The 55,438-nt window shown below is 65.6% G+C and carries 57 protein-coding genes and 1 pseudogene (1 of these 58 cut by a window edge); 26 read left to right on the forward strand and 32 right to left on the reverse strand.

Translation table 11 applies throughout. The annotated features are described in order from the left end of the window. From CV102_RS26130 to CV102_RS18450, 4 genes and pseudogenes are all read left to right on the forward strand, one after another. Positions 1-690: pseudogene (locus tag CV102_RS26130) on the forward strand (hypothetical protein); the annotation flags it as partial. 245 nt (positions 691-935) lie between these two features. Further along, positions 936-1,133 carry an HEWD family protein gene (locus tag CV102_RS18440; protein WP_148859457.1) on the forward strand — a complete coding sequence of 66 codons (198 nt, stop codon included), beginning with the start codon at positions 936-938 and terminating at the stop codon, positions 1,131-1,133. Between the two features lie 90 nt (positions 1,134-1,223). Then, on the forward strand, positions 1,224-1,526 hold the full coding sequence (gene cutA, locus CV102_RS18445) for a divalent-cation tolerance protein CutA (RefSeq protein WP_148859458.1): 303 nt from the start codon (positions 1,224-1,226) through the stop codon (positions 1,524-1,526). Between the two features lie 118 nt (positions 1,527-1,644). Beyond that, positions 1,645-2,121 carry a 50S ribosomal protein L11 gene (locus tag CV102_RS18450; RefSeq protein WP_148859460.1) on the forward strand — a complete coding sequence of 159 codons (477 nt, stop codon included), beginning with the start codon at positions 1,645-1,647 and terminating at the stop codon, positions 2,119-2,121. A gap of 107 nt (positions 2,122-2,228) precedes the next feature. Here CV102_RS18450 and CV102_RS18455 read toward each other — a convergent pair whose 3' ends face one another. The 9 genes from CV102_RS18455 to CV102_RS18495 form a co-directional block, all read right to left on the reverse strand. Beyond that, positions 2,229-3,143, reverse strand: a complete 915-nt coding sequence (locus tag CV102_RS18455) for a class I SAM-dependent methyltransferase (protein ID WP_148859462.1) — start codon at positions 3,141-3,143, stop codon at positions 2,229-2,231. Continuing rightward, positions 3,140-4,219 carry a glycosyltransferase family 4 protein gene (locus CV102_RS18460; protein ID WP_148859463.1) on the reverse strand — a complete coding sequence of 360 codons (1,080 nt, stop codon included), beginning with the start codon at positions 4,217-4,219 and terminating at the stop codon, positions 3,140-3,142. Before CV102_RS18460 ends, CV102_RS18455 begins: the two co-directional genes overlap by 4 nt. 1 nt (position 4,220) lies before the next feature. Next, entirely contained in the window at positions 4,221-4,598 is a 378-nt protein-coding gene (locus CV102_RS18465; RefSeq protein ID WP_148859464.1) for a 6-pyruvoyl trahydropterin synthase family protein, read from the reverse strand. Between the two features lie 80 nt (positions 4,599-4,678). Continuing rightward, positions 4,679-4,828, reverse strand: a complete 150-nt coding sequence (locus CV102_RS18470) for a hypothetical protein (protein ID WP_187433038.1) — start codon at positions 4,826-4,828, stop codon at positions 4,679-4,681. A 132-nt stretch (positions 4,829-4,960) separates the two neighbouring features. Continuing rightward, complete coding sequence (locus CV102_RS18475; RefSeq protein WP_148859466.1) at positions 4,961-5,311, reverse strand: hypothetical protein; 351 nt, start codon at positions 5,309-5,311, stop codon at positions 4,961-4,963. 214 nt (positions 5,312-5,525) lie between these two features. Next, positions 5,526-6,539 (reverse strand): zinc-dependent alcohol dehydrogenase, encoded by a 1,014-nt coding sequence (locus tag CV102_RS18480; protein WP_148859467.1) that lies wholly within the window; start codon positions 6,537-6,539, stop codon positions 5,526-5,528. A 176-nt stretch (positions 6,540-6,715) separates the two neighbouring features. Further along, entirely contained in the window at positions 6,716-7,477 is a 762-nt protein-coding gene (locus tag CV102_RS18485) for a CDP-alcohol phosphatidyltransferase family protein (protein ID WP_148859469.1), read from the reverse strand. Continuing rightward, the gene (locus tag CV102_RS18490) at positions 7,474-7,848 is read right to left on the reverse strand and encodes a DUF7475 family protein (protein ID WP_148859471.1); all 375 of its coding nucleotides are present in this window, start codon (positions 7,846-7,848) and stop codon (positions 7,474-7,476) included. Before CV102_RS18490 ends, CV102_RS18485 begins: the two co-directional genes overlap by 4 nt. A 55-nt stretch (positions 7,849-7,903) precedes the next feature. Beyond that, a complete protein-coding gene (locus tag CV102_RS18495; RefSeq protein WP_233710738.1) occupies positions 7,904-8,512 on the reverse strand; it encodes a hypothetical protein in 609 nt (202 codons plus the stop codon). A gap of 220 nt (positions 8,513-8,732) precedes the next feature. Here CV102_RS18495 and CV102_RS18500 point away from each other — a divergent pair, with 220 nt between their 5' ends. From CV102_RS18500 to CV102_RS18530, 7 genes are all read left to right on the forward strand, one after another. Beyond that, positions 8,733-9,365 (forward strand): 50S ribosomal protein L1, encoded by a 633-nt coding sequence (locus CV102_RS18500; protein WP_148859473.1) that lies wholly within the window; start codon positions 8,733-8,735, stop codon positions 9,363-9,365. Between the two features lies 1 nt (position 9,366). Beyond that, positions 9,367-10,407, forward strand: a complete 1,041-nt coding sequence (locus CV102_RS18505) for a 50S ribosomal protein L10 (protein ID WP_148859475.1) — start codon at positions 9,367-9,369, stop codon at positions 10,405-10,407. A 21-nt stretch (positions 10,408-10,428) separates the two neighbouring features. Continuing rightward, positions 10,429-10,773, forward strand: coding sequence for a 50S ribosomal protein P1 (gene rpl12p, locus CV102_RS18510; RefSeq protein WP_148859477.1), 345 nt, complete (start codon positions 10,429-10,431; stop codon positions 10,771-10,773). Between the two features lie 87 nt (positions 10,774-10,860). Further along, complete coding sequence (locus CV102_RS18515; protein WP_233710739.1) at positions 10,861-11,553, forward strand: HAD family hydrolase; 693 nt, start codon at positions 10,861-10,863, stop codon at positions 11,551-11,553. A 54-nt stretch (positions 11,554-11,607) separates the two neighbouring features. Then, entirely contained in the window at positions 11,608-12,849 is a 1,242-nt protein-coding gene (locus tag CV102_RS18520) for a tripartite tricarboxylate transporter permease (protein ID WP_148859479.1), read from the forward strand. A 96-nt stretch (positions 12,850-12,945) separates the two neighbouring features. After that, the gene (locus CV102_RS18525; protein WP_148859481.1) at positions 12,946-13,752 is read left to right on the forward strand and encodes an N-acyl homoserine lactonase family protein; all 807 of its coding nucleotides are present in this window, start codon (positions 12,946-12,948) and stop codon (positions 13,750-13,752) included. Next, positions 13,749-15,074 carry a hydroxyacid-oxoacid transhydrogenase gene (locus tag CV102_RS18530; protein WP_148859483.1) on the forward strand — a complete coding sequence of 442 codons (1,326 nt, stop codon included), beginning with the start codon at positions 13,749-13,751 and terminating at the stop codon, positions 15,072-15,074. Before CV102_RS18525 ends, CV102_RS18530 begins: the two co-directional genes overlap by 4 nt. A gap of 18 nt (positions 15,075-15,092) precedes the next feature. Here CV102_RS18530 and CV102_RS18535 read toward each other — a convergent pair whose 3' ends face one another. After that, positions 15,093-15,929 carry a BtpA/SgcQ family protein gene (locus CV102_RS18535; protein ID WP_148859485.1) on the reverse strand — a complete coding sequence of 279 codons (837 nt, stop codon included), beginning with the start codon at positions 15,927-15,929 and terminating at the stop codon, positions 15,093-15,095. 106 nt (positions 15,930-16,035) lie between these two features. Between CV102_RS18535 and CV102_RS18540 the strand changes: the two genes are divergently transcribed. Further along, positions 16,036-17,121, forward strand: coding sequence for an NADH:flavin oxidoreductase/NADH oxidase (locus CV102_RS18540; RefSeq protein WP_148859486.1), 1,086 nt, complete (start codon positions 16,036-16,038; stop codon positions 17,119-17,121). A gap of 148 nt (positions 17,122-17,269) precedes the next feature. Beyond that, on the forward strand, positions 17,270-17,710 hold the full coding sequence (locus tag CV102_RS18545) for a cupredoxin domain-containing protein (protein ID WP_233710740.1): 441 nt from the start codon (positions 17,270-17,272) through the stop codon (positions 17,708-17,710). Between the two features lie 94 nt (positions 17,711-17,804). Here the strand turns inward: CV102_RS18545 and CV102_RS18550 are convergent, their stop codons facing one another. The 3 genes from CV102_RS18550 to CV102_RS18560 all read right to left on the reverse strand — a co-directional run bounded on the left by CV102_RS18550 (position 17,805) and on the right by CV102_RS18560 (position 19,879). Next, positions 17,805-18,974 carry a mechanosensitive ion channel family protein gene (locus CV102_RS18550; RefSeq protein WP_148859490.1) on the reverse strand — a complete coding sequence of 390 codons (1,170 nt, stop codon included), beginning with the start codon at positions 18,972-18,974 and terminating at the stop codon, positions 17,805-17,807. A gap of 95 nt (positions 18,975-19,069) precedes the next feature. Next, positions 19,070-19,633, reverse strand: coding sequence for a thioredoxin family protein (locus CV102_RS18555; protein ID WP_148859492.1), 564 nt, complete (start codon positions 19,631-19,633; stop codon positions 19,070-19,072). Between the two features lie 60 nt (positions 19,634-19,693). After that, the gene (locus CV102_RS18560; protein WP_148859494.1) at positions 19,694-19,879 is read right to left on the reverse strand and encodes a hypothetical protein; all 186 of its coding nucleotides are present in this window, start codon (positions 19,877-19,879) and stop codon (positions 19,694-19,696) included. 347 nt (positions 19,880-20,226) lie between these two features. On the opposite strand from CV102_RS18560, the gene CV102_RS18565 reads away from it, so the two are divergent. From CV102_RS18565 to CV102_RS18585, 5 genes are all read left to right on the forward strand, one after another. Beyond that, positions 20,227-20,826 carry a hypothetical protein gene (locus CV102_RS18565; protein ID WP_148859496.1) on the forward strand — a complete coding sequence of 200 codons (600 nt, stop codon included), beginning with the start codon at positions 20,227-20,229 and terminating at the stop codon, positions 20,824-20,826. Between the two features lie 111 nt (positions 20,827-20,937). After that, positions 20,938-21,423: an Lrp/AsnC family transcriptional regulator gene (locus tag CV102_RS18570; RefSeq protein ID WP_148859498.1), complete on the forward strand. Its 486-nt coding sequence runs from the start codon at positions 20,938-20,940 to the stop codon at positions 21,421-21,423. Beyond that, the gene (locus tag CV102_RS18575) at positions 21,420-22,577 is read left to right on the forward strand and encodes a pyridoxal phosphate-dependent aminotransferase (protein ID WP_148859500.1); all 1,158 of its coding nucleotides are present in this window, start codon (positions 21,420-21,422) and stop codon (positions 22,575-22,577) included. The genes CV102_RS18570 and CV102_RS18575 overlap by 4 nt, the downstream gene beginning before the upstream one ends. 83 nt (positions 22,578-22,660) lie before the next feature. Further along, the gene (locus tag CV102_RS18580; RefSeq protein WP_148859502.1) at positions 22,661-23,659 is read left to right on the forward strand and encodes an arsenic resistance protein; all 999 of its coding nucleotides are present in this window, start codon (positions 22,661-22,663) and stop codon (positions 23,657-23,659) included. A 75-nt stretch (positions 23,660-23,734) separates the two neighbouring features. After that, positions 23,735-24,955 (forward strand): GNAT family N-acetyltransferase, encoded by a 1,221-nt coding sequence (locus CV102_RS18585; protein WP_148859504.1) that lies wholly within the window; start codon positions 23,735-23,737, stop codon positions 24,953-24,955. A 4-nt stretch (positions 24,956-24,959) separates the two neighbouring features. On the opposite strand, the gene CV102_RS18590 is transcribed toward CV102_RS18585, so the two are convergent. Together CV102_RS18590 and CV102_RS18595 are read right to left on the reverse strand one after the other, a co-directional pair. Next, a complete protein-coding gene (locus tag CV102_RS18590) occupies positions 24,960-26,132 on the reverse strand; it encodes an NAD(P)/FAD-dependent oxidoreductase (protein WP_148859506.1) in 1,173 nt (390 codons plus the stop codon). A gap of 62 nt (positions 26,133-26,194) precedes the next feature. Then, a complete protein-coding gene (locus CV102_RS18595) occupies positions 26,195-27,304 on the reverse strand; it encodes an NAD(P)/FAD-dependent oxidoreductase (RefSeq protein WP_148859508.1) in 1,110 nt (369 codons plus the stop codon). Positions 27,305-27,412: 108 nt separating this feature from the next. Between CV102_RS18595 and CV102_RS18600 the strand changes: the two genes are divergently transcribed. Together CV102_RS18600 and CV102_RS18605 are read left to right on the forward strand one after the other, a co-directional pair. Continuing rightward, positions 27,413-28,399, forward strand: coding sequence for an ornithine cyclodeaminase family protein (locus CV102_RS18600; protein ID WP_148859510.1), 987 nt, complete (start codon positions 27,413-27,415; stop codon positions 28,397-28,399). 132 nt (positions 28,400-28,531) lie between these two features. After that, positions 28,532-30,400 carry a PAS domain-containing sensor histidine kinase gene (locus tag CV102_RS18605; protein WP_148859512.1) on the forward strand — a complete coding sequence of 623 codons (1,869 nt, stop codon included), beginning with the start codon at positions 28,532-28,534 and terminating at the stop codon, positions 30,398-30,400. 268 nt (positions 30,401-30,668) lie between these two features. Here CV102_RS18605 and CV102_RS18610 read toward each other — a convergent pair whose 3' ends face one another. Both CV102_RS18610 and purL read right to left on the reverse strand, forming a co-directional pair. After that, complete coding sequence (locus tag CV102_RS18610; RefSeq protein WP_148859514.1) at positions 30,669-31,268, reverse strand: response regulator transcription factor; 600 nt, start codon at positions 31,266-31,268, stop codon at positions 30,669-30,671. Positions 31,269-31,407: 139 nt separating this feature from the next. After that, positions 31,408-33,609, reverse strand: a complete 2,202-nt coding sequence (purL, locus tag CV102_RS18615) for a phosphoribosylformylglycinamidine synthase subunit PurL (RefSeq protein ID WP_148859516.1) — start codon at positions 33,607-33,609, stop codon at positions 31,408-31,410. Positions 33,610-34,046: 437 nt separating this feature from the next. Here purL and CV102_RS18620 point away from each other — a divergent pair, with 437 nt between their 5' ends. Together CV102_RS18620 and CV102_RS18625 are read left to right on the forward strand one after the other, a co-directional pair. Beyond that, positions 34,047-34,733, forward strand: coding sequence for a PHP domain-containing protein (locus CV102_RS18620; RefSeq protein WP_148859518.1), 687 nt, complete (start codon positions 34,047-34,049; stop codon positions 34,731-34,733). Next, positions 34,730-35,863 (forward strand): asparagine synthase C-terminal domain-containing protein, encoded by a 1,134-nt coding sequence (locus CV102_RS18625; protein WP_148859520.1) that lies wholly within the window; start codon positions 34,730-34,732, stop codon positions 35,861-35,863. Before CV102_RS18620 ends, CV102_RS18625 begins: the two co-directional genes overlap by 4 nt. On the opposite strand, the gene CV102_RS18630 is transcribed toward CV102_RS18625, so the two are convergent. From CV102_RS18630 to CV102_RS18660, 7 genes are all read right to left on the reverse strand, one after another. Continuing rightward, a complete protein-coding gene (locus tag CV102_RS18630) occupies positions 35,832-36,161 on the reverse strand; it encodes a cupin domain-containing protein (protein WP_148859522.1) in 330 nt (109 codons plus the stop codon). The two genes, CV102_RS18625 and CV102_RS18630, sit on opposite strands and share 32 nt — an antisense overlap. Before the next feature lie 88 nt (positions 36,162-36,249). Further along, the gene (locus CV102_RS18635; protein WP_148859524.1) at positions 36,250-37,341 is read right to left on the reverse strand and encodes an Mrp/NBP35 family ATP-binding protein; all 1,092 of its coding nucleotides are present in this window, start codon (positions 37,339-37,341) and stop codon (positions 36,250-36,252) included. A gap of 168 nt (positions 37,342-37,509) precedes the next feature. Then, positions 37,510-37,818 (reverse strand): hypothetical protein, encoded by a 309-nt coding sequence (locus CV102_RS18640; RefSeq protein WP_148859526.1) that lies wholly within the window; start codon positions 37,816-37,818, stop codon positions 37,510-37,512. Continuing rightward, positions 37,815-39,188 carry an NrfD/PsrC family molybdoenzyme membrane anchor subunit gene (gene nrfD, locus CV102_RS18645; protein ID WP_148859528.1) on the reverse strand — a complete coding sequence of 458 codons (1,374 nt, stop codon included), beginning with the start codon at positions 39,186-39,188 and terminating at the stop codon, positions 37,815-37,817. The genes CV102_RS18640 and nrfD overlap by 4 nt, the downstream gene beginning before the upstream one ends. Further along, positions 39,185-41,020, reverse strand: coding sequence for a 4Fe-4S ferredoxin N-terminal domain-containing protein (locus tag CV102_RS18650; protein WP_148859530.1), 1,836 nt, complete (start codon positions 41,018-41,020; stop codon positions 39,185-39,187). The genes nrfD and CV102_RS18650 overlap by 4 nt, the downstream gene beginning before the upstream one ends. A gap of 283 nt (positions 41,021-41,303) precedes the next feature. Next, positions 41,304-41,975 (reverse strand): helix-turn-helix domain-containing protein, encoded by a 672-nt coding sequence (locus CV102_RS18655; RefSeq protein ID WP_148859532.1) that lies wholly within the window; start codon positions 41,973-41,975, stop codon positions 41,304-41,306. A 135-nt stretch (positions 41,976-42,110) separates the two neighbouring features. Continuing rightward, positions 42,111-43,013 (reverse strand): alpha/beta fold hydrolase, encoded by a 903-nt coding sequence (locus CV102_RS18660; RefSeq protein WP_148859533.1) that lies wholly within the window; start codon positions 43,011-43,013, stop codon positions 42,111-42,113. Positions 43,014-43,190: 177 nt separating this feature from the next. On the opposite strand from CV102_RS18660, the gene nirK reads away from it, so the two are divergent. Further along, positions 43,191-44,303, forward strand: a complete 1,113-nt coding sequence (gene nirK, locus CV102_RS18665; RefSeq protein WP_148859535.1) for a copper-containing nitrite reductase — start codon at positions 43,191-43,193, stop codon at positions 44,301-44,303. Positions 44,304-44,395: 92 nt separating this feature from the next. Here nirK and CV102_RS18670 read toward each other — a convergent pair whose 3' ends face one another. The 3 genes from CV102_RS18670 to CV102_RS18675 all read right to left on the reverse strand — a co-directional run bounded on the left by CV102_RS18670 (position 44,396) and on the right by CV102_RS18675 (position 48,605). After that, entirely contained in the window at positions 44,396-47,122 is a 2,727-nt protein-coding gene (locus CV102_RS18670) for a hypothetical protein (RefSeq protein ID WP_148859537.1), read from the reverse strand. 264 nt (positions 47,123-47,386) lie between these two features. After that, a complete protein-coding gene (locus tag CV102_RS27065; RefSeq protein WP_267903132.1) occupies positions 47,387-47,512 on the reverse strand; it encodes a hypothetical protein in 126 nt (41 codons plus the stop codon). 115 nt (positions 47,513-47,627) lie between these two features. Next, a complete protein-coding gene (locus CV102_RS18675) occupies positions 47,628-48,605 on the reverse strand; it encodes a transcription initiation factor IIB (RefSeq protein WP_148859539.1) in 978 nt (325 codons plus the stop codon). A gap of 191 nt (positions 48,606-48,796) precedes the next feature. Here CV102_RS18675 and gatC point away from each other — a divergent pair, with 191 nt between their 5' ends. The 3 genes from gatC (at position 48,797) to CV102_RS18690 (ending at position 50,875) form a co-directional block, all read left to right on the forward strand. Then, entirely contained in the window at positions 48,797-49,075 is a 279-nt protein-coding gene (gene gatC, locus CV102_RS18680) for an Asp-tRNA(Asn)/Glu-tRNA(Gln) amidotransferase subunit GatC (protein ID WP_148859541.1), read from the forward strand. A 2-nt stretch (positions 49,076-49,077) separates the two neighbouring features. Next, a complete protein-coding gene (gatA, locus tag CV102_RS18685; RefSeq protein ID WP_148859543.1) occupies positions 49,078-50,355 on the forward strand; it encodes an Asp-tRNA(Asn)/Glu-tRNA(Gln) amidotransferase subunit GatA in 1,278 nt (425 codons plus the stop codon). A 106-nt stretch (positions 50,356-50,461) separates the two neighbouring features. Then, on the forward strand, positions 50,462-50,875 hold the full coding sequence (locus tag CV102_RS18690; protein WP_449289635.1) for a hypothetical protein: 414 nt from the start codon (positions 50,462-50,464) through the stop codon (positions 50,873-50,875). 59 nt (positions 50,876-50,934) lie between these two features. Here CV102_RS18690 and CV102_RS18695 read toward each other — a convergent pair whose 3' ends face one another. From CV102_RS18695 to CV102_RS18715, 5 genes are all read right to left on the reverse strand, one after another. Next, positions 50,935-51,285, reverse strand: a complete 351-nt coding sequence (locus CV102_RS18695) for a helix-turn-helix transcriptional regulator (protein WP_148859545.1) — start codon at positions 51,283-51,285, stop codon at positions 50,935-50,937. Positions 51,286-51,357: 72 nt separating this feature from the next. Beyond that, the gene (locus CV102_RS18700; protein WP_148859547.1) at positions 51,358-52,125 is read right to left on the reverse strand and encodes an NRDE family protein; all 768 of its coding nucleotides are present in this window, start codon (positions 52,123-52,125) and stop codon (positions 51,358-51,360) included. Between the two features lie 69 nt (positions 52,126-52,194). Further along, positions 52,195-53,826: a class I adenylate-forming enzyme family protein gene (locus CV102_RS18705; RefSeq protein WP_233710741.1), complete on the reverse strand. Its 1,632-nt coding sequence runs from the start codon at positions 53,824-53,826 to the stop codon at positions 52,195-52,197. Continuing rightward, positions 53,814-54,875 carry a mandelate racemase/muconate lactonizing enzyme family protein gene (locus CV102_RS18710; RefSeq protein ID WP_148859549.1) on the reverse strand — a complete coding sequence of 354 codons (1,062 nt, stop codon included), beginning with the start codon at positions 54,873-54,875 and terminating at the stop codon, positions 53,814-53,816. Before CV102_RS18710 ends, CV102_RS18705 begins: the two co-directional genes overlap by 13 nt. After that, on the reverse strand, positions 54,872-55,438 hold the 3' portion of the coding sequence (locus CV102_RS18715) for a 1,4-dihydroxy-2-naphthoate polyprenyltransferase (protein ID WP_148859551.1). 378 nt of this gene lie beyond the right edge of the window; 567 of the gene's 945 nt are visible here — the last part of the coding sequence; the start codon falls outside the window, past its right edge; the stop codon is at positions 54,872-54,874. The genes CV102_RS18710 and CV102_RS18715 overlap by 4 nt, the downstream gene beginning before the upstream one ends.

Below are 55,438 nucleotides of genomic sequence, written 5' to 3' on the forward strand. Positions count from 1 at the left end.
GTCGATGAGAACGACGAAATCGACGAAGAACCCGTCGATGACAACGATGTCGACGAGGAGGAGCCGGTTGACGAAGAGGAACCGGTTGACGAAGAGGCCACCGTCCACGACGGACCGATCGACGTGACCATCGAGCAGGCAACCGTCGTAGACCTCACCGAGCACGTCGAGGAGGAACCGGTTGACGAGGAGCCTGTCGATGAGAACGACGAGATAGAGGAGGAACCAGTCGATGAGGAAGAACCGGTTGACGACGAGGAACCGGTCGATGAGGAGGAGCCGGTTGACGAAGAGGACCCCGTCGATGAGAACGACGAAATCGACGAAGAACCCGTCGATGACAACGATGTCGACGAGGAGGAGCCGGTTGACGAAGAGGGACTGCAGGTAACGATCGAACAGGCGACTGTCTTCGTCTTCGTCGAGGGCGTCGAAGAACCGGTTGACGAGGAACCGGTTGACGAGGAGCCGGTTGACGAGGAAGAGCCGGTCGACGAGGAGCCGGTCGATGAGGAAGAGCCGGTTGACGAGGAAGAGCCGGTTGACGAGGAAGAGCCGGTCGATGAAGAAGAACCAGAGGAACCCGAGGAACCTGAAGAACCTGAAGAGCCCGAGGAGCCGGTCGATGAGGAGGAACCGGCTGACGAAAACGACCAGGGAGCAGTGACCCAGACGTCGTGTAAGTGCTAACGCCCACACGTCGTCGTACCTCGCCCCTGATTCATTTTTCGTCGAATCGACCCGGTAACGACAGCCGTCGAGCCGTTTCGTGAAGTCAACGAGAGGAGTGACGAGCGCTCGAGCGCAAAGAACCTCATCACCGAATACTGCCGATCCCCCGGATGTCAACGAGATACTCTGTCGGTGAGAGAATTATGTGGCAGCAATTGCCGGGCACAGACACCGTTATGTGTGTCGAGTTCACACAGCCGACAATGAACGCACGGGTACGAAAACCGACGATGCGGGTATGCGAGGAGTGTGAACGAGCTGAACGGTGGGACGAGGACCTCGAGGCGTGGCAACTCGTCCGCGAAGACGGAGAGCGACTGACCGGAAATCCCCACTGCATTCACGAGTGGGATATCAACGGCGCCTTCAATCCGATGACGGGAACGATCAACGGCGCGTAGCCGCCGTTTGCTACTGCAGTTCTTTTCGCAATCTCGGAGAGGGACGACGATTCGACTAGCCTTTTGACGGCGTCCGCCGTACCAGCGAGTATGCCGACCGTCTACGTTACAGCACCGCCGGAGGAAGCGCAGACGATCGCCGAAACGCTGGTCGAGGAGCGACTGGCAGCCTGCGTCAACCGGTTGTCGACGACCTCTACGTACCGGTGGGACGGCGAGATCCACCACGACGACGAGGCGGTACTGCTCGCCAAGACGACCGACGACAGCTACGACGATCTCGTTTCCCGCGTTCGAGAGATTCATCCCTACGACGTGCCCTGCATCGAGCGGTTCGACGAAGCGCACGTCCTCGAGTCGTTCGCGGACTGGCGAGCTGAGAGCGTAGACTGACGTTCGAAACGGCCGGCTAGTCGGCGGCTGTCGCGTCCCGAGTCGCACGTGAGTCTGTGACAGGCGGTGACTGCCCGAAAAAGCAATCCTTAAAACTCGCGCACGGGTTGTGACGGGTATGGCTGGAACCATCGAAGTGCTCGTTCCGGGTGGGCAGGCCAACCCTGGCCCACCGCTCGGTCCCGAGCTCGGACCGACTCCCGTCGACGTACAGGCGGTCGTGCAGGAAATCAACGACCAGACCGAAGCGTTCGACGGCACTGAAGTCCCCGTCACCGTCGACTACGACGACGACGGCTCCTTCGAGATCGACGTCGGTGTCCCACCGACGGCGGCGCTCGTCAAGGACGAAGCCGGATTCGAAACCGGCAGCGGCGAACCCCAGAAGGATTTCGTCGCGGACCTCTCCGTCGAACAGGTCAAGAAGATCGCCGAGCAGAAACACCCGGACCTGCTCGCCTACGACACCAAAAACGCCGCGAAGGAAGTCGTCGGTACCTGCGCCTCGATGGGCGTCACCATCGAGGGCGACGACGCTCGCGAGTTCAAGGAGAAGGTCGACGACGGCGAGTACGACGACGCGCTGGCCGCATAAGACCTCAGATTTTCGTTTTCGAGACGACTAACGACCGACAGCGGCGAGCAACGAGCGCTGCGTGTCGCCGCGGGACACTGTTCTCACTCGAGGGAGCCGCCCCACCCTCAACAGCGTCGGGCTAACACGTCCAGATTGTGCGCGACGAAGACGAGTTCGCTACCCTCGAGCTCGCCGCGCCGCCGCTCGAGCCACCGCTGCCGGTCGGCGGAATCGAGGGCTGGTTCCGGAAGTGCCGCGAGCGCGTCGTCGATCGTCTCGAGCAGGTGCTCGAGAAACACCCGTTCCTCGGCGGGATAGCGCCCGTCCCGCGGACGGACGATCCAGTCCGAGCCGCCGGCCTCGAGGACGTCCCAGCCAGCCCCGGGCAGCTGCGTCAGGAGTCTGCGACCGACGCGACTGCCGCCCCCGGGCCGCACGTCGTCCATATGTCGATGATACTCCCGCTCGAGTCGGTCATCGATTGGATCTCGCGGGGCGAACGTCGTCCCGCCGTCGAACGTGATCGGGGCGTAGAGCACTCCGTCCGGTACGAGCAACTCTTCGAGATCCGGAATCGCCTCCTCGAGCGAGACGATGTCGAGAAACGCCGCTGCGATCACCGCGTCCGCCGTGTCTTCGATCGCGAACGCGTCGGCGACTTCGAGCGTGATCTCGAGGCGCCGCTCCCCGGAGTGGGCGACGAACGTCGTCCGCGCCGAGTGTTCTCCCTCGTCATCGGAACCAGTGCCGAGTCGGTCGACCTCGTACCCGTTCGCCCGCAGCCACTCGGGGACACGCTCGCGTGCGCGCTCGATACTGACCTGATCTCGGTCGACGGCGCGGTAGACGACGTCTGCGGGGAGCCGGTCCCACGCTGCGAGCCGAGCGATCATGGCACCGACGCCCGCCCCGAGTTCGACGATCCGGACCGGAGCCGAACGGGCCGCGAGGATCGCCTCGAACCGCTCGAGGACTCGCCGATTCAGCGCACGGTCGTCGACGGTCCGCTTGGCCTCGAGGTACGCTCGATGGTCGGTCACGTCTCCGCACCTCCGTCCTCGGCTCGCTGCGTCTCGAACCCTCGCTCGAGGCCGTCCCGGAGAAACGATCGAACCGTGGTCATCGTCTCGTCCCACGAGGGGTGCGCGGCTGCGGTCTCGAGCGCAGTGGCCCCCAGGGTAGCCAGTCGTTCGCGATCGTCGTCGACTTCGGCGACGAGGTCGGCGAGACGCGCCGGATCCTCCGGTTCGACGAGGAACCCGTTCTCGCCGTCCGCGACGAACTCGCTCGCGCCGCCGACGCGGCTGGCGATCGGGACGGTGCCGTACTCCATCCCCTCGAGGTAGACCATCCCGAACCCCTCCTGTCGGGAGGGGACGGCGAGCACGTGCGATCGCTCGTACACGGTCTCGAGGGCGTCGTCCGGGACGCGCCCGGTGAACTCGACCCGATCCGTGATCTCGAGCGCTTCCGCACGGTCCCGGGCCCGGATCGCGTACGCCGGGTCGACCTCGTGGCTCCCGACGACCGTCAGCTGCCACGCCCGGTCGAGCTGTGCGAGCCCCTCGAGCAGCGTGCAGACTCCCTTTCGGGGAACGAGGCTGCCGACGAACGCGATCCGGAGCGGATCGTCCAGCGCGCGTTCCTCGACGGTCGACGGCGCGACCGCAGGACCCTCGTGTCGGCCGGCGGGAGGCGCGACCGTCGTCGGGATCGTCGCGAGCGCTGTCGTCCGATCACGGGTGTCCTCGCTTGTACAGACGGCCGCGTCGACCGACTCGAGATACCGGCGTTCGGCCGTGCGAACCCGTGACCGATCGGGCACCGTCGGATCGTCAGAGCGCAAGTTGTGGACGATCGCGACGACGGTGGCCGGCTGTTCGAGCTGGCGGTTGTGTTCGACGAGCGTTGCGTGGCAGAGTTCGTCCTGCAGCAGAACGTCGAACGGGCGATCGAGCCGCGATCGGATGGATTCGTCGAACTGAGACGCCGCTGACAGCGAGATCACGTCGACGTCGTCGCCTCGCTCTTCGAACGCGCTCACGAGGTACCGATCGTATCGATAGCCGCCTGACGTCCGGTCGAGCGGGCCGTCGACGACGAGTCCGACGTGCATCTTAGAGTTCCCGCTGGTGGGCGACGCGGGCGACGTCGTCCTCCTCGATCTCGATTCGGAGTTCGGTCGCGGTGTCGGGCTCGAGACGCTCGAGCAGGCGATCACCGAAGACGCGGGCGAACCGTTCGGCGCTCGGGTTCGCCCCCTCGAACGCGGGCAGGTCGTTGAGCAACCGGTCGCGGTAGTGGTCGGCGAGGGCGTCCATCGCCGCGTTCAGCTCGTCGATGTCGACGAGATACTCGAACGCGTCCAGTTCCGGTCCCCGGAAGGTGGCCTCGACGGTGAAGTGATGAGAGTGTGGCGTCCCTTCGGGACCGGGATCGGGGACCGTCAGATAGTGCTGGGCGACGAGAGACCGGGCGACCGAGACGGCGTACATAATCCAGTCTACGACGGCATCCGTGTAAACTGCTCTGCCGGCTGGCACTCGATGTGAGTCGCGCGGAAAAACGAAGACCGCTACTCGAATCGGAGGACGCGCGTCCACTCGTGTCCGCACTCGTCACAGGTCAACGCCACCGTCACCTCGTCGTTCCGGCGCTGCTTTTCCATCTGGCCTGCCGTTCCGGTCTCACAGTTCGGACACTGAGTTTTTATTTCCTCTTCCATACCCTGCTCTGGACACTCATCGTTCATCAATGACTGGCTTGCACATTACTAAGTCGTGAGAAGCCAACTGTTGGGACTCGAGACGAGTTCGATCCGTAGAAGGTCAGCGACAGCGAGGATGTCGGCTTGTTATTACTCCTCGCCGATCGAGATGTCGGAGAGCGTGATTTCGACGTCCTCGACGGTAATATCGAGCTGACAGACGTAGTAGGTCGTGTCACCGTAGTCGACGGTCAGCCCGTCAGTCTGGATCGACAGCGAATCGACGGTGTGTGTTCGCTCTTCGATCGTTACCGAGGGGAGTCCGTCCCCCGTAATTTCAGCGCCGTCGATATGATACTCGTTGTCCTCGATTTCGATGTCGACGTCGCCGATCTTCTCGACGTCCGTTTCGCCGTCGTCGGCGACTGCTGTCGCCGATAGTCCGCCGAGACAGACGGCGATGACGAGTGCAACTGTGACGATTTGTGTACCTGATCGCATACAAGTATCAAATTGGCACAAACTCATTGACTGAATGGTTTGCACTATCAAGGGTATAACACCGATATCGAACGACCGTGCTCATACCGTCGGAGAGAACTATTCGAAGGTCGGTCGCTCAAACTCGGTCGTCACCACCAGTAACGACCGGAATTTCGTGACCAACCTCTCACTGACTTCTGTCCGACAGTACAGGCGCGCGGACGCCGACCGCTCACTCGTAGGTCAACAGTACCTGCACCGCCTCGCCGGGACTCGTCTCGAGCAGGTCGTACGCCTCGCCAGCGTCCTCGAGTGGAAATTCGTGCGTGTACAGGGATGAGAGATCGAGGCGCTGTAGCCGGTTCCAGACCGTCTCGTGGCGGCGCTCGCGGCTCCACCGACCGGAGAGGCGAGGGGCGATCGTACTCACCTGGCTGCTCCGGATGTCGATCCGGTCGCGGTGGAAGCGACCGCCGAGGTCGACCGTCGCCGACTTCGTCCCGTACCACGACCCGACGAGGACGCGTCCGTCGAAACCGGTCGTCGCGACGGCGTCGTCGAGCGCGTCCGGGTCACCGGAGAGTTCGTAGGTGAGATCCGCCCGCGACCCGGCGACGTCCTCGAACTTCGAGTCGACGTCGATCTCGTCCGGATCGAGCGACCGGTCGGCGCCGACCGTCTCGGAGAGTCGACGCCGCTGCTCGTACCGGTCGAACGTGACGAGCGTCTCGAGGGGTGCGTCGTCGAGCAGTGCGGTCGTCAGGAGACCGACGATCCCCTGGCCGAGGACGGCGACACGTTCACCGAGCAGCGGTTGTCCGTCCAGGAGGAACGTGACCGCCGTCTCGAGCGTGGCGAAGAGCGCGGCCTCCCGAAGCGAAACCGCGTCCGGAATCTCCAGCAGATCGGCGGGTTGGGCGAGAAAGTGGCTCTCGTGTGGGTGGTACGCGAAGACTCGTCGCCCGAGCCAGTCGTCTTCGACGTTCTCACCGACGGCGGTCACCTCGCCGACCGCGGCGTAGCCGTACGAGAGCGGATAGGAGAGGTCGCCCTCGAGCGCCTCGAGTTCGGCATCCGCGGTGAGGTCGCCGGGTGCCTCGCCCCGATAGAGGAGTCCCTCGGTGCCGGCGCTGATCGCGGAGACTGTCGTCCGAACCCGTACGTCGTCCGGGCCGGGTTCGGGGACGGGACGCGTCCGGACCGCAACCGTCCGCGGCGCGGTAAACGAGAGCGTACGCGCGTTCATCGTCGGTGTCCTCGTCGTCCGTCTCGGAGCGCCTGTGTGCGACCGGAATCGATCACGTTGAAGATACGTTCGATCGGAAAACACTTGACCGTTTGTACGAGGATCGAACGCGGCGTCGTCCAGCGGTGCGACCGCCGCGAGTACACGTCGTAATCGGCGCCGCAACTCACCGGGATTCACCTCGTTCCGGAGTCGCCGACGCGGCCGGTGACCGCCAGCCAGTCCCAGTAGAAGTTCACGAGAAACGGAGCCATCACGACCGTCGCGACGGTGTACGAGACGGTCGGACCGGGAATCGGAAGGAGTGCGATCCAGACGGCGACCATCGCCAGGGCGCCGAGCGGGCGTCGAAACCGGTTTGGCGGTAACTCGAGGACGGGGCGACCGCGTCGCTCGCGCCACCAGGTGCCGAGGACGAAGAGGTAGCGCGCCGCACCCACCGCGAGAAAGGCCAGCGGGGCCGCTCCGCCGGCGACGGCGACGAGACTGCCGACGAGAACGACCAGACCGTCCATCGCGACGTCGAGTCGCGCGCCCAGAGCCGTCGTCGAGTCGGTCGCCCGGGCGACGAACCCGTCGACCGCGTCGAGTCCAGCCGCGAGCGCGAAGAGGGCCGCCGGCGCCCACGCGGCGGCGGTCGGCGGCGAGGGAACGAGCACGAACCCGGCGAGTACTGCGACTGCCCCGCCCCGTGAGAGGGTCACCCACGTCGCGAGTGTAAGTGGCTGCGGGTTCGTCCGATCTGTCGTTCGGACGAACACCGCCGACTCGAGGGCAACGACGACCGTGACGACCGCGAGAAACGCGGTGGTCGGTCCGCCGGGCCAGGCGGCCTCGAGTGCGAGAAGCGCCGTGGCGGCCGCGATCACGCACGCAAACGTGGCGCGTCCCCACTGCAGCGTCGTGCGGCGAACTCGCCGGATAGAGCCGTCGATCACGGGACCTCCCGACGGTACAGGACGACGAGTGCGACGATCAACAGCCCCTGTGCGACCTTGTCGACGACTTCGGGAACGGAGAGATCGGCGACGGCGGTCGGTTCGTTGGCGAGATACCAGAAGACGATCTGGGCGCCGGTGAACGGAATCCCGGCGAGGTAGACGAGAGGACGACGATAGTCGACGAGAACGAGCGCGATTCCGAGGAGGAATCCGGCGGTCGCGAGCAGGAACGCCACGCCCATCCAGTGCGGGAGAAACCCGACGCCGAGTACCAGGTGGACGACTGCGGAGACGGTCGCTAGCGCGATCGCCGCCCAGTGAACGGGTGTGAGCGACTCGAGTGCGATGGGACCCTCAGCAGCGGCCATAGCGACAGACTACCAGAAGTACAGAAAAACGCTTTTCGGCATGGCGGTCGGCACCTCAAATCTTGTTCGCGGGCGGGACCGTCCGATCGTCGGGGCCGGTCGTTTCGCCGACACCGAACAGAATCCGTACCCCGGCACCGGTTCCCAGGATCGCAGCGATCCCGGTGACGGCGACGGCTACCGGTACCGACAGCGCGGAGGCTCCGCTCAGGAGCGAGCCGACAAGTACCCCGACCCAGAGCCGGTCCTGTCCGAGTCGTGTCGCGACCGAAACGCCCACGGCGACGAAACCGAGCGCCGTCAGAACCGGAAGAACGGTGAGACTCAGGACGATCATGATGACGCCGAAGAACATTCCGACGCTCGTCTCGAGCAGGAGCGTGCCGCCGATTGCGAGGCCACCGAGAACGAACGTGGTCGGGACGCCGATACAACTCGAGATGACGGGACTTCGCCGGGACTTCGTGACGATCCGTGTGCCGTACCCCTGGAGGAGTCCGAGAACGACCGTCGCGAGGAGCAGCGTCGCGGCGAACTGAACGCCGACTCGTTCGAACGGGCCGAGCGACTGGAGCAGTTCGAGTTCGGCCTGGATCGTCGCGAGGCTGGCGATCGTCTCTCTGGTCGAGGCGCCGGTGGAGTGTAATAAGCTTGGTGGCCACATACAGTGTTTCGTTACATTCTGTTTGGTTAATGTTTTCGGTTCGCACGACCAGGAGATCGGTCGGTAACGGGGCGTCGCCCTGTGGCGCGTTCGGTTCGGAGACACACGGGCGGTGGAGTTCGACGGGTTTAAGTTCCACATGGCACTTCGTTCAACAGAGACAGGCATTGCCTGTTTCACTGACCCGTAGGAGCACTCCTGCGTACTACGGAGGTGAACGATGGCAGATACGGATATTGAAAAAGCAGTCACTCGCGCACTCGACGAGGCACCCGATCGGAACTTCACCGAGACGGTCGACCTCGCGATCAATCTGCGCGACCTCGACCTAAACGAACCGTCGAATCGTGTTGACGAGTCTATCGTCCTGCCGTCCGGAACCGGCCAGGAAACCCGTATCGTCGTTATCGCCGAGGGGGAAACCGCCGTCCGCGCCGAAGAGGCAGCGGACGAGGTTCTCTCGGAGAGCGACGTGGCCGATCTGGACGACGACGAAGCCAAAGATATGGCGGACGAGACGGACTTCTTCATCGCCGAAGAGGCGATGATGCAAGATATCGCCCGGCACCTGGGGACCATCCTCGGTCCACGAGGGAAGATGCCGGACCCGCTCGGCCCCGACGACGACGTCGTCGAGACCGTCAACAGACTCAAAAATACCGTGCAGCTTCGCTCGCGCGACCGTCGAACGTTCCACACGCTCGTCGGCGCCGAAGACATGGATGCCGAAGATATCGCCGACAACATCGACGTCATCCTGCGTCGCCTGCACGCTGACCTCGAGAAAGGCCCACAGAACATCGACGGCGTCTACGTAAAGACGACGATGGGGCCGTCCGAGGAGGTCGTCTAACATGAGCGCACAGGCTGAACGCAAGACCGAGAACCTTCCCCAGTGGAAAAAAGAGGAAGTCGACGAGCTCGCACAGCTCATCGAGAGCTACGAGAGCGTCGGCGTCGTCGGTATCGCCGGTATTCCGAGCAAGCAGCTTCAGGATATGCGTCGTGACCTGCACGGCACCGCCGAGTTGCGCGTCAGCCGCAACACCCTGCAGGTTCGCGCGCTGGAAGCCGCCGGACTCGGCGACCTCGTCGAGCAGATCGAGGGACAGGTCGGTCTGGTCGGAACGAACGATAACCCGTTCGCACTCTACAAGGAGCTGGAGGCGTCGAAGACGCCCGCTCCGATCAACGAGGGCGAAGTCGCCCCGAACGACATCGTGATCCCCGAAGGGGACACCGGTGTCGACCCGGGCCCGTTCGTCGGCGAACTCCAGAGCATCGGTGCGAACGCCCGGATCGAAGACGGCTCGATCAAGGTCATGGAGGACTCGACGGTTCTCGAGGCCGGTGGGGAAGTCACCGCCGACCTCGCGAACGTCCTCAACGAACTGGGTATCGAGCCCAAGGAAGTCGGACTCGACCTTCGCGCCGTCGTGGCCGAAGGAACGCTCTTCGACCCCGAGGACCTCGACATCGACGTCGAGGCCTACGAGAGCGACATCCAGGCGGCCGCCGCCGGCGCCCGCAACCTCTCGATCAACGCGAGCTACCCGACCGAGGCAACGGCACCGACCCTCATCGCCAAGGCAACGGGCGAGGCCAAGAGCCTCGGCCTGCACGCCGCGATCGAGGACGAAGAGCTGATGCCCGACCTCGTCAGCAAGGCCGACGCGCAGCTTCGCGCGCTCGCTGCCCAGATCGACGACGAGGAAGCCCTGCCTGAGGAACTGCAGGGTGTCGAGGCGCCCGCCGCCGCCGAGCCGGCTGCAGACGAGGAAGACGAATCGGCAGACGACCAAGACGAGACCGAGGCCGACGAGGCCGACACCGACGACGATGACGACGAAGACGACGGTGACGGCGCAGAAGGACTCGGCGCGATGTTCGGATAACCACAACTGGAGGATTCAACAATGGAATACGTATACGCTGCACTCATCCTGAACGAGACGGACGAAGAGCTCAACGAAGACAACCTGACGAACGTGCTCGACGCCGCTGGCGTCGACGTCGAGGAGTCCCGAGTCAAGGCGCTCGTCGCCGCACTCGAGGACGTCGACATCGACGAAGCGGTCTCCGAGGCCGCCGCCGTTCCCGCCGCTGGTGGTGCCGCAGGCGGTGCCGCGGCCGGCGAGGCTGCAGGCGACGAGGAAGAAGTCGAAGAGACCGAGGACGTCCCGGACACGACGGACGAAGACGAGGACGACGACGAGGACGAGGAAGCCGGTGGCGAGGGCCTCGGCGAGCTCTTCGGCTAAGTCGCGACGCGACGATTTCGAACATCCTGATTTCTTTCGACGCAACGACCCAGTAGCTACTTCTCCGTGCCGCGTGAGCAGCCGATCGTGACAACCGCAGTGTACTTCGATCTCGACGGGACGCTCTGTACGTACGACCGCTCGTTCGAGGAGCAGTTCGCGACGACGGTGTCGCCGTACGGCGAGCCAACCGACGCGGCCTACGACGCCTACGTCGACCGGCTGTTCGGCGCTCTCGAGAGCTGCGAGTCCGAGCCGTATCGGCGCGCGTTCGAGGCCGTCGCGGAGACTGCGGAACTCGACGTCGCGCCCGTCACACTCGCAAGCGATCACTGCGAGACGGAACTCGAGGCGTTAGTCGTGTCCGCAAACGCGACGCGCGTCCTCGAGCGCGTCGCCGAGACGAATCCGATCGGTATCTTGACCAACGGCGACGGGAGTCAACAGCGAGCGAAACTCGAGCGCCACGGACTCGGCGAACTCGTCGAGGAGGTGCTCGTCTCGAACGACGTCGGCGCCGGGAAGCCCGACCCTGAAATCTTCGACCTCGCGAAGGAACGACTTCCTGCCGACGAGCACGTCTACGTCGGCGACAGCTACGACGAAGACATCGTCGGCGCCCGGTCGGCGGGGTTCCGGACGATCTACGTGGTCGAGAACGAGACGGGCGCGAACGATACCGACGCCGCCGATGCAGTCGTCTCGGCTGTCGGGGAACTGCTCGATCCGACCGGGCTTCCGTCCCAGATCGCGACGCCGTTCGAGCCGGCAGAACGATAACGCTCGAGCGGCCGTCCCGCGAGTTTAAATCGGAGGACGCGCCCAACCTGGGCGATGGTCGGTGCACCGGTCGAGTTCGTCGGGGATCCAGGGCTGGCGCTGCAGTTACTCGCCTGGATCCTGGCCGGCTCCGCGCTGGGCACCCTGAGCGGGCTCGTTCCGGGGCTCCACGCCAACAACTTCGCGCTGTTGCTCGCCGGCATCGCGCCGTCGGTCCCCGGCCCGCCGCTGTTCGTCGGCTGCGCGATGCTCGCGGCCGGCGTCGTCCACACCTTTCTGAACGCCGTTCCCGCGATGGCGCTGGGCGTCCCCGACGCCGAGATGGCCGTGACCGCGCTTCCTGGCCATCGGATGGTACTGGAGGGCCGCGGCTACGAGGCGATCCGTCTCTCCGCGCTCGGGAGCATCCTCGCCGTTCTCGCGGCGGTTCCGCTCGCCGTGCCGATAACGTGGGGCGTGACGGCCGCGTATCCGACCATCAGGGACAATCTGTCGCTCGTGCTGGCGGCCGTGGTGGTCGCACTGGTCGCTTCGGAGCGAACCTGGCGAGTCAGAGGCGGGGGCCTGCTCGCGTTCGCCCTCGCGGCGGCCCTGGGCGCGCTGACCCTCGACCTCTCGCCGGATTCGCCGCTCGAGGCCGGCGGCATGCTCGCGCCCCTGTTCGCGGGACTGTTCGGTGCACCGGTGTTGATCGACGCGATCCGTGGAAGCGGCATTCCGCCGCAGGACGAGGAGACGATCGCGCTCCCTCGCTGGCTGGTCGGAGTGACGGCGGTTGCCGGGGCGCTCGCAGGTGCCGTCGTCGGCTATATTCCGGGTATCTCGGCGGCGATCGCCGCCGTCGCAGTGCTCGTCTTCGTCCCCGGCCGCTCGGGCGACCGCGGCTACATCGTCGCCACGAGCGGGGTCGATACCGCAAATACGATCTTTGCGCTGTTCGCTCTGGTCGCCATCGGTCAGCCCAGAACGGGTGTGATGGTCGCCTTCGAGAGCGTGAACGCGCCGCTCGAGATCCCCGTCTTGCTGTCAGGGATCCTCGTCGCCGGCGCCGTCGGGTTCGTCCTCGTGATTACGGTCGGTGACGCGTACCTCGAGTTCGTCGGTCGGATGGAGTACTGGAAGATCTCGGCCGTCGTGCTCGGCGGCTTGCTCGTCCTCTCCTACCTCTTTACTGGATTTCTCGGGATCGTCGTCTTCGTCGTCGCGGCGGCGATCGGGATGGTCCCCGTTCGGCTGCGAGCCCGACGGGTCCACCTGATGGGCGTCCTCATCGGCCCGTTGATCGTCGGCGGCTAGTTCCTGGTGATAACACGCGACTGTCTGAAGGTCGTGTGTTAATGTCACGCAAACCTTTTTATCGAACCCGGTGTAGGGGCTCGAGGTGTATCTCCGATGGTAAACGCAACGATCGACGTCGTCTATCGGGGCGGACTCGAGTGCGACCAGAACTACATGATCGAGGGCCAGACGATGGCGACCCACGACGAGCCGAATCCGGACCTCGACTACGAGGAGATTCCCGTCTGGAGTCTCGTCATCGACCATCCCGAGGCGACGATCCTCTGGGACACCGGCTCCCACCACGACGCGCTGGACGGACACTGGCCGGAAGGGCTTGCCCAGGCGTTCTATCCTCACGACGCCCACGAGCATCGGCTCGACGACGATCTCGAGGAGGCAGGGTATAGCCTCGACGACATCGACGCCGTCTTCCAGACCCACCTGCACCTCGATCACGCGGGCGGGCTGGAGTTTTTCGACGGCACCGACGTTCCGATCTACGTGCACGAAAAAGAGATCAAGTTCGCCTACTATAGCGCCAAGACGGAGAAGGGAAGCACCGCGTACATCCTCGAGGATTTCGACCACGACCTGAACTGGGAAATCATCCACCGTGATCGCGAGGAACACTTCGAAGACCTCGAGTTCGTTCGCTTCCCCGGCCACACACCGGGTCTGACGGGAACGGTGGTTCATCTCGACGACGACGGTACGATCGTCTTCACCGGCGACCAGATCTACCAGGCGCCGAACTACGAGGCGGAGGCGCCCCTGGGTGCCGGTCTCCTCTGGGGGAAGACCGAGTGGTTCGACAGCCTCCAGCGGATCAAAGAGATCGAGCGTCGCCACGACGCCGAGGTCGTCTACGGCCACGATACGGAACAGTTCTCCGAGATCGAAGACGGGTGGGGACAATGACGACGGGGTACGAACGCTCGGTCTCGGCGCCCGAACACGAACTGCAGCCGGAGACGGTCTGGCACCTCCAGATGCCGGAGATCCGCTGTGGGCGTGACGCGGTCGAGGAGCTCGGATTCCAGATCGCCGATCTGGGCGTCAGCGCCGACGAAGACCCCCACGGGCTCGTCGTCACCGACGAGAATCTGGTCGACATCGGCCACGTCGACCGCGTCACCGATCACCTCGAGGACGCGGGCTACGACGTCACCGTCTGGGACGGCGTGGAACGCGAACCGTCGATCGAGAACGTCGACGGCTGTATCGAGTTCGTCCGCGAGAACGAGGGCGACGCGGGGTACGACTTCTACGTCGGCTTCGGCGGCGGCAGTTGCATCGACGTGGCCAAGACGACCCGCGCGGTGATCGCCAACGGCGGTCAGGTGCTCGACTACATCGCGGAGCCGACCGGTGAGGGAGCGGCCCTGACCGAGTCCGGACCGCCGCTCGTGCTCATGCCGACGACGGCGGGAACGGGCGCCGAGATCTCGCCGGTCGCCATCCTCTCGGTCGAGGAGAAAGACATCAAGGAGGGGATCTCTAGCAACCACATCCGGGCCGACGCCGCGATTCTCGACCCCGCGTTCACGACGACGTTACCCCCCGACACGACCGGCAAGACGGCCATGGACGCGCTGGGTCACGCCATCGAGGGCTACACGACCCACCCGTTCGACGGCCTCCTGCGGGCGTCCGATCCCGAGTCGCGACCCGTCTACGCCGGCCGGACGGAACTGACCGAGATGTTCTCCGAGAAGGCGATAGCGTTGCTATCGGGGAACGTTCGGACGGCGGTCCACAACGGCGACGACCTCGAGGCGCGGGCGGCGATGCTCAAGGGCGCGCTGTTCGGTGCGATCGCCGGACTGACCGCCGGAGCGAGCCTCTGTCACGCGATGGCCTACCCCGTCGGCAACCGGTACCACACCTATCACGGCGAGACGATCGCCGTGCTCACCCCCGCGAGCACGCTCGGCTACAACGCCGCCAGCGATCCCGAGCGATTCGTCGCGGTCGCCGAGATGCTCGGCGCGGATACCGACGGCATGGGGACCCGCGAGGCCGCCGACCAGGCCAGGCGGGAGTACGTTCGGCTCCAGCAGGACCTGAACGTCGTTCCGAGCGGTCTCAACGAACTCGCCGGCGTCACCGAGGACGACGTCGACTGGCTGGCGACCCAGACCGTCGAGACCCAGCAACGGCTGTTGCGCTGTAATCCGCGGCCGGTGACGAAAGCCGACGCCGAGGACATCTTCCGGGACGCGCTGCACAACTGGGAGTGACGCGAGCGACGGGACCGATCACTCCTCGCTCGCGTTCCGTGCGGCCACCAGGTCGTCGACTCGCTCGCTCGAGACGCGGTTCGTCGTCTCACCGCCCTCTTTGAGCGCCGTGCCGACGATGACGCCGTCGGCGCCGGCCTCGAGACAGTCACCGACCGTCTCGGTCGTGACGCCGCTGCCGACGAACACGGGCGCCCGCTCTACGTCGTGTTCCGCGAGCACGCCGGCGACGCGTTCGACATCCGCGAGTGCCGTCTTGGTCCCCGTTCCGGGACCCGAGACGATGAGGCCGTCGGCCTTCCCGCGTTCGGTCGTCTCGAGAGCAGCCTGTCGAACGTCCGTCTCGCCGACTGGCGTCGCGTGTTTCACGTGGACATCCGCGAGGATCGCTGTGTCGGCGTCGATTCGGTCCCGAAGGCGCAGCGTCTCGTGGGCCCGTCCCTCGAGGACCCCCTGGTCGGTCGCCGCCGTCCCGACGTGGACGTTCACCCGGACGAAGTCGGCGCCAGCGGCGGCAGCGATCGACAGCGCGGCCTCGGCGTCGTTGCGAAGCACGTTGATCCCGACCGGGACGTCGACGGCACTCGTCAGCGTCGTCGCAAGCGCTGCCATCTCCGCGACGGTGTGGGTCGGCGCTTCGTCGGGGTAGAACGGCGCGTCGCCGAAGTTCTCGAGCATAATGCCGTCGACGCCGCCGGCTTCGAGTCGCTGTGCGTCCTCGAGCATCCCGGTCCGGATCGCGTCGCGGTCGTCGGTCACCGAATCGTACCCCGGCGCACCCGGAAGCGGCGGGAGGTGCACCATCCCGATCACCGGGTGGGTCGCGTCGAACCGGTCGCGGAGATCGATAGCCATGACGGAGGTGGTTCGGCGAGCGGGATAAGGATACGTTCCTCGGACGCTCCGGCAAGGGCGTCGCCGTCCGCGCCCGTTAACTCCCGGTGGTCGCAACGATCGAGCGATGACCGACCTGTTTGCGCCGCTCTCGATGCGGGATCTCGAGGTTCGAAACCGGATCGCCGTCTCGCCGATGTGTCAGTACTCCTGTGAGCCCGACGGATTGCCGACGGAGTGGCACCGCGTCCACCTCGGAAGCCGCGCCGTCGGCGGTGCCGGTATCGTGATGACCGAAGCGACGGCCGTCGAACCGCGGGGGCGGATCACGCCCGCCGACCTGGGCATCTGGAGCGACGAGCACGCGGCCGCGCTCGAGCCGATCACCGAGTTCGCCCGCGAACAGGGGGCGACGCCGGCGATCCAGCTCGCCCACGCGGGACACAAGGCCAGCAAGACGCGTCCCTGGGACGGGAACGAGCCGATCCAGCCCGACGACGGCGGCTGGGAGGTGCTCTCGCCCTCACCCGACGGCTATCCACCGTTCGGTGGCGAGCGTCCCGCGATGCGCGAGATGGATCGCGACGACATCGACGCGGTGATCGACTCGTTCCGGGAAGCGGCCGAGCGCTCGCTCGCGGCCGGCTTCGAGATCGCCGAGGTTCACGCGGCCCACGGCTACCTGCTCCACGAGTTCCTCTCGCCGGCGACGAACCTGCGCGAGGACGAGTACGGCGGCAGCTTCGAGAACCGAACGCGGCTCGTTCGCGAGGTGACCGCGGCCGTCCGCGACGTCTGGCCCGACGAGAAGCCCGTCTTCGTGCGGATCTCGGGAACCGACTGGCTGGACGACCGACCCTCGTGGGATAGAGAGCAGTCCGTTCGACTGGCGCGCGACCTCGACAAACTTGGCGTCGACCTTGTCGACGTCAGTTCGGGCGGACTCCACCCCGACCAGAACGCCCCCGCCGGGCCGAACTTCCAGGTTCCACTGGCCGAACGGATCGGTGAAGAGACGGACGTCGCCGTCGGCGCGGTCGGCGGCATCACCGAACCCGAACAGGCCGACGCACTGGTCCGGAACCGACGCGCCGACCTCGTTCTCGTCGGCCGAGAGTTCCTGCGCGATCCGTACTTCGGCGTTCACGCCGCAGACGAACTCGAGGGAGAGTCGACCGAGTGGCCGATTCAGTACCGACGCGCCGTCAGATAGCTCGACCGGTAACGTGTCGGAAAAGGTATAGCCGAACATGATCGACCAGACTCCCAGTTCGTGGGAGCAGGCGGTACGGTTCATCCCTTTTCGCCCGATAGGAGTCAGTACAGAAGTTATGACCCGATCGACACAGACCCGACGGACGATGCTGAAGGCTGTAGGCGCGTCGGCTGCCGTCGCGGCCTTCGCTGGCTGCCTCAGCGACGATGACGACGGTGCAGACGACGAGGAGAACGGTGACGACGACGCTGGCGGCGACGGGATCGAGATCGATCCCGGTACGACGATCATGCTCGAGGGCATCACTGGCGGCTGGGAAGGACTCGAGCCCGAAGAGATCGCGGGCGAGACGAATCCGACGCTCCTCCTCCAGGAGGGCGAAACCTACGAGATCGGCTGGGAGCAGGGCGACGGCTCGCAGCACAACGTCGAAATCTGGGACGCCGACGAGGAGATGGTCGAGGAGTATGGGACCGAGCTGACCGGTGAACCCGAGGAAGTCCTCGAGTTCACGGCCAGCGACGAGATGGCCTACTATCGGTGTGACCCACACCCCAACATGCAGGGAGAGATCCAGGTCGAGTAACAGTCCTCGAGACGGTTCTTCCCCGTTCGTCCTCCTTCTGCGAGCCGTTCGTCACACTCTACGTCGATCGGTTTGACGACGATCGATCTCCGATTCAGTCGTGACTCGTCGAGAGCTCCGTTCCTCCGGAAGTCGAACCGCCGACCCGGAATTCGTTCTCTCGCGTCGAGTGAACGCGTTGCGGATAGGGAATGTCGATCCCCTCTCGATCGAACGCCGCCCTGATCGCCTCGATCATGTCCGTCCGTGCGTCCAGCGTTCGTCGCATCGTCGGCTGCCCGATCCAGGCGTGACACTCGAGGAGGATCGACGAATCGCCGAACCGCTTCGCGACGACCTGCGGGTTGGGCGCGTCCTTGACCGACTCGAGTTCCTCGACGGCGTCGGCGGCGACCTCTCGAGCGCGCTCGAGGTCGGTTTCGTAGTCGACCCCGACCTCGACCTCGAGACGGAGCTGCTCGTTTCGCGAGTAGTTCGTCAGCTGGCTGCTCGTCACCTCGTCGTTCGGGACGAGAACGTGTTTGTCGTCGAACGTCTGGATCTTGGTCGTGAAGATGGTGACGTCGGTGACGATCCCGCTCGTCTCGTTGACCTCGATCCAGTCACCGACGCGGAACGGGCGGGAGAACAGCAGTATGAAGCCCGCGAGCATCGCCGCCAGCGTTTCGCGGGCGGTCAGTGCGACGATCGCCGTGATCGCACCCGCACCGATGAAGATGTTCGCGAGATTGATCCCCCAGATCGTCAGGATCACGGTCGCGGCGACGGCGATAATCGCGACGTCGGTGACGTGGTGTGCGACTTCGCTCTGGTGTTGCGTGAGCGCACGCGTCTCGGCCAACTTGTCGATCGACCGGTTGACGAACCGAATCGCGAGGTAGGCGCCGGCGATCACCCCGGCAGTCACGATCTGCTGAGCTGCGACCCACCGCGAGATCGCCACCTCTTCGAGGGTGAACTCGAGGACGAATATGACTCCCCAGATCGCGCTGAAGCTGTAGACGACGACCACGACGACGAGTGCGAGGACGAGAATCGAACAGACTTCCGCGAGTTTCGACCCGTACTGACGACGAATCTCGTCGTAGATGCGAGATGCACTCGCCGCTCCGAGGACGATCAGAACGAAAAGCAGCGCCGTCGCGAACAGTTGTGCTTCGAACGTGTCGAGGTAGGTCCGCTGGATCCAGTCGACCAACTCGGGTTCCAGTGATACCTCGAGCGGAAGGGCCGACGAAGCGCTGACCAGTGATTCGACACCCATAGCGACCGAACCTGTCACGGGAACAGTGGTCCGCGAAGTAATCGTTTGCGGTACCGGAGGAAAATCAGTGCCACACGACGCTGGGTGACCGCCGGCTACTCGTCCGACCACTTGATCGAACAGCCCTGGGATGGCTGCCACTCGAGGTCGACCGGCTGGCCTGCGAGCACGCTCTCGATCACCTCACGAACGTGGAAACGCGTCGGCTCGTCGTCGGGGTTCAGCGCATCGTCGAGCCGGCCGTGGTAGACCAGCCGAAACTCGTCACCCTCGCGCCCGAAGAGGAACGGATCCGGCGTACAGACCGCGCCGTACTCCCGGGCGACCGCCTGACTCTCGTCGCGGAGGTAGGCGTCGTACTGGATCTGTCCCTCCTCGACGTACTCGCGCATGGCCTCGAGCGAATCGTCGGGATACTCCTCGGCGTCGTTGGGGTTGATGCCGACGATCGAGACGTCGTCGTACTCGGCGGCCAGTTCGTTCAGCAGGTCGAACTTCGCCTTCGCGTACGGACAGTGGTTACAGGTGAAGACGACGAGCAGCGCCTCGTCGTCGGCGAACGACTCGAGCGTGTACGTCTCCCCGTCCGCACCCTCGAGTTCGAACGCGGGGGCAGGGTCGCCGGCCTCGAGTTTCGAGTCGGACTCTTTCAGAACCATGTCAATCGATTGCCGCCAGCTGGCCTTATAGATTCGGCTCTCGGCGGACAGCGACGGAATTCAAGAGCGATACTCCTCGTTGATCGGTGGGTTCAGGTAACACGCGTCGATGATCACGATGATCCCGACGACTGCTGCTGGAGCGAGCGCCTGTACCAGGCTCGAGTCGACCACAATCGAGACGGTCACTGAAACGACGAACGCGAACAGGATCACCCCGAGCTCGAGGTCGTACCGAGAGATCACAGTAGAACCCTCTATCAGTGTTTCCAGCGGAGTCGGTGGCTGCGACAGAGCCGAAGAGTGGCACTGACAGACACCTCACCTCGGCACACACCAGGAGACGAACTGAAAAAAGCAACCGGCAGGAAACTGCAGGTTTTCGACAGAATCTGTTGGATGACGGTTCGAGTACTCGTTTTTCGGTACCGTTCGAACCGACGGTGACCTCTCGTTCATTTCGGAACGGTCCGTCCATATCAGCAGGGACTGCCAGTCAAGAGGGGCCTCGAATAGGTTCCCCGTCACCGCTTCTTCGTGGATCCCACGGGGGACGGCCCACCTATTTGTACCAGCACTGTAATCGGTCAGGTATGCAGACACTCGAGGTCACGGACGAACAGCACGCGTTCATCCAGCAGTTGCGGGAATCGATCGGCGAAAACGTCGTCGGGAAGTACGGATTCGTCCGCGAGCAGGACGCCGTCCAGTTCCTGATCGACAACCTGGACGACGAACTCGAGGTCGAGGTCGACGGCGAGTCGACGACGACCGCAGCCGTTGCCGACACCGTCAGCGGCGCTGTCGACGAGAAAGCGACGGCGACCGACCTCGAGGAGGTCTCCTACATCGAGGACGAATCCGTCGCGGACGACGAGATCGAAGCGGACGGGAGTGCGGAGGACGACGGTACCGATGCTGACGACGATGACGAGTCGTCGTCGACCGACGACAGTGGGGACGACGGCGTCGACGCTGACGAAGACGACGATTCCGACGTCGGGGATGGCGGCAAGGCCGACGACGACGACATGCTCGACGAGATGATGAGCCTGCTCGAGACCTACGACGAGAAGTGGGAGGAGTCGTCCTCGGCGGACTATCGGTACACGGTCACGCTGCCGGACGGGTCGACGACGGACGTCCAGACGAAAGACGACGTTCGTGCGCTGTTGTTCAAGAACTACCGGTGAGCGCCGAGCAGCGGGAGCCGATGTCGTGTCCAGCTGACACCGTCGGGGCCGTCGGCTGCAAAAAACCGGGGATGGATAACGTTTTACTTCCCCCTTGCGCTTGAGGTGGGTATGAGCGAACGCGAGGTGCTCGAGTTGCTCCGCGAGAACGCGCGGTACTCCACGGCCGACATCGCGCGAATGACCGACCTCGACGAAGACGAGGTCGAGGCTACCATCGAGGAACTCGAAGCAGCAGGGGTCGTCCGCGGCTACCAGGCCGTCGTCGACTGGGACAAACTGGAGGACGAACGCGTCCGCGCCGAGGTCGAACTCAACGTTCGCCTCGACCGCGAGACGGGGTACGCCGACATCGCAGAGCGCCTCGCACGGTTTCCGGAAGTGAAGGCCCTGCGACTGGTCAGCGGTAACTACGACTTCGACATGGAGGTCGAAGCCGACTCGATCCGCGAGGTCTCCCAGTTCGTCAGCGAGAAGGTCGCACCCGTCCCCGAGATCACCCAGACGGTCACCCACTACGTGATGACCTCCTACAAGGAGAACGGAATCGAACTCGGCGACGGCGACGAAGACGATCGACTCTCGTTTTCGCCATGACGATCGAACTCTCGGATCGCGTGAAGGCGGTCCCGCCGTCGGGAATCCGGCGGTTCTTCGAGATCGCCGAGGAACGCGACGACGTCATCTCGCTCGGCGTCGGCGAACCCGACTTCTCGACGCCGTGGGCCGCCCGCGACGCCGCGATTGCCTCGCTCGAGCAGGGGAAAACCTCCTATACGGCCAACCGCGGTATGCGTGAACTCCGCGAGGCGATCGCCGACTACGCCGCGGACCGCTTCGACCTCGGCTACGATCCCGCCGAGGAGATCATCGTCACCGCCGGCGCGAGCGAGGCGGTCGATCTCGCGTTCCGCGCGTTCGTCAATCCGGGCGACACCGTCGCGATCGCCCAGCCCTCCTACATCTCCTACGAACCCGGCGTGATCTTCGCCGGCGGCGAAGTGCTGTCCGTACGGACGAGAGAGGAAGACGAGTTTCGGCTCACCGTCGAGGCCCTCGAAGAGGCCGGCGCCGGGGACGCAGAGATGCTCGTCCTCTGTTATCCGAACAACCCGACGGGGGCGATCATGCGCGAGGAGCACCTCGAGCCGATCGCCGAGTTCGCCCGCGAACACGACCTGACGGTGCTCTCGGACGAGATTTACGCCGAGTTAACCTACGAGGGAGAACATACGTCGATCGCGACGCTCGAGGGGATGCGCGAGCGAACGATCGTCTTCAACGGCTTCTCGAAAGCCCACGCGATGACCGGTCTCCGACTCGGCTACGCCCTCGGGCCGGCCGACGCGATCACCGCGATGAACAAGATCCACCAGTACGCGATGCTGTCGGCGCCGACGACCGCCCAGCACGCCGCCCTCGAGGCGCTCGACTCCTGTGAGAACGACGTCCGGGAGATGGTCGATCAGTACGACCGACGCCGCCAGTTCGTCCTCTCGCGGTTTCGCGAGATCGGAATGGACGTCTTCGAGGCCAGGGGTGCGTTCTACTGCTTCCCCGAAGTTCCGGAGGGCTTCACCGCAGAGGAGTTCGCCGAGGGTGTCCTCCGCGAGGAGGGCGTCGCCGTCGTTCCAGGCGACGTCTTCGGCGTGGGCGGCGAGGGCCATCTCCGGATCTCCTACGCGACCGGTCTCGGGGACCTCCGCGAGGCGCTCGCCCGAATCGAGGCGTTCGTTGCGGACCACGCATAAAACGCCGAGACGACGAGCTACCTGTTTTTTCCAGCGTCGAAGATACCACCGTTGTTACGTCTCCGGAACCGACCACCGAGCGAATGGATTTCGTCGAACGGTACCAGACGGTGTTCGTCGCCGTCGCCATCGTCGGGGGACTCGCAGCCGGACAGGTCGCCGGCGTCCCCTCGCTTGCGGAGCGACTCATCCTGCCGTTCCTGATGGTGATGCTGTTCGCCGCGTTCGCCGGCATCCCGCTGTCGCGACTCCGGGCCGCGTTCGGGAACCGGCGCGTCGTCGGATCGAGTCTGCTGGTGAACTTCCTCTGGAGCCCGCTGCTGGCCGTCGGCCTGGGCGCCGTCTTTCTCCGCGACCACCCGGCGCTCTGGGTCGGGCTGATCATGCTGATGGTCACGCCCTGTACGGACTGGTACCTGATCTTCACCGACCTCGCCGACGGCGACGTCCCGCTGGCGACATCGCTGCTGCCGTACAACCTCGTCCTCCAACTGGTGTTGCTCCCGGTCTACCTCTACTTGCTCGCGGGGACGCTCGTCGAACTGCCGTTCGGAGTGCTCCTCGAGAGCGTCGTGGTCGTCCTCGTTCTCCCGCTCGTCCTCGCCGGCCTCGCCCGTCAAGGAGTGACTCGCTGGCGCGGCCGCGCCTGGTTCAGGGAGACGTTCCTGCCCAAGCTGAGCCCGATCCAGATCGTCTTCCTCTCGCTCGCGATCGGCGCGATGTTCGCCTCGCAGGGCGAACTCGTCCTCGAGCGGCCGGAACTCCTCGCCCTGATCGCGGTCCCCGTCGTGGCGTTCTACGCGATCAACCTCGGACTCGGCTTCGCCCTCGGGCGACTCCTCTCGCTGTCCTACGACGAACTGGTCTGTTTCAATAACACGATCCTCTCGCGAAACTCGCCGACGGCGCTCGCCATCGCGGTCGTCGCCTTCCCCCACGAGCCGCTGATTCCGCTGGCCCTGGTGATCGGCCCGCTGCTCGAACTCCCGCTGCTGAGCGTCATCTCGCAGGTTCACCTGTCGATTCGGCGTCGGGAGTGGTGGCCGCTCGAGCGCGGCGTGCTCCAGTCTCGAGGGTCGTAACGACTCGGCGACGACCGCGACAAACCCATGCCACCATCAGCAACGGTTTTCCCGATCGCTCTCCCGGTCGTTCGTATGGTCGACTACCGTCCTATTCCGGACGAACGTGAGGCCTTTCACGAGTACCGCAGCTACGCGTTCAGGCCCGAGGAGGGGCTCCCTCCGTACGACCCCGACGAGCACGAAAATCCGCGGGCCACGCGCGGTGCTCGCCGGGCGATCTACGCCGATACCGACGCCGATGCCGCCGGCGACGAGCGCCCACGAACCGTCTGCCGACACTACTGGCTCGAGGCCCGCGTCCGCGGCGACGTCCATCCGACCGCCGGCCTGGCGTCGGTCGCGACGCCGCCGGAGTACCGACGGAGCGGCTACGTTCGCCAGTTGCTGACGGGCTCGCTCGCCGAGTACCGCGACCGCGGCGATCGGTTCTCGATTCTGTGGCCGTTCGAGTACCGCTTCTATCGGCAGTACGGCTGGGACACCGCGAACCGGATCGTGACCCACGCCTGCGAGCCGTCGGTCCTGTCGTTCGCGAGGGGCGCCGACGCCGACGGCTCGTTCCGCTCGCTCGAGGCCGACGACTACGAGGTCCTCGAGCACGCCTACGACGCCGCTACCGAGGGGCTCGCGCTCGAGCGGGACGAGGCGTGGTGGCGCCACCGCGTCTTCGGGGGTCACGATATCGACCCGTTCGTCTACGCCTACGAGCGCAGCGGGGAGGTGGCCGGCTACCTCGTCTACCGGATCGAGGACGAGGACGACGGCCGGACGATGCGCGTCTCGGAGCTGACCGCGGCGGATCCCGAGGCCTTGCTGGCGCTGCTCGCGTTCTGTGCCGACCACGACTCGCAGGTCGGGCGGATCGAACTCCGCGTCTCCGAGACCGTCCCGATCCGGGACCTCGCGAGGGATCCCGACGAGATCGAGACGACGATCACCGATGGGCCGATGGTCCGCGTCGTCGACGTCGCTGAGACGCTCCCGGCGCTGTCGCTACCCGACGTGAGCACCGAACTTACACTCGCGGTCGAGGACCCGCTGGCGGACTGGAACGACGGCGTGTTCGAACTCGAGGCCGCGAACGGACGGCTCGCGTGCGACCGACTGGACGATTCGGACGTCGATTCGGACGCAACCCTCGAGATCGGTGCGCTCTCGCAGCTCGTCGTCGGTACCCGGTCGGCTGCCGATCTCGAGCGAACGGGTCGACTCGAGGCGAGGAATTCCGAAGTCCTGGCTGCGCTCGAGTCCCTGTTCCCGGAGACGGACGTCTACTTCGGCGAGTACTTCTGAGCGATCACACCACGTTCTGCTCGACTCGTTCGACCCCGGTCTCGAACCGATCGCTCGAGAGCGCCTCGATATCGACCAGCGACGCCTCGCCGTCGACGATCAGTTCGGCGACGATTCGGCCGGTCGCCGGCGCGTGCTGGAAGCCGTGGCCGGAGAAGCCGGCAGCCGTAACGAGACCGGGAACCGTCTCCTCGAGGATCGCGTTGTCGTCCGGCGTGACGGCGTACAGCCCCGCCCAGCCGCGCTTGATCCGCGACTCCGGGCCGAAGTAGGTCGCCCACTCGGAGGCCGTCTCGAGGACGTCTGCGGCCCAGTCGAACTCGATCCCACGATCGTAGCCGTCCGGATCGCGGTCCGGATCCGAATCTGTGAGGTGCCCCCCGACCAGCGCCTCCCCGTCCCGCTCGGGCCGGAAGTAGGTGCCCGTCTCGAGGTCGATCGTCAGCGGGTCGGTTTCTGGTACCGGCTCCTCGGGATCGACGACGACCATCTGGCGTCGCTTCGGCGCGATCGGCAGCGAGACCTCGGCAAGTTCGGCCACCCGGCGGGCCCACGGCCCCGCGGCGTTGACGACGTAGTCGGCCTCGAGTCGGCCGTCCGGCGTTTCGACGCCCGTGACGCGCCCCTCGCCGCGGCTCCCGCTTCCGTCACCGTCTCGAAGGACGTCGGTGACCGGCGTCTTCGTCCGGACGTCGACGCCCGCGTCGGCCGCCGCTCGCGCGTACGCCTGCAGCGCGAGGTGCGGGTCGGCGAAGCCGTCGGTCGGCGAGTAGGTCGCCGCCACGAATTTCTCCGGATCGATCCCGGGACAGTGCTCGCGGGCGACCTCGGGGTCGAGTATTTCGCTCGGGACGCCACGCTCGTTTTGCATCTCGACCGCCTGCTCGAGCGCCGACGCGGTTTCCGGAGCGCGAGCGAGAAAGAGATAGCCCGTCTTCCGGTAGTCGATGTCGGTTCCGAACCGCTCCTCGAACGTGTTCCAGACCGCCATGCTCGCGACGGAGAGGTCGACGTTAGTCGGCGTCGAGAACTGGGCCCGAATGCCGCCCGCGGCCCGTTCCGTGCTGCCGCTCCCGATCGATCCCTTTTCACAGACGACCACGTCGACTCCGCGCTGGGCCAGTGCGTAGGCGCTCGAGAGTCCGACGATCCCGCCACCGATAACGACGGTGCGCATGTGGGTTTCGTTGGCACGTGTAAGGATAAGCGTTCGTTCGCTCTGCAGCGACTGTCACGGCGTCAGTCAGATCGAACGTCTCGGAACCGGTCCGGCGAGAGTCGGCTCTGGACCTCGGGATCGACCTCGTCCTCGAGCATTCCTCGAACGACGTCGGCGACGGCCGGCGCGAGCGTGACTCCCTGGCCCGTCATGCCGACCGCGACGAGGTAGCCGTCGACGGTCGTCTCGCCGACGATCGGTCTCCCGTCGGGCGTGACGGTCCGGTAGCCGACCCACTCGTCGACGACCGACGCGTCCTCGAGTCCGGGGACGGCGCCCTCGAGGTCCGTCGCCGACTCCGCGAAGCCGTCCGGCAGGGAGCGATCCCGCAGATCGTAGCGCTGCCCCTCGACGTAGTCCGTCCGGTACGCACCGATCCAGGCCGCCGTTTCGCCGGCGGGACGAACGTACCGCTTCGACTCGAAGATCGTCGTCGGAGACTCGAGCGGGTCGCGACACTCGAGCGCGACCATCGGCCCCCGCGTGTGACAGAGCGGCAGCGAGACACCGACCCGTTCGTTCAGTTCCGGCGCCCACGGCCCGGTCGCGTTGACGACGCGGTCGGCCTCGAGGCGCCCCTCGTCGGTGTCGACCGCCGAGACGGCCCCCGAGTTCGTCTCTACGTCGGTGACGCCGACGCACGTTCGGATATCGACACCCGCCTCACGGGCTCGGTCGGCGAACCGGTTCGCCACCGCCGTCGGGTCGCAGACGCGGTCCTCCGGCGTGTAGAGCGCACCCTCGAAACCGGCGGGTTCGATCCCGAACTCGGCGAGTTCGGTCGGCTCGAGAAACGACGCCTCGGTCCCGTGCTCGCGAAGGGTCGTCGCCGACTCCCGGAGTCGATCGGCGAAGGCTGCCGTCTCCGCGACGTAGACGACCCCGATGCGGTCGGCCTCGAGGTCGCCGTTCTCGAACAGCGGGCGGTAGGCCTCGTGTGCACGGTTTCGAAAGCGCAGGTCGAACGGTTCCGGATCGACGGCGGTCCGCATCAGGAGGCCGGCGGAGGCCGCGGTCGTCTCCGTCCCGATCCGAGAGCGCTCGAGCACGGTCACGTCGTGATCGGTCGGCCCGAGCCGCGACGCGATCGCCGTCCCGACGATACCGCCGCCGACGATGACGATGTGCATACCCTCCCTACTACGGCGAGCGACAAATTTCCATTCTCGATTTCTGCCGTGGATTCCGGACGGTGTCCCTGATACACACTGAAGTGATCCCCCGGCGATGCTCGCGACATGGTTCGGATACTCTCCGACGAGGATATCGCGTCGGTGCTCGACCTCGAGGAACTCCTCCCGGTCGTCGCCGACGCCTTCGAGAAGCAACACGCAGGGGCGGTCGAACGACCGGAGCGGCCACACTACCCGTTCGGGACGGGTCTCGATCCGGACGCGCCGACCGAGCCGACCGGGACGGGGCTCTGCATGCCGGCCTACGTCCACGGTGCGGAGTATACGGCCACGAAACTCGTCGCCGTCTGCGAGGACAACCCGGAGCGCGGGCTGCCGACCGTCACCGCACAGATCGCGCTCACCGACGCCGAAACCGGCCAACCCGTGGGCTACCTGGCGGGCAACCGCGTAACCAGCGCCCGAACCGGCTGTATCGGCGGTCTCGCCGCGCGCGAACTGGCGGCCGACGGCCCGATCGACCTCGCAGTGATCGGCGCCGGCACGCAGGCCCGGTGGCAAACGCGAGCGATCGCCGCCGCCGTCGGAGCAGCTCTCGAGTCGATCCGAGTCTACTCGCCGAGCGACTCCCGTGTCGCCTGTGCCGAGGAACTCGAGTCCGAACTCGGCGTTCCGGCGACGCCCGTCGAGAGCCCGCGCAAAGCCGTCTCTGGGGCGTCAGTCGTCGTCACGGCGACGACGAGTACCGAACCCGTCTTCCCCGGCGACGCGCTCGCGGACGGAACGCTCGTCGTCGCGGTCGGCGCGTACACGCCTGAGATGCGCGAACTTGACGAGGAAACCGTCGACCGGGCGGACAGGATCGTCGCCGACGTACCGACGGAGGCGGCCGAAACCGGCGACCTTCGCACACACCCCGACCGCGAAATCCAGCCGTTCGGCGGCGTCCTCGCCGACGGTTTCGGCCGCGAGTCGCCGGACGAGAGTATCGTTATGGCCAGCGTCGGGACGGCGGTGCTCGACGCCGCGGCCGCCGAACTCGTCTACGATCGGGCCGCGAAGGAAGGGGTCGGAACGAGCGTCCCGCTCTGAACTCCCCGTCCGGCCACGACACTCAAATACCGCGTCCGTGAAACATTCGTCTGTGTCGATGATCGAAATCGGAGTCGAGAAGCCCCGCGCTCGTCGCGAGGACCGGGTGCGACGCGAACGGGGTGAACGGCCGTGACCGCTGGAGCGGCGGCCTACGTCGATCGCGTCACTGACGCCTTCTTCGCGCTCGATACCGACTTCCGGTTTACCTACCTCAACGAACAGGCGGCGACGCTGCTCGAGAGTTCGACGAGGGAGCTGATCGGCCGGGTCGTCTGGGACGAGTTCCCTCGCGCGGTCGAGACGCAGTTTCCCAACGGGTTTTACCGGGCGATGGACGAGCAGGTCCCGGTGACGTTCGAGGTGTACCACAGCCGCCTCGAGAGCTGGTTCGAGGTTCGGGCGTATCCCTCGGAAACCGGCCTCTCGGTGTATCTGCTCGACATCACCGAGCGAAAGACCCAGGAGACGACGGCCGCCCAGCACGCCGCGGTTATCGAAGCCATCGACGACGGCGTCGTCACGCTCGACCGAAACAGACGGATCGTCGCCGTCAACGGCGCCATGGCCGCGCACCTCGATGCTGACCGGGACGAACTGGTCGGCGAACACGTCGAGGTCGTCACCGAACTCGCCGGGATCGACGACGAGGACGCCATAGCGATCGGTCGAGGGATCACGGACGTGGACGCGGGCAACGCCGAACAGCGTCGGCTCGAAATCCAGTTCACCGACAGCGACGGAACCAACCGGGTCGGCGAACTCCGGATCGTTCCGATCCAGGACGAGACCGCCACCGTCGCGACCGTCGTCCGCGACATCACCGATCGCCGCGAGTACGAGCGTATCGTCACCTCGCTTCACGAGGTCACCCGGTGGCTTCTGGACTCCGACGATCCGGAGGAGATCTGTGCTATCGCCGTCCACGCCGGCAGCGACCTGCTGGACCTGCCGATCAGCGGCGTCTGGCTGCTCGAGGAGGAGCGCGGCTATCTCGAACCGATTGCGGGAACGGCGGGTGCCTACGAAGAGTTCGGCGGCCTCCCACGGTTCAACCCCGGCGAGGGTCTCGTCTGGGACGTGTTCGAGTCCGGCGAGGTCGAACGCTTCGACGACCTGGAGAACGTCGACGACCTGTACAATCCCGACACGCCGATCCAGTCGGAGATCATCGCACCCATCGGGACCCACGGCGTGCTCATGACCGGTTCGTTCGAACCGTACCAGTTCGACGAGACGGACGTCGATCTGCTCTCGACGCTCGTCGAGAACACCCGCGCCGCGCTCGACCGGGCCGACAGAGAGCGCGTCCTTCGCCGCCGAACCAAGCAACTCGAGCAGCAGACGAAACGCCTCGAGTCGATCGCCGACGTTCTCTCGACTGATCTGAACCACCATCTCGAAACGATCGCAGACGCGCTCGAGGACGACGGCGACACGGACTGGGAGTTCCCGCTCGCTGCGGACTCCGTCGAGGCGACCCTCGACAGGACCGAACATCTCGTCGACGACGTCCGCGAGTTCGCGCGCAACGCGTCGGACGTCGGGACGCGGACCCGGATCGACCTCGCCGACGCGATCGAGACCGCCCTCGAGTCGTCGCAACTCGAGGAGGATGCAGTCGTCTTCGACGAGCAGGCGACGCTCCGGGCGGACAGCGAGCGGTTTCGGCACCTCCTCGAGTCCGCGTTCGACAACGTTGCAGCCCGCGCTGGCGATGACGACGTGACGGTCCGGATCGAGTTGTGCGGTTTCGAGAGTGACGATCGGTCGCGAGGTTTCTGCGTGTTCGACGACGCGGCCGCGATCGCGACCGACGGACGAGAGGGAGCGGTCGGACCGACCGTCGACGACGAGACGGCCATCGACGGGCTGGGACTCGCGGTCGTCAGAGCGATCGCCCAGGCCCACGACTGGACCCCTGCGATCGAAAACGGCGAACACGAACGAACGCGGATCGAAATTCGGGACGTAACGACCCTCGAGCGCCAGGAAGAGTAACGATCCTGCGGGGTCGCATACTGGCCACCGAAACTCGGTGGACGCCTGATCGACCGACGGGAGCGCGGTTCGGAGCGAGCGCGGTTCGGAACGAGCGCGGTTCGGAACGAACGAAGTGAGTGAGAACCGCGCAACGCGAACGGGGAGCGAACGCGACCCGTGAGCGACCGAAGTGAGTGAGAACCGCGCAACGCGAACGGGGAGCGAACGCGACCCGTGAGCGACGCAAGCGAGAATCGTGGACAGTGCAGTCGGTGTGTAACCCGTTTCAGTTGGGACCCTCGTCCGGACGCGTGGGGATCCGTTCGATATCCTGGTAGAGCTGCCGATAACTGGTCTGCTCGAGCAGTTCCGTCCGTGTCTCGTCGACCTGGACGCGAAGCACCGCAAGCCGGTCCTCGAGTTCCGCGTACTCCTGGCTCGATTGCAGTTCGGCCTCGCTCTTCCGGCTAACCAGCATCGCCTTCTTCGAGGCGAGGGTGAAGAACTCCTGTAACTGCTCGTCGTAGGCGCGTCGCAACAGCAACCGGTCGATACCGTCCCGGAGTTCGTCCCTGGAGACCGGCTTGAGGAGGTAGTCGTCGAACCCTATGTCGACGATATCGAAGTCGGGTTCGACTGCCGTCACCATCGCCACCCGCGACTCCAGGCCGCGGTCCCGGATCGCGTCGAGAACGTCCACACCCGACTGGCCCGGGATCCGTCTGTCGAGCAAGACCACGTCGAACGTCTCGTCGATGGCCTCGATTGCCTCGGTCCCGTCGTGTGCCGTCTCGACGCGAAATCGGTCCTCGAGCCAGGTCGCGTATAGCTCGGCGAGTTCGGGCTCGTCTTCGACGATCAGTACGGATGTAGTGTCGGCAGTCATCGAACGAAACACTCCTTTAACTGGCGGTTCGTCGTAACCCTCGTACCGATAGCATATTAAAATATCGGGCGCTCCGTCGAATTTTGCGGTTTTTGCGGTTCCTCACCCGTCGTGATTCGCCGACAGCCTCGTCTCGCCGCTACTCGAGTTCGCGTTCGATCGTCGCGCGTCGGTCGTCGATGGCGGCCGCGTCGGTCGTGATCGTCCGGTCACCGATACCGATCTCGAGCGTTCCGTCGGCCGTCGCCCCACCGAGATCGGTGACGGGTGCGACGCCGTCGAACGCCTCGCGGACGGCCGCGGGCTCTTCGGTCTGGATCAGCGCGCGACCCGGCTGTTCGTGGAACAGCGCGCCCGCCGGATCGTCGCCGGGAAGCGACACCTCGAGACCCGCGTCCGCGGTGACCATCTCGGCGAGTGAAACCGCCAGTCCGCCGTGGCTGACGTCGTGGACCGCGAGCGTCGACTCGTCGTTGGCGACGTCAGCGAGGGTCTCGACGACGGCAGCAGGCTCGTCCGGGAGGGCCGGGAACCGGTCGCTCCCCTCGAACTGCGCGAGATACTCGGAGCCACCCAGCCGGCAGTCACCCGACTCGAGGCCGAGGTCGCCGACGAGCAGCAGATCGCCCTCCGACTCGACCGACAGCGGCGGTGCGTCGTAGCCGTCTTTCGTGCCGACCATCGCGAGCGTCGGGGTCGGCGGGATCGGCCCGGCGACGGAGTCGTTGTACAGCGAGACGTTCCCCCCGACGACCGGCGTCGAGAGCGTCTCGCACATTTCGGCGAGCCCGTCGACAATTGCCGTAAATCCGCCGTAGACGTCCGTTTTCTCGGGATTCCCACCGTTCAGGCAGTCGACGGCGGCCAGCGGCGTCGCGCCCTTGGCCGCGATATTCGTCGCGTTCTCGAGGGCGATCGCTCGTGCGCCCTCGCGGGGCGCGGTAGTCGTCCAGTTCGGCGCGGCGCCCGACGAAATTGCAAGACCTTGCCCGGTCTCGCGGTTACCACCGCTCGACTCGTCCGCGGAGCCACGCTCCGCGCTTGCCTCTCTGATCGCGATAATTGCAGCGTCGTCGCCCGGTCCCACGCTGGTCCGGACGCCGACCTCGTGGTCGTACTGTCGGTACACCCACCGCTTCGAGGCCGTGCTCGGACTCGAGACGACCGTCTCGAACCCGTCCTCGAGATCGACGTCGGGGAGGTCGGTGTCGGGTTCGGCCGGCTCCTCGGTCTCGAGATCGTTCATCGGCGCGCCCTCGCCGAGGAAATAGGCATCGACGTCGACGACGACCTCGTCTCGGAAGGTGCAGGTGTAGTTCTCCTCGGTAACCTCGCCGATGACCGAACAGCCCAGATCGAACCGGTCGGCGACCTCCTTGACACGGTCGACGTTCTCCGGTTCGACCTCGTAACACATCCGCTCCTGGGACTCCGCGAGCAGGATCTCCAGCGCCGACATGTTCGGCTCACGCTGGTGGACGCGCTCGAGTTCGATCTGCGCGCCGAGGCCGCCCTTGGCGACGAGTTCGCTCGAGGCGCCCCCGAGGCCGGCGGCGCCGAGGTCGCGGGCCGACTCGATCAGGTGCTCGTCGACGAGCACCTCGTTGGCCTCGATGAGCAGCTTTTCGGCGTAGGGGTCGCCGACCTGGACCGCTGGACGGTCCTCGGTCTCGGCGTCCTCCGCGAGGTCCTCGCTGGCGAAGCTCGCGCCGCCGAGTCCGTCGCGGCCGGTCGCGTTGCCGACGAGCACCAGCTTGTTCCCGGGCTCCTGTGCCTCGGCGGTGACGAGTCGTTCCTCGTTCGTGAGGCCGATACAGGCGACGTTCACCAGTGGGTTCCCCTCGTAGGCGGAGTGGAAGTCGACGCTGCCCGCGACTGTCGGCACGCCGATACAGTTGCCGTAGTGGCTGATCCCCTCGACGACGCCCTCGAGGAGGTACTTCGAGTGCTCGCGTTCGAACTCGCCGAAGTACAGCGAGTCCGCGAGCGCAATGGGATAGGCGCCCATCGAGAGCGTGTCCCGGACGATGCCGCCGACGCCGGTCGCGGCGCCGTCGAACGGGTCTACGTAGGAGGGGTGGTTGTGGCTCTCGATCCCCATCGTGATGTAGGTGTCACTGTCCCCGTCTTCGTCGCCGGGCAGCGCGACGACCGCTGCGTCGTCACCCGGCCCGACGACGACCTGTTCGCCCTCGCTGTCGAACGCCGACAGCAGCGGTCTCGAGGAGCGGTACGCACAGTGTTCGCTCCAGAGGTTCTCGAACAGCGCCGCCTCGGCCGGTGTCGGCTCTCGCCCCAGCTCTGAAACGACGAGTTCGCGGTCCGAATCGCCAAGACTCATTCACCTAGGTGGTGAAAGTCGGTCGATAAATGGGTTTCCATATGCACGTTCGTGGATCGATCGGTCGATCGGCGGCAGTCGCGTCTCGCCACGGTCCAACCGAGCGGCTGCCCGTAATCTCATCGACCACGACGAACGAAGTGTCACATCTTGCGCATGTTGTTTCAGGAATTGGGACACGGACCGCCGTGCGGATACAACAGTAATTTCCTTTGGAAAGTTACTTGTGTCGATCGTGAATAGTCCAGTCTGGGCAGAATCCCGTCGATGTGCCGCTGACGCACGTCCCTCCACCGCCACGAAGATCGCCCCCTCGAGCCCACCGCCACGCCTCGAGCAGCGAACCCCCGTGACGAGGCTTCTCACCGATCGTCCCGTTTCTCCACTCGCGAGCCGGTATCGGGGCGCTTTTGACCGATCGCGAACAACGTTCACGCGTGCTGTCGGTCGAACTCCACGTCCACTCGTCGCTGTCCTACGACGGGCGCGACTCCATCGATCTCATCCTCGAGCAAGCCGAAGCCGTCGGACTCGACGCGATCGCCGTGACTGATCACGACGAGATCAGCGCGAGTCTCGAGGCCGCCGAACGCGCGTCCGACTACGGGTTGGTCGGCATTCCCGCGATCGAAATCTCGAGCAAGGCTGGCCACATCCTCGGCCTGGGCGTCGAAGAAGCGATCCCGCCGGGGCTCTCCTACGAGGAGACCCTCGAGGAGATCCACTCCCAGGGTGGACTGGCGGTGATCCCGCACCCGTTCCAGCAGTCGCGACACGGCGTGACGGCCAGGATATCGCGCGACGAACTCACGAAAGGCGACGCCATCGAGGTCTACAACTCGCGGCTGCTGACCGGCCGGGCGAACCGGCAGGCCGAACGGTTCGCCAGCTCCCGCGGTCTCCCGATGACGGCGGGCAGCGACGCTCACATCAGCGAGATGGTCGGGCAGGCGGTCACCCGGGTCGACGCCGACGAGCGCTCCGCCGACGCGATCCTCGAGGCGATCCGCGAGGGGAAGACCTCGGTCGAAGGAAAACGAACGCCGTGGCACATCAGCTTCCGCCAGTTCGGCGGCGGCGTCACGCGGCGCATCAGGAACACCGTCCTGGGAGTTTTTAAATGAGCCTCCGCGGCGCCGACCCCAAAACCGTTCGCGACGCCATCGAGACCGGCGAGCCGCTCCCCGGAACGTTCGGCTTCGCCGGCGAGGTCGACGGCCGACTCGTACGCGACGTGCTCGGACGAGTGCCGCTGTTCGTCGACCGCGAAGCCGACGAGTCGACCGAGCCGACGTGGGCGTTCGAACCGGACGCGCTCGAGAACCCGGTCCACTTTCCTGCAGGTTCGGTCTCGCAGTCGAACGGAACCGACCCGGAGCGCGTCTGGCCGCTTCCCGAACCGACGCCCGAGAGCGATCCGGACGCTGCGCTCGAGGCACTCGATCGAGCGATCCGAATGGCCACCGACCAGATTCGAGCCGACGACCGTGACGTCGCAGTCGCCTTTTCCGGCGGCGTCGACTCGGCACTGGTCGCCGAACTGCTCGACGCGCCGTTGTACGTCGTCGGCTTCCCGGACAGCCACGACGTCGAGGCCGCCCGGACGGCCGCCACAGCGATGGATCGCGATCTGCTGGTCGTCGACCTCGAGCCCGCGGACCTCGAGCGAGCGGTTCCAGAGGTCGCCCGTGCGATCGGCCGGACGAACGCGATGGACGTCCAGATCGCGCTTCCGTTCTATCTGGTCGGCGAGCGCGTCGCCGCCGACGGCTACGACGCGCTGGCGGTCGGCCAGGGCGCCGACGAACTGTTCGGCGGCTACGAGAAAGTCGTCCGGCTCGACCACCGTGTCGAGGCCGAGACGGTCCGCGGTGCGGTCCGCGAACAGATCCACAGTCTCTCCGAACAGCTGCCGAGAGACGTCCGCGCGATCGAGGCGGCGGGCCTCGAGCCCGTCGCGCCGCTGCTTCACGACGCCGTGATCGACGCGGCGCTGCGGCTGCCGGACGAGCTACTGGCCGACGAGAAGAGCCGGAAGCGTGGCTTCAGACGCGTGGCGGCGCAGTATCTGCCCGACGAAGTCGCCAGCCGGGACAAGAAGGCGGTCCAGTACGGCAGCCTCGTCGCCCGCGAACTCGACCGACTCGCCCGCCAGGCCGGCTACAAGCGCCGGATGGACGACCACGTTACGACGTACGTCGAGTCGCTGCTCGAGGGGAATACTACGACGGGAGCGGGCAGAGACTCGCGGTGAAGATCACCGTCTCGTCGGTCTCGTTTTCGGCACCGTGCTCGACGCCGCGCTCGTGGAGCACGACGCCGGGCGCCTCGACCTGTTCTCGTTCGTCGCCCTGCAGGACGGTCACCGTCCCCTCGAGGACGTGAAAGACGTTCGTACTGTCGCCGTGCTCGTGGGGCTCGAGCGTCGCGCCCGGCCCGAGCGCGAAGGCCTTCACGAGCACGTCGTCTTCGACGACCAGTTCGGCGGTTTCGACCTCGCCGTCGGCTGGCTCGAGGTCGGTGAGCGTCTCGGCGTATCTGTCGAGCGTCATCGGTCTCCCGTTCGGACCGGGATCGTATAAATCTCGGACAGGCGGAACTGGCGTCGTCTTCAGAAGAGCCGTCGATCCGTACGGGGAGTCAGTCCTCGACCTCGGTCGGAAGAGCGTCGGCCGGCTCGTCGGACGTGTTCTTTGCGACCGTGCGGCGGTTGGCCTCGCCGATCCGATCCGCGACGTTGCCGACCATCTCCTCGAGGATGTCCTGCACTTCGCTGTCGTCGTCCTTGACGAGCGCACCCTTGCTGCCGTCCGCGCCGAAGTCGGGGTGGATCGGGACTCTGCCAACCATCGGGACGTCGTACTTGTCCACGATCGTGTCGGCACCTTCGGTTCCGAACAGTCCGTGTTGGTCGCCACAGCTCGGACAGACGAACGAACTCATATTCTCGACGATACCGAGGACGGGCGTGTCGTGTTTGTTGAACATCTGGACCCCCTTTCGGGTGTCGTCCAGCGCCATCTCCTGTGGCGTCGTCACGACGATCGCGCCCGTAACCGGCATCGACTGCAGCAGGTTTAGCGTCGCGTCACCGGTGCCCGGCGGCAGGTCGACGATGAGGTAGTCGAGGCGCCCCCACTCGACGCCGTCGAGGAACTTCATCATGAACTTGTTGACCATCGGGCCACGGAGGATCGCCGGGTCGTCGTCCTCTTCCATCATGAACCCCATGCTGATCACCCGGACGCCGTCGGAGCGCGGCGGGACGATGTCCTCGTTCGGCGTGACGCCGGGGTCGCTCTCGACCGGCAGGATCTGGGGGATGTTCGGGCCGTGAATGTCGGCGTCGAGGAGGCCGACCATCGCGCCGCGTTTCTCGAGGCCGGCCGCGATGTTAGCCGCGACGGTCGTCTTCCCGACGCCACCCTTTCCCGAGGAGACCGCGATGACGTTGCGCACCCGCGGCAGGACCTCGTCGTCGAAGCCGTGTTCCGCGCCTGCGTGGGCGCGCAGGTCGGCCTCGAGTCCGACCTCGTCGCAGACCTCTCGGATCCGATTTCCGAGTTCCATCTCGGAGGGGGCGTACGGTGCGTTAAACGCGAGCGAGATCCGGGCGGTCTCGTCGTCGATCGTGACGTCGTTGACGAGTCCGAGCGTGACGATGTCCTCGCCGATATCCGGATCTTCGATGCCCTCGAGTTTGATCTTGAGTTCGTGTTCTGTGATACTCATGGTGCGTCGAGATGCTCTACGCGAATGGTAGGCGCGGAACGGGATACGTGTGATGGTTCGGACCCTGAAAACCAGGGTAACGAGAACGAACGACGGTGAACAGAGACGGAAGCGATCAGTGACTGTCGTCGATAGCGCAAAAAACGAGCGAAACGGCGATCGGTCGCGTTACGGTCCGGGCGACGCGAGCGGTTCGGGCATCCCGCCGTAGAACACGATGCCGATGATCACGGTCAGGATGAACATCCCGATCCACATCTGCGCCGTAATCGCGACGAGATAGGAGACACCGAGCAGTCCGGTGCCCGTCTCGCGTGGCTCGCCGAGGAACCACGCGGCGACCATAACGTACACCGGGACGAGGACCACAGCGAAGATGAGGTACGTTCCGATGTTCGGGAAGCCGGTCAGACCCTCGGTCCCGTCGTACCCGTGGTAGAGGACGTGCGTGAGGGCGTTCGAAAGTGCCGGAATCATGCTTCAACCTCCGGCTTCTTCGTACTTTCCTCTACCGGTTCGTGTTCGTGTTCGTGACCGTGATCGCCGCGAAGGTGTTCGATCGCGTGGAGTTCGACCACGGGGACGACCTTGGCGATGACGAGGAAGAACAGCGTCACCATGCCGATCGTTCCGAGCAGGGAGAGCCACTCGATCGCGCTCGGGAAGTACTCACCGGGGGTCGCCGCGTAGATCTCGAAGGTCGGGTGCATGAACCCTTCGACGACGAACAGCAGCTTCTCGATGAGCGTCGCGAACAGCACCAGCACACCGGCGATCATGGCGCGGAGTCGAGTGAACAGCGCCGGACGGATCGTCTGTGCGAAGATGAAGACGAGCGTCCCGAAGACGAGTCCCATCGAGAGCAGGTAGACCGGGTGGAACAGCGTCGCTTCCTGTGCGACGGCCGTATCGATCGGCGCTGCGAAGAGTCCGACGACGTTCTGCTGAAGCTGTAGCCAGAGGAACAGCAGACAGAAGAACCCGAGCCACAGCAGGAGACCGCGGAAGACGTCGTCGGTCATGATGTGGTCCCAGTCGTAGGCGCGCCGGAAGGCGGCAGCGACGAGGATCACGCCGCTGATCGCCGACGTCAGTGCGATCGTGAGGAACTGCGGGCCCTGCACGGCGCTGAACCAGGCCGGCATACCTGGCAGCACGGCGAACAGCCACGGAATGACGCCGCCGTGAAGCAGCAGTGGGGCCATGATGATGATCGCGAGTGCGAGCCACCAGACCATCCGCTCGATGATCTGGTCTTCCTGCTCGGAGTAACCGAGCGTCATGGCGTCGTAGACCGGACTGAAGTGGTCCGGAAGCTGGTCGCGAAGTCGCGTAATGTCGTAGCGGAGCGTCAGTGCGAGGTAGGTCGCGGTCAGCACGAAGTAAGCCGTGATGACCGTCACGTCCCACACCAGCGGCGAGTTGTTGACCGTGATGTGGTAGTGTCCGAGGACGCTCGTGACCATTCGGTCGGGACGGCCCATGTGGACGAGAATGTAGAAGCCTGCGGCGGAGAGGCCGGCAAGCGTCAGCATCTCTGCGAGACGGGCGACCGGCATGTAGCGGTCCATCCCGAGCAGTCTGACTGCGGCCGAGAGGATGATGCCGCCGTGGGCGATCCCGACCCACCAGATAAATGCGCCGATGTACAGTCCCCAGGTGACGCCGCCACCGCTCCCCCAGTCGGAGAGCCCGGTGACGATCATCCCCTGCTGAAGCTGGTACATCCAGGCGACGAGGAACGCTCCAAGCGCCAGGGCGCAGACGGCGAACAGGACGAAGAACTTCTTCGACGTGTTCTGGATCGGACGGAGGATGTCGGCCTCGGTTGGCGTCTTCGTGCTCATAGCGACACCCCGGCGTCACCGACCGTCTCCTCGTCGAGAACGTCCTTGCGGTTGTCGACGAGGCTCACGGACTCGCCGTCCGCACGTTCGTAGCTGAGGTCCTCGTACCGAACACCAGTTCCCGTCGGCTCGGTCTGTTCCGCGTTTGGACCGGGCTCGTTGCCGAGGTAGATGATGTTCGGGTTGGTTCCGACGTCCTCGAGGAGCTTGAAGTTCGAGGCGGGCGTCCCGGCGAACTGCTCGAGCAGGAACTGGGCCGCTTCCTCGTCCGGCTCGAACTCTTCCTCGTCTTCGTCTTCTTCGTCTTCGTCGTCGGCTTCCTCTTCCTCGTCTTCTTCGTCTTCCTCGTCGTCGCCGTTCTCGTCGTCACCGTTCTCGTCGTCGCCGTTCTCGTCGTCACCGTTCTCGTCGCCGGCTTCCTCTTCGTCGGTGTCGACGCCTTCTTCGTCGCCTTCGCCCTCTTCTGCCAGGTCGGGTTCGTCGGCGAGGTCGAGTTGAGAGAGCAGTTCCTGACTCTCGAGGTCGAGGCCGTGGTCGGAGAGCGCGTCCAGGACCTCCTGGACATCCTCCTCGTACTCGGCGATGTCACCGTCGCCCTCGCCCATGTTTTCGCCGGTGATTTCGACGGCGATCAGCAGGGCGAGTTCGTCCTCTTCGAGGTCGGTTGCCTCGATGACGGATTCGAGGTCGTCGTCGGCGTCCTCGAGGTCCTCCTCGAGTTCGTCAGCGGACGGTGGGTTGAGCTGTGCGAGCGTCCGGCCGCGACTCGGATTGCCAGCGTACGCCTGCGGGTCGCTGGTCGAGTCGTTCATGTTGCCGAACTGGATCGCGTCCGGCGGACAGGCCTCCTCACACGCCGTCGTTCCGACCGCTTCGTCACCCATGTGACCGTCCTGGCGGGACGGACACATCGTACACTTGCTCATCGTGCCACGCGGTGCGCGGCTGTCGACCCAGCGGTCGTCTTCGGAGGTCATGTGGTCGCCCTGCTCGCCGGGTTCGACACCGTGTACGTCCGCGATTTCGTCCGTGGAGACGTCCGGTTCGTCCCACTGGAAGTAGTTGACGCCATACGGGCAGGCGACCTGACAGTAGCGACAACCGATACAGACGTCGTAGTCGGTCAGCACGAGTCCGTCCTTGTCGCGAGTGTGGCGGGCCGTCGTCGGACAGACCTTCTCACAGGGCGCGTCAGTACAGTGCTGACACGGCCGAACGAGTCGGTTTCGGCTCGTACTACTCGGCGCACCGGCGTCCTCGTACTCGAGGACGTACATCCAGTTGACGCCCTGGTCGAGGTTGTTCTCGGTCGAACACGCCGTCACGCAGGAGAGACAGCCGTCACAGCGCTCGAGGTCGATGGCCATCCCCCACTGGACGTCACCCTCGTCGGCACCCGGCGCGCCCGATTCGTCGTCCTCGTCCTGGGCGGCGGCGAGCGCTTGCTGGTCGCCGTCGTCGACGGTAGCCCAGGCGCCGAGGCCGACGGCAGCGGCGCCGGCCCCCATCTTCTTCATCACGTCACGGCGGGGCTCTTCGCCGTCGCCCTCGAACTTCTCCAGCATGCTCGAGAACGTGCCCTTCGCTTCCTCCTGGGCGTTCTCGTAGGCTTCCTGGGTCGGGCGGTTGTCCTCGCCGAACTCCTCCATTACGTCCTCGTGGTACTTCTCGTGGAAGTCGGCCTCGGAGAGTTCGCCTTTCGTCACCCGCATCGCGTCTTCGGCCATCTCCATCCCGAGATCCGTGTCGTACTCGGTGTCGTCGAGCATTCCCTCGAGATCGTTCTCCCACTCTTCACCGAGCGGATGGAACGACTCGTCGTCCGTGCTCATTACCGGAGAACACCTCTGGACGTGGCGGTTCGGTTACACGCCAGTACGTAGTTGGATACAGTCATATGTCTCCTCTATCCCGCACTCACGACTAGACCTTGTTGAACTATCGAGTCGATTTCCAACTACTGAGAATGGTTGCGAACATATTCGCCTCTATATATTGGTCCAGCTCGCAAACGAGCGCAGCTCCCGGCCACCTCCATCGGCACCGTCGTCGAGTCGAAAGCCGCACGATTCATCACCGTGTCCCATCGTCTCGGCCCATATCCTTCTATCCCGGTCAATCGCTCACGAGCTGGTCCTCGAGCGACTCGGAACGGCCGTCGGGAAACTCCTCGACGAACCGCTTGACGATCGCCTCTTCTGCCCGGTGGAGCGTCTCGCTACAGGTCGACTTGGCGATGCCCAGGTGGTCGGCCAACTCCGTCAGCGAGCAACGTCGTGGCGTATCGTAGTACCCCTCGTCGACAGCCGTGACGGCGACCTCGAGCTGTCGTTCCGAGAGAAGCTGACTCTCGTAGAGTTGCTCCTGAACGCGTTCGATCCGATACCGGAGGCCGACCTGCTCGAGCCGATCGGCGAGCGCTGCGAGCTGTTCCCGCGATCCCGTGACGTCGACCACCGCTTCGCCGTCCTGGATTTCGACCGGCAGATCGATCGGGGTTCCAGCCTCGCGAGAGGAGAACAACAGCAGGGGTGCCGTCGTATCGAAATGAACCGTCCTCTCGTCGTCGGTCCGTCCGACGGTCGAGAGATTCGAGATCTGCGGGTGATCGTCCAGTTCGTCGACTGCCTCGGCGACTTCGGAGCCGGTGAGACGAACGAGCGCAAAGCCCGATCCCGCACCCGGGACAGCCTCGAGCATTCGGAACGTCGTCTCGGGGAAGGCCGTCGAGACCTGCCACATCCAGACCTGCTCGGGCATCGTGATGGTGAGTGTCGCCTGGGCCATGCAAACGTGTAATCCGTACGATCGTACTGTCAAATACTTCCGTCTTCATTCCTATGGAGCGGGAATATCTGGCGAACATGTTCGCTTGGTGTCCCTCTCCGCCGCTTCGAGGGCAGTCCTCCAGTCGAGGGGCTATCAGCGCAGGTGGTCGAGCAACAGTTCGGTCACCCGCTCTGGTTTCTCGTGGGGGACCCAGTGGCTCGTCTCAGGGAGGCGTTCGAGTCGACCTCGCTCACAGAACTGGACGCTCGCGAGTCCGAGTTCGGGGACGAGCGCCTCGTCTTCCTCGCCCCAGACGACGAGTGTCGGCTGGTCGAGGCGGTCTCGCGGCGCATCCGGCGGATAGCGGGCGAGCGCCCGGTACCAGTTCAGCATGCCGGTGAGCGCGCCAGCCTGGCCCCAGGCTCGCCGGTAGTGGACCAGATCCGCATCGGTGAACGCCCCGGGGGATGCGGTCTCCCGAAGCACTCGCTCGAGGGCCCGGAAGTCGTCGTACCGACCGAGCCGCTCGGGAAGCCACGGCAACTGGAACGCGAGCACGTACCAGCTTCGACGGATCTGTTCCGGGTTCGACGCGAGTTGCTGGCGAAACGCGACCGGGTGGGGCGCGTTGGCGACCGCGAGCCGATCGACGACGTCCGGGAACCGGAGCGCGAGGTCCCAGGCGACGATGCCACCCCAGTCGTGACCGACGACGTGTGCCGTCTCTCGGCCCTCGCTCGCGATCAGGTCGACGATATCCCTCGAGAGATCCCGAAGCTGGTACGCTCGCACGTCCTGGGGCTTCTCGCTCAGGTTGTACCCTCGCTGGTCGGGGACGACGACCCGGTAGCCGGCCTCGACCAGCGGTTCGATCTGTTCTCGCCACGTGTACCAGAACTCGGGAAAGCCGTGGAGCAACACGACGAGTGGATCGTCCGCGTCGCCGGCGGTAACGGCGTGTAGCCGAACCCCGTTCACCGTACGGGATGTCGACGTCGCCCCGGAAAACGAGAGGATCGACGCGTCCGTCTCGAGGGGTGCTGGAGGCACGTCCATGCGTTCGATTCCGGTCGGTGACCGGATTTACGTACCGGTCGCGACGCGGTTACCAATCCAGCCCGACTGACAGCAGGAGCGTTTTCCCGAACACGTTCGCCACGTTTCTTCCCAGCAGGGAATCGTCTACAGGTGTTACTACATTGACACCCATATCTTGAAACGAGGAGAAGACCAATGACCGCAACCACTTACCAACCGACGGCGAACCGACGAACGTTCATGCAAACGGTGGGAGCGGCCAGTGCGGTAGCGATCGCTGGCTGCCTCGCCGAGGAACCGCAGACTGGCTCAGAATCGAACGAGTCAGCAGAGGCCGCCGAACCCGAGCTCGAGGGGCTACCAGCGGCGGAGCCCGTCGACGTCGACCGCGTCGCGGCGGATCCGATGGATATCCCGCCGCCGGTCGACTGGGACGAACCGCGAACGCACGAGATTACGATGGAGACGATCGAGATCACGGCCGAGGTCGAACCCGGCGTCACGGTCACGTACATGACCTACGACGGCCAGATCCCCGGTCCGATGATCAGAGTTCGAGAAGGGGACACGATCGACCTTACCTTCGAGGTCCCTGACGAGCACAACGTCGACGTCCACAACGTGGACTTCCACGCAGTCTACGGACCCGGTGGCGGTGCGGTGGCGACCACGGTTGCCCCCGGCGACGAACCCGCCAGGCTCCGGTTCAAAACGACGTTCCCGGGAGTTCACATCTACCACTGTGCGGTCCCGAACATGGACCAGCACATCAGCCTGGGAATGTTCGGTGCGATCCTCGTCGAACCCGAAGACGGACTCCCCGAGGTCGACCGGGAGTTCTACTTCGGCCAGCACGAACTGTACACCGACGGCGAGGCCGGCGAAGCGGGCCACCACAGCTACGACTTCGACGCGACTGCCGACGAGGATCCGACCTACGTCCTCCTCAACGGCGAGGCGTACGCGTTCACTGAGGACGGCTACGGTCCGATGACCGCCGAAGTCGGCGAGACCGTTCGGGTCTACTTCGCGAGCGGCGGGCCGAACCTGACCAGCGCGCTCCACCCCATCGGGAACGTCTGGAGCCGGTACTACCGCGACGGCGACCTGCTCTCGGAACCCGGACGGAACATCGAGACGGCGCCAGTAGCCCCGGGGACCGTCACCGCAGGCGAGATGGAGTTCCACGTCCCCGGGCCGGTCAAGATCGTCGACCACGCGCTCTCGCGAGTCGTCCGAAAAGGGATGCTCGGCGTCATCGACGTCCAGGGCGAGGCGGATCCGGAGCTCTACGACGAGAATCCGTGATCTGCCCGGACCAGCCGCTCCGTTTTTGGTCTCTATCTAGAGCGGTGCCGACCTATCGGCGGCTCTAACCGTCGGAGACCGCGAGCCGCCGGTCAGTCGCTAATCTCTCTTTCGTGGAGCAGTTTTCGCTCGCGGAAGACGACGAAGACGACTTCCGGGTCTTCCTCAAGTTCGACCGTCCGGCTGTCGCCCTCGGCGACGGTGCCCTCGTCACCCCACGCCACCGGCTCTGACCGTGTGGGCCGGATGAACAACTGGACGTCCGCGGCGGCGAGTTCATCGCCGCTCTCGTGGGTGACGGTTAACTTCCCGTCTTCGTCGTCGTAGACGACTTCGAAGGCGGCGTTCGGGGTAATGGTGTGATCGCGAACCTCGAGCGGATCCTCCGGGACGGTCCACTCGACGACGAGTTCGGTCCCGCTCTCGAAGTCACCGAGTTCGATCTCGTCGCCGCTCTCGAGCACATCGTGCTCGTCGACCGGCTGAGCGGCGGTTTCTTCGCCGTCCGCGAGGATCCGGAACTCGGCGGCACGACGGGCGACATCGTCGCTGTAGACGGCGACGACGCCGTCCTCACGGGATTTGAAGGAGAACGCGAAGCGGGGTTCGGGCGTGAAGCGAAAGACGGAATGGCGGTACCCGCCTTCGTCGGTGCGGAGAACGACGCGGATCCGCTCCTCGACCTCGACGTCCGTTAGCGTGATCGCGTCGCCCGTCGTTAACGCGTCGTGTGCCTCGGCGAATAGTGGCGCCGGCTCGCCGGCGCCCCTCGAGCCGGGTGTCCGACGGTGGATGCCCAGCCGCTCGGGATCGGCCTGCTGCTCGCCGACGTAGGTGACCTTCACCTCGTCGGCGTCGGGTTCGTACTCCGCCTCGAAGGTGTCTGCGGCGATTACCGTCCGGCCGAGCGTGTACTCGCGCTCGACGTCCTCGAGCGTCCACGAGAGTTCGCTCTCCGCGAACGGCTCCGCCTCGACGTTCAGTTCGTCACCCGGCTCGAACCGGTCGTGCTCGTCGGCCGGCTGGACGTCCGTCGGCTCGTCGCCGACGCGCAGTTCGAGGTCGTCGGCGTCGACGACGTCGCCCTCGTCGTGAACGATCCTTAGAGTTCCGTCGTCGCCGTCGTACTCCATCCTGGTACGGACGTGCGGAGACAGGACCAGATCGCCGATCTCCATCGGATCGTCCGGTACGGTCCACTCGACGGCTAGCTCTGTGCCGATATCGTAGTCGCCGAGTTCGACGGTGTCGCCGCGCTCGACGGTGTTCGCGAGGTCAGCGAACTGCGTCTCCGCTTCCTGTCCGTCGACCAGGAGACGGAACTCCGCGGCGTCGCGTGCCTGGTCGTCGTGATACCGCGCGACGACGCCCTCTTCCGGTCGGCGATGGAGGTGGATCCGCGGCGGCCGAACCCGGTAGCTGACCAGCCGCGACGGCGACCGACGCGGCTCGTTCGGCACGTCGAGTTCCAGCGAGACGCGGTCGCCGACGCCAACGCCGTCGACGGTGGTCGCATCGCCCGCGGACAACGCGTCGTACTCGCCGGCGAAGCCGTCGAGCGTTTTCACGTCGCGGTCGGAGCGGGACTGGAGGGTCAGCTTCTCCGGGTCGGCCGTCCGCTCGCCGACGTACTCGATCTCCAACCGCTCCGCGTCGAAGTCGTAGTCGACCTCGAAGGCGTTCTGTCCGACGAGGAAGGTCGCGTACGTGTAGAACGCGTTCTCGTCCTCGTCGAACCAGCGGAGCGTGACCGTGGCGAGGGGATCGGTGGCGACGACGAGCTCGTCGCCCGCTTCGAAGACGTCGAACTCCGCTATCGCCGCGTCGTCGGAGCGTTCGCCATCGTGCCACAGCTCGAGTTCGTCGGCGTCGATCGGCTCACCCTCGCAGTGGCGGAAGGTAACGACGCCCTCGTCGTGGTCGACCTCGGCATCGATCTGCGCGTCGGGTGCCGCTTCGCGGTCGCGTTCCGGAGGCTCCTCGGCGACCACCGTCGCGTGGACGATATCGTTTTGACGGTCGACGTCCATCTCGGCCAGGACGCCGGGCTCCAACTCGGTGACGATCTCTTCGACGGTCTCGTCGTCGAAGTCGACGCCGGTCGCCGGGAACAGAACGTATCGATTCTCGACGGTGCCCTCGATCGTGTTCGGAGCCTGCGCAAAGCCCGCCGCGAAGGCGTCGAGGGTATCAGGGTCGATACCGGGGAAGCCCATCCCCTCGACGTCGGCGGCGAAGTAGACGAGCGGCTGGTCGGAGAGCAGTTCGACCGCCGTGTCGGCGTCTTCGCGGACATCGAGAAACGCCTCGGTGTCGCCCGCATCGACGTCGACGACCGCGGTCGTCAGGTCCGCAGACTCCTCGCCGCTCGCGACCGCCACACGGTCTTCCGCGGTCGCGTAGCTGCGATCGTTCGCTTCCGCGAGTCGCCAGTCGCCCTGCTCGCCGGTCTCCTCGCCCGGATCGGGCCGGTCGAAGGATCCGACTGCGACGCCGATCTGACCCCGTGGTTTCGCGACGCGAGCGACAGCGACGTGCGAGACGTCGTCGGCCTCGAGGTCGTCGACCGACCGGAGGACTTCCCGCACCTCGTAGCCGTGATCGTGCTCGTCCTCCCCGACATCGGCGAGGATCACCATCGGGTAGTTACCGTCCGCGGCCGACTCTGCGGGGACCAACCCGAGCGCGCTCTCGGCACCGTCGGCGAGATCGAAATCGGTGCTGACCTGTTTCGCAGACGATCCGCTCGAGATGCCGGCGAGGCCGGCGGCCGTGACGGCGCTACTGGCAAGGAAGCTCCGTCTGGAGGGGAATTTCACGACCATATATTATCAAAGCTAATGTAAATAAGCTTCGATGACATTAATTGGAGCGCTGCGCTGCTGGACGGAACACTACGCTCCAACGAGACGCTAAGCGGTGGAAAATAGCTCGCCAGCGCCGCTGAACGCCTCGCCTCACGGGCCGAAACCGACGGCGAGACCGCTGCTCGAGCGCCGGAGTTTCGGCACGGTGATTCGTCGATCTCTTTTCGAACGCGAAGACCGAAAACGGCCCGGTTACGGCCCACTACCGAGCCGCCGTCAGGTCCAGGCTCGAAGACAGCCCGTCGAACAAAAGTGGAGATCGACGGACTCCCGGGGTGTGGAGTCGACGTGCGTCGTCAGCGTGTACGCGACCTCGTCGGTTCGGCAGTTGTCACAGGTCATACCGGACCGAACCAGCGAACGGGGTATCAGTATGCATCGATTAGCTCAACGCTATCTCGGTTAGTGATCGATTACGAAAGTCGCAATCCGACGTTGACGCGCGGCGGGCGGCCGCTCAGACCGGCGCCCCTTCCTCGGCCTCGAGAAGTTCGTGATACCGGTTCCGGATGGTAACCTCGGAGATGCTGGCGACCTCGCTGACGTCGTTCTGGGTGACCTTCTCGTTGGTCAGCAGCGCGGCCGCGTACATCGCGGCGGCGGCGAGGCCGACGGGGGACTTGCCGCTGTGGACTTCCTCCTCTTTGGCCGTCTGCAGGAGGCTGCGGGCTCGTCGCTCGGTTTCGTCGGAGAGGTCGAGTTCGCTCGCGAACCGGGGGACGTAGCTCTCGGGGTCCGCGGGCTGGACCTCCAGGCCGAGTTCCCGAATGACGTACCGGTACGTCCGGGCGACCTCGTCCTTCTCGACGCGGCTGACGGCGGAGATTTCGTCGAGGCTGCGCGGCGTGCCGGCCTGGCGGGCGGCCGCGTACAGCGAGGAGGTCGCGACGCCTTCGATCGACCGCCCCGGGAGGAGGTCCTCCTCGAGGGCGCGGCGGTAGATGACGCTCGCCGTTTCGCGGACGTTCTCGGGGAGGCCGAGCGCGCTGGCCATCCGATCGATCTCGCCGAGGGCCTGCTTCAGGTTGCGCTCCTTGGAGTCGCGGGTGCGAAAGCGCTCGTTCCAGGTTCGAAGCCGCTGCATCTTCTGGCGCTGGCGGCTCGAGAGCGACTTGCCGTAGGCGTCCTTGTCCTGCCAGCCGATGTTCGTCGAGAGCCCCTGGTCGTGCATCATGTTGGTCGTCGGGGCACCAACGCGGGACTTTTCGTCCTTCTCGGCGGCGTCGAACGCTCGCCACTCGGGACCGCGGTCGATCTCGCCCTCGTCGACGACGAGACCGCAGTCCTCACAGACCGTCTCGGCGTGCTCGGCGTCGGAGATGAGCCGGCCGCTACATTCGGGACACTCTTCGCGCTGTTCTGCCTGCTCTTCTGTCTCCTCCCGTTCGCTCGAGCGTCGCTCGTCGCTCCGGGTTCGGATAGTGGAGTCTGTCATCGTGGGAAAATCCAGTCAGGGAACTGGCTGGAAAACGCTCTACTGTATCGCAATGCAGTCGATGCACTTAAATACTTCGATAGTCTCACGCGCGTTTCGGGCGCCATCAGTCCGCTACGAGCGAAGCGAGCGACCGGTGTCCCGTCGGCGGTATCGAAACCCTTACTCTCCGGAGGCCGGTGGGACACCATATGAGCGACGACGCCGTCAGTCCCGAGGAGGTCCGCCACGTCGCGGAGCTGGCTCGCGTCGACCTCTCGGACGACGAGGTCGACCAGTTCACCCGGCAGTTCGCGGACATTCTCGAGTACTTCGAGACGCTCGACGAGGTACCGGAGGTCGACCGCGACGCAGATCTCACGAACGTGATGCGACCAGACGAGGAACGCGACTCACTCGACCGTGCCGAGGCACTCCGAAACGCCTCCGAAACCGAGGACGGCTACTTCAAGGGTCCGAACGTCTCCTGATTATGTCTGCAAATATTTTCATCACCGAGGAGGAGATCGACGGCGAAGGCGACGGTCCGCTGGCCGGTACGACGGTCGCCGTGAAGGACAATATCTCCACCGAGGGCGTCCGGACGACCTGCGGCTCCCGGATGCTCGAGGAGTACGTCCCGCCCTACGATGCGACGGTCGTCTCCCGGCTCAAAGAGGCGGGCGCGACCATCGTCGGCAAGGCGAACATGGACGAGTTCGGAATGGGGTCGACCAACGAGACGTCCTATTTCGGTCCGACGGACAACCCGGCGGCACCCGGACGCGTCCCCGGCGGCTCCTCGGGCGGCTCCGCGGCTGCCGTCGCCGCCGGCGAGGCCGACGTCGCGCTCGGCACCGACACGGGCGGCTCGATCCGCTGTCCGGCCGCCTTCTGCGGTGTCGTCGGCATCAAGCCGACGTACGGACTGGTCTCACGATACGGACTGGTCGCCTACGGCAACAGTCTCGAGCAGATCGGCCCCTTCGGCGAAACCGTCGAGGACGCCGCGGAACTGCTCGACGTGATCGCTGGGGACGACGACCGAGACGCGACGACCCGTGAGGTTCCGCTCGAAGACAACTCGAGCTACGCCGACGCCGCCACCGGCGACGTCGACGGCCTCTCTATCGGCGTTCCCACGGAACTGCTCGAGGGCGCCGACGAGGGCGTCGTCGAAACCTTCTGGGACGCGATCGCCGACCTCGAGGACCAGGGGGCGGAGTACCACGAGGTCAGCCTTCCGTCCGTCGAGCACGCCGTCGAGGCCTACTACGTGATCGCGATGTCCGAGGCCTCCTCGAACCTCGCCCGGTTCGACGGCGTCCGGTACGGCCACGACGCCGACGCCGACGGCAACTGGAACGAAACCTTCGCGCAGGCTCGTAAGGAGGGCTTCGGCGACGAAGTCAAGCGCCGGATCCTGCTCGGCACCTACGCGCTTTCGGCGGGCTACCACGACAAGTACTACAAGAAGGCCCAGGACGCCAGGGCGTGGGTCAAACAGGACTTCGACGAGGCGCTCTCGGAGGCCGACGTACTCGCGTCGCCGACGATGCCGGTGCCGCCGTTCGAACTCGGCGAGAGCCTCGACGACCCGCTCCAGATGTATCTCGCCGACGCGAACACCGTTCCGGTCAACCTGGCCGATCTGCCCGCGATCTCGGTACCTGCGGGCGAAACCGACGGCCTCCCCGTCGGCCTCCAACTCATCGGTCCGGCGTTCGGCGAGGAACAACTGATCCGCGCCGGCAGCGCGATCGGTCGGTAACCCGTTTCGGTCGGGGCGACCAGCCATCAAGTAATATTTCCGAACAGTTTATTTTTATATACAGTTCGCGAATAGGAGATCACCGAACGGTTCACTCAGGTGTCGTGTGATAGAGATTGCACCAGGCGAGGAGGTCGCGTTCGACGAGTTCGTTCGCGTCTGTGACCTCGTCGACGGCTACTTCGACGAGACGATCGACGAGGTGGCAGTACAGATGCCGGTATCACGACGACAGCTCGTGGCAATCCTCGCGAGAGTACAGCTCTCCGGCCGACATCGCACGGTCGAGAACGGCGTTCAGCGAGCCGACGTGGTCTACCAGTCACGAGAGGAAACGTTCCTCTGGTTCGACGACGGATTCTGGGCCGACATCGGCGGGCAACACGATCTCGACGCCAACGAGCGGCGAGCCGCCCGAGCGGTTCACCGGCGGGTAATCGGTGTCGTCGACGGCGACGACCCTCGAGACCGAGATCCGTTCGTGCTCGTCGGACGGTTCGGGCCGTACAAATCGACGTAAGCCCGTTCGTGCTCGTCGGACGGTCGACTCGGTTGGGATCGGCTCGAAGGGAACGGCCGTTACTCCTCGTATGCGAGGTTCATGATCCACTGCGAGAAGGCGTCGCTGTTGGGATCGACCTCGTCCTCGCCGATGAACGGCGAGAGCATGTCGCCGGCCATCAACAGGGTGAAATCGAGATCCCGTGCAGTCGGCGAGATGTAGTAGGTGTTGTGGCCGTTGTAGACGGTTTCCTCGCGATCGACCAGCTCCTTCTCGACGAGGGACTCGACGATCCGGCTCCCCTTGCGCGAGGAGACGTCGAGTTTCTTCCAGAAGTCGCTCTGGTGGATACCACCAGTCTCGCGGACGAGTTCGAGTCCGGCACGCTCGTCTTCGGAGAGTTCTGCTTCGGTTGCAGAGACGCTCACGGTGACCACCTCTCCGTGCTCGCCGCTACGGGCGGGAGTGCGTTCATACACGTATGAGGTAGAGCGAGCCGCTTAAATGTGCCCTTCGCGCTCTTCGGTCGGGTCGGTTCCGACCGCGACCGGTTCGTAGCTCGTCTCGCAGGGCGGTCCCGGAGCGAACGCGTACCGCGTCCGCTCGCCGAGCGCGATCAACGACGAGGAACGGGTGCCGAACCCGTTTCGGTGGATGCAGACGCCATACTCGTGATCACTGAGCACCGTTCCGGCTCGCTCGAGCCACTCCGCGGCCGTCTCGCCGGATTCGGCAGCCAGTTCCTGGCGCACCCTGCGGGCGTTCGCTGCCTGTTCTCGTGCCGCGTCGGGTCGAATCTCCGGGATCCGGGCGTCGTCGTCGACCGCGACGTTGACGACGACGTGAACGCCGGGTTCGAAATCAGTCCGCTCGAGGGTGCCGTCCCACTCGTAGCAGAACGCGTCCGTCTCGTCCGCGATCACGAGATAGAACCCTTCGTACTCCAGGGCATCGGTCTGTTCCTCGACGACTGTGGCCGCCTCGGCGGCGGAGTCGGCCTTGAGCACGTCCGCGACGAGCAGTCCACGCGATCGCTCACCCGCGAGGTCGGCGTCGCCCCAGCGGTTCGTGATGCCGGCGAAGACGCCGGCCTCGTTGTAACCGATCCACGTCCCGCCGGCCTCGGCGTCCTGTGGGGCGACGATGCGCGGACTCTCGCGATAGACGTCGGGCGGCAGGGACTCGCGCTCGAGCGCTTCGTCGCGGTTCGCGGCGACCGCGACGGGTGCCTCGTCGAAGACCTGCCAGGCGAGCGTGAGCGTACACACGATCCGGGATAGGGCCGCGACCGCCTTAACTTCGTGTCTGATCGAGGGCCGCGAGAGGGGTCGTCGGGGCTACGTCGAACGCGACCAGTCGGAGACGTCCGTCCCCGACTCGAGCAGGTGCGTTCGCGTCGCCTCGCGGTCGACGGTCCCCGACGGCGTCCGCGGAAGCGACGCGACGACGGCGAGCGTCTTCGGCCGCTTGAACCCCGCGAGGTGCTCGTCGCAGTGGGCGAGCACGGACTCGAGGTCGAGCGTCTCGGTGACGGCTTCGCCTCGTCCGCCGGCCGATTCGTCGGCCGCTTCGGGAACGACGAGTGCGCCGACTCGCTCGCCCCACTCGGGGTCCTCGAGGCCGACGACGGTCGCGTCCGCGACGGCCGGGTGCGAGCGGAGCAGCCGGATCACTTCGCCGGGGTCGACGTTCTCGCCGCCGGTGACGATCCGGTCGCTCCGGCGGTTGAGCACCCACAGTCGGCCGTCCTCGTCGGCGTAGCCGACGTCGCCGGTGTGGAGTCCGCGGTCGCCGAACGCCTCGTCGATCTGCTCTGGCTCGAGGTAGCCGGGCGTCACCGTCGGCCCCGAGACGACGAGTTCGCCGGGTTCGCCCGCCGGAACCGCTTCTCCGGCGTCGTCGACGACGGTCACGTCGGCGAAGAGGAGCGGCTGGCCGACCGTTCCCTCGTGACGGGTCGTCTCCGCGGGCGTCGCCGTGGCGATCTGGGAGGCCGTCTCGGTCATCCCGTAGGTCGGGTGGACCGGAACGCCGGCCGCGTGGCAGCGCTCGAGCAGGTCGCTCGAGGCCGGCGCACCACCCAGAAGGACGAACCGGAGCGCGTTCGCGGGTTCCCAGCCGGCGTCGAGCAGCCGCTTGCACATCGTCGGAACCAGGGAGACACCGGTCACGTCCTCGCTCTCGAGCACCCGCGCCGTCTCGCGCGGCTCGAACGCGCGCTGGATCACGACGGTGGTGCCGTAGAGCACCGACCGGACGACGGGGGCCAGCCCGCCCATGTGGTACATCGGGAGACAGCAGAGCCAGCGGTCGTCGAGATCGACGCCGAGCCGGAACGCGGAGGCGGTCGCGCTGGCGACCAGGTTGCCGACGGTCAGTCGAACCCCCTTTGGCTCGCCGGACGTCCCGGAGGTGAACATGATCAGCTGTGCGTCGTCGCGCTCGAGCGGGACTGGTTCGACGGTCCGATCTTCTCCGTGGTCCGACTCAGCTTCGCGCCGGTCGGAGTACAACGCTCGCACCCGCTCCGTCCCGGGATCGTCGACCGACCACACGGACTCGCTCCCGAGCGCCGCCTCGTCCGCTAGCTCGATCGCGCTCGATTCCGTGCCACGCTCGCAGACGATCGCCTCGAGCCCCGTTCGGTCGATCTTCGTGACGAGTTCACCGGTCGTCTCGCGGACGTTCAGCGGCACGACCGTCGCGCCGAGTCGCATCGCGGCGAAAAAGACCGTCGCGAACGCGGGCCGGGTGTCCATCAGGATGCCGAGCCGATCGTCGGCGGGGTTCTCGAGCGCTCGCCGGAGTCCCCGTGCGGCGTCGTCGACCCGCCGGTCGAGTTCGCGGAAGCTCCAGGCGTCGTCCGTCTCGGTGTCGACAAGGGCCGTTCGCTGGGGCGTCGTCCGGGTACGGTGTGTCACCAGGTCGCGGGTCGGCCAGTCGACCGGCGCGCCCGTCACTCCTCCCACACCCCCTCGACGCCGAGTCCCTTCGCCTGCGGGACGACCGCCGAGCCGTTCTCGAGCAGGACGGGATCGCGACCGAGGTCCTCGGCAAGCAGTTCGCCGGTAGCCAGGCCGCAGGCCGGCAGGTTTGGAATCGACGCCGCGAGGTGGGTGGCACCCGTGCGGGCGACGACGCCGTCGATTGTCGTCGTCACCAGCGGCGTGATGTCGAGTTCGGCGATCCACGCGGTGACCTGCTGGGCGATGTCGAGTCCGCCGAGGGCCATCGGTTTGATGGCGACGACGTCCGCGGCCTGCGCCTCGCAGATCGCGTCGACGCCGTGCTCGAGCAGCCCCTCGTCGAGGGCGATCGCGACGCCGTTCCCCCTGAGTTCGGCGTGGCCCTCGAGCGCGCCGGCCGGCAGCGGTTGTTCGACGATCGAGACGTCGATGTCGGCGAAGGCCTCGATCGCGGAGACGGCTTCGTCGTAGGACCAGGCGCCGTTGGCGTCCGCGCGGAGCTCGACGCCCGGTCCGACGGCCTCACGGACGCGGCGTACTCGTTCGATATCCTCGTCGACACTCCGTCGTCCGACCTTGAGTTTGCAGCAGCCGAATCCGCGGTCGACGGCGCGTCGGGCCGCCGTCACGCTCTCGTCGACCGATCGGTCCCCGATCGTGGTGTTCACCGGAACCCGCGCGACCAGCGAGTTCGGACTGAAGTACCGGTAGAGCGGTGTCGACTCGCTCGAGGCCTCGAGATCCGCGAGCGCGAGCGAGACGCCGTGTCTCGCGGCGACCGCCTCGTCGACCGCCGCCAGCGCCTCCCTCGCGTTCCGAGTGCGGATCGTCCGCTGTGCCCGCTCGAGTGCGGCGGCACAGTTCTCGTGGGACTCCGTCCAGCCCGGGAGCGGGGTCGCCTCGCCGTAGCCGACCGCGCCGTCGCTGTGCCGGGTGATGCGAACGAGGAATCCGTCGCGGGAGCCGATCGACCCGCTCGCGGTCTCGAGCGGCGTGGTTAACGGCAGCGAGAACGGACGGTACTCGAGATCGAACGCTGGTTCGTCGGTCATAGCAGCACGAACCCTCCGGCGAACAACGCCGCGTACATCGCGAGCAGTTTGCCGGTCTGCTCGAGGGCGGGGTTGAGCGCCTCGCCGTCAGTCCGGCTAAAGACGGTTCGGGTGATCAGCGCGGCGTAGGGGAGCGTCACCAGCGGCAACAACACTGCTGGACCGAACCCTTCGCCGAGCCAGAACCACAGCGGCGTGAGGTAGGCGAGCGCGAGCAGGCCGGTAAACTCGACGCGGCTCCACCGGTAGCCCAGTCGGACGGCGAGCGTTCGCTTCCCGGTCTCGGCGTCGGTCTCTCTGTCGCGGATGTTGTTCACGACCAGGACGGCCGTCGAGACGCCGGCGATGGGGAGGCTGGCGAGGATCGCCTCACGCGTCACCGTTCCCTCGGGGATCGTCGTCGTGAGCGGCTCCGCGAGGTGGGAGGCAGCCTGGACGTAGTACGTCCCGGTGACGGCGACGAGTCCGAAGAAGACGAAGACGAACAGGTCGCCGAGGCCGTGGTAGCCCAGCGGGTACGGCCCGCCGGTGTAGGCCCACCCGCAGAGGACGCTCACGAGGCC

This window comes from Natronococcus pandeyae (genome assembly GCF_008122205.1).
Classification (GTDB): domain Archaea; phylum Halobacteriota; class Halobacteria; order Halobacteriales; family Natrialbaceae; genus Natronococcus; species Natronococcus pandeyae.

Excerpts from the sequence above, each read along its gene's own strand:
- cutA (WP_148859458.1), top strand. The coding sequence starts at position 1,224 with ATGCCGACCGTCTACGTTACAGCACCGCCGGAGGAAGCGCAGACGATC.
- CV102_RS18500 (WP_148859473.1), top strand. The coding sequence starts at position 8,733 with ATGGCAGATACGGATATTGAAAAAGCAGTCACTCGCGCACTCGACGAG.
- CV102_RS18465 (WP_148859464.1), bottom strand. The coding sequence starts at position 4,598 with ATGTACGCCGTCTCGGTCGCCCGGTCTCTCGTCGCCCAGCACTATCTG.
- CV102_RS18480 (WP_148859467.1), bottom strand. The coding sequence starts at position 6,539 with ATGAACGCGCGTACGCTCTCGTTTACCGCGCCGCGGACGGTTGCGGTC.
- CV102_RS18640 (WP_148859526.1), bottom strand. The coding sequence starts at position 37,818 with ATGATTCCGGCACTTTCGAACGCCCTCACGCACGTCCTCTACCACGGG.
- nirK (WP_148859535.1), top strand. The coding sequence starts at position 43,191 with ATGACCGCAACCACTTACCAACCGACGGCGAACCGACGAACGTTCATG.
- CV102_RS18460 (WP_148859463.1), bottom strand. The coding sequence starts at position 4,219 with ATGCACGTCGGACTCGTCGTCGACGGCCCGCTCGACCGGACGTCAGGC.
- CV102_RS18525 (WP_148859481.1), top strand. The coding sequence starts at position 12,946 with ATGGTAAACGCAACGATCGACGTCGTCTATCGGGGCGGACTCGAGTGC.
- CV102_RS18630 (WP_148859522.1), bottom strand. The coding sequence starts at position 36,161 with ATGACGCTCGACAGATACGCCGAGACGCTCACCGACCTCGAGCCAGCC.
- CV102_RS27065 (WP_267903132.1), bottom strand. The coding sequence starts at position 47,512 with ATGACCTGTGACAACTGCCGAACCGACGAGGTCGCGTACACGCTGACG.
- CV102_RS18475 (WP_148859466.1), bottom strand. The coding sequence starts at position 5,311 with ATGCGATCAGGTACACAAATCGTCACAGTTGCACTCGTCATCGCCGTC.
- CV102_RS18530 (WP_148859483.1), top strand. The coding sequence starts at position 13,749 with ATGACGACGGGGTACGAACGCTCGGTCTCGGCGCCCGAACACGAACTG.
- CV102_RS18660 (WP_148859533.1), bottom strand. The coding sequence starts at position 43,013 with ATGGACGTGCCTCCAGCACCCCTCGAGACGGACGCGTCGATCCTCTCG.
- CV102_RS18590 (WP_148859506.1), bottom strand. The coding sequence starts at position 26,132 with ATGCGCACCGTCGTTATCGGTGGCGGGATCGTCGGACTCTCGAGCGCC.
- gatC (WP_148859541.1), top strand. The coding sequence starts at position 48,797 with ATGAGCGACGACGCCGTCAGTCCCGAGGAGGTCCGCCACGTCGCGGAG.
- CV102_RS18600 (WP_148859510.1), top strand. The coding sequence starts at position 27,413 with ATGGTTCGGATACTCTCCGACGAGGATATCGCGTCGGTGCTCGACCTC.
- CV102_RS18635 (WP_148859524.1), bottom strand. The coding sequence starts at position 37,341 with ATGAGTATCACAGAACACGAACTCAAGATCAAACTCGAGGGCATCGAA.
- CV102_RS18450 (WP_148859460.1), top strand. The coding sequence starts at position 1,645 with ATGGCTGGAACCATCGAAGTGCTCGTTCCGGGTGGGCAGGCCAACCCT.
- CV102_RS18650 (WP_148859530.1), bottom strand. The coding sequence starts at position 41,020 with ATGAGCACGGACGACGAGTCGTTCCATCCGCTCGGTGAAGAGTGGGAG.
- CV102_RS18535 (WP_148859485.1), bottom strand. The coding sequence starts at position 15,929 with ATGGCTATCGATCTCCGCGACCGGTTCGACGCGACCCACCCGGTGATC.
- CV102_RS18655 (WP_148859532.1), bottom strand. The coding sequence starts at position 41,975 with ATGGCCCAGGCGACACTCACCATCACGATGCCCGAGCAGGTCTGGATG.
- CV102_RS18580 (WP_148859502.1), top strand. The coding sequence starts at position 22,661 with ATGGATTTCGTCGAACGGTACCAGACGGTGTTCGTCGCCGTCGCCATC.
- CV102_RS18585 (WP_148859504.1), top strand. The coding sequence starts at position 23,735 with ATGGTCGACTACCGTCCTATTCCGGACGAACGTGAGGCCTTTCACGAG.
- CV102_RS18545 (WP_233710740.1), top strand. The coding sequence starts at position 17,270 with ATGCTGAAGGCTGTAGGCGCGTCGGCTGCCGTCGCGGCCTTCGCTGGC.
- CV102_RS18520 (WP_148859479.1), top strand. The coding sequence starts at position 11,608 with ATGGTCGGTGCACCGGTCGAGTTCGTCGGGGATCCAGGGCTGGCGCTG.
- nrfD (WP_148859528.1), bottom strand. The coding sequence starts at position 39,188 with ATGAGCACGAAGACGCCAACCGAGGCCGACATCCTCCGTCCGATCCAG.
- CV102_RS18550 (WP_148859490.1), bottom strand. The coding sequence starts at position 18,974 with ATGGGTGTCGAATCACTGGTCAGCGCTTCGTCGGCCCTTCCGCTCGAG.
- CV102_RS18440 (WP_148859457.1), top strand. The coding sequence starts at position 936 with ATGAACGCACGGGTACGAAAACCGACGATGCGGGTATGCGAGGAGTGT.
- CV102_RS18625 (WP_148859520.1), top strand. The coding sequence starts at position 34,730 with ATGAGCCTCCGCGGCGCCGACCCCAAAACCGTTCGCGACGCCATCGAG.
- purL (WP_148859516.1), bottom strand. The coding sequence starts at position 33,609 with ATGAGTCTTGGCGATTCGGACCGCGAACTCGTCGTTTCAGAGCTGGGG.
- gatA (WP_148859543.1), top strand. The coding sequence starts at position 49,078 with ATGTCTGCAAATATTTTCATCACCGAGGAGGAGATCGACGGCGAAGGC.
- CV102_RS18490 (WP_148859471.1), bottom strand. The coding sequence starts at position 7,848 with ATGGCCGCTGCTGAGGGTCCCATCGCACTCGAGTCGCTCACACCCGTT.
- CV102_RS18495 (WP_233710738.1), bottom strand. The coding sequence starts at position 8,512 with ATGTGGCCACCAAGCTTATTACACTCCACCGGCGCCTCGACCAGAGAG.
- CV102_RS18540 (WP_148859486.1), top strand. The coding sequence starts at position 16,036 with ATGACCGACCTGTTTGCGCCGCTCTCGATGCGGGATCTCGAGGTTCGA.
- CV102_RS18575 (WP_148859500.1), top strand. The coding sequence starts at position 21,420 with ATGACGATCGAACTCTCGGATCGCGTGAAGGCGGTCCCGCCGTCGGGA.
- CV102_RS18565 (WP_148859496.1), top strand. The coding sequence starts at position 20,227 with ATGCAGACACTCGAGGTCACGGACGAACAGCACGCGTTCATCCAGCAG.
- CV102_RS18470 (WP_187433038.1), bottom strand. The coding sequence starts at position 4,828 with ATGGAAGAGGAAATAAAAACTCAGTGTCCGAACTGTGAGACCGGAACG.
- CV102_RS18570 (WP_148859498.1), top strand. The coding sequence starts at position 20,938 with ATGAGCGAACGCGAGGTGCTCGAGTTGCTCCGCGAGAACGCGCGGTAC.
- CV102_RS18595 (WP_148859508.1), bottom strand. The coding sequence starts at position 27,304 with ATGCACATCGTCATCGTCGGCGGCGGTATCGTCGGGACGGCGATCGCG.
- rpl12p (WP_148859477.1), top strand. The coding sequence starts at position 10,429 with ATGGAATACGTATACGCTGCACTCATCCTGAACGAGACGGACGAAGAG.
- CV102_RS18555 (WP_148859492.1), bottom strand. The coding sequence starts at position 19,633 with ATGGTTCTGAAAGAGTCCGACTCGAAACTCGAGGCCGGCGACCCTGCC.
- CV102_RS18675 (WP_148859539.1), bottom strand. The coding sequence starts at position 48,605 with ATGACAGACTCCACTATCCGAACCCGGAGCGACGAGCGACGCTCGAGC.
- CV102_RS18505 (WP_148859475.1), top strand. The coding sequence starts at position 9,367 with ATGAGCGCACAGGCTGAACGCAAGACCGAGAACCTTCCCCAGTGGAAA.
- CV102_RS18610 (WP_148859514.1), bottom strand. The coding sequence starts at position 31,268 with ATGACTGCCGACACTACATCCGTACTGATCGTCGAAGACGAGCCCGAA.
- CV102_RS18710 (WP_148859549.1), bottom strand. The coding sequence starts at position 54,875 with ATGACCGACGAACCAGCGTTCGATCTCGAGTACCGTCCGTTCTCGCTG.